This is a genomic window from Rudanella paleaurantiibacter, assembly GCF_009184635.1.
GTDB classification, from domain to species: Bacteria; Bacteroidota; Bacteroidia; order Cytophagales; family Spirosomataceae; genus Rudanella; species Rudanella paleaurantiibacter.
In genome coordinates, this window is record NZ_WELI01000005.1 from 1 (window position 1) to 57,671 (window position 57,671).

The 57,671-nt window shown below is 53.1% G+C and carries 42 protein-coding genes (1 of these 42 running past the window's edge); 32 read left to right on the top strand and 10 right to left on the bottom strand.

Going from position 1 to position 57,671, the window contains the following annotated elements; genetic code table 11:
• The first annotated feature begins 194 nt into the window (after nucleotides 1-194).
• The 6 genes from F5984_RS12150 to F5984_RS12175 all read left to right on the top strand — a co-directional run bounded on the left by F5984_RS12150 (nucleotide 195) and on the right by F5984_RS12175 (nucleotide 8,108).
• Nucleotides 195-989 (top strand): polysaccharide deacetylase family protein, encoded by a 795-nt coding sequence (locus F5984_RS12150; RefSeq protein ID WP_152124550.1) that lies wholly within the window; start codon nucleotides 195-197, stop codon nucleotides 987-989.
• Nucleotides 990-1,033: 44 nt separating this feature from the next.
• Nucleotides 1,034-1,969, top strand: coding sequence for an alpha/beta hydrolase (locus F5984_RS12155; RefSeq protein ID WP_152124551.1), 936 nt, complete (start codon nucleotides 1,034-1,036; stop codon nucleotides 1,967-1,969).
• A gap of 73 nt (nucleotides 1,970-2,042) precedes the next feature.
• Nucleotides 2,043-3,716 carry a GH39 family glycosyl hydrolase gene (locus tag F5984_RS12160; RefSeq protein WP_152124552.1) on the top strand — a complete coding sequence of 558 codons (1,674 nt, stop codon included), beginning with the start codon at nucleotides 2,043-2,045 and terminating at the stop codon, nucleotides 3,714-3,716.
• Between the two features lie 13 nt (nucleotides 3,717-3,729).
• On the top strand, nucleotides 3,730-4,899 hold the full coding sequence (locus tag F5984_RS12165; protein ID WP_152124553.1) for an esterase: 1,170 nt from the start codon (nucleotides 3,730-3,732) through the stop codon (nucleotides 4,897-4,899).
• A 12-nt stretch (nucleotides 4,900-4,911) separates the two neighbouring features.
• Nucleotides 4,912-5,991: an alpha/beta hydrolase gene (locus F5984_RS12170; RefSeq protein WP_152124554.1), complete on the top strand. Its 1,080-nt coding sequence runs from the start codon at nucleotides 4,912-4,914 to the stop codon at nucleotides 5,989-5,991.
• A 227-nt stretch (nucleotides 5,992-6,218) separates the two neighbouring features.
• Complete coding sequence (locus tag F5984_RS12175; RefSeq protein WP_152125074.1) at nucleotides 6,219-8,108, top strand: alpha/beta hydrolase-fold protein; 1,890 nt, start codon at nucleotides 6,219-6,221, stop codon at nucleotides 8,106-8,108.
• Nucleotides 8,109-8,431: 323 nt separating this feature from the next.
• On the opposite strand, the gene F5984_RS26535 is transcribed toward F5984_RS12175, so the two are convergent.
• The 4 genes from F5984_RS26535 to F5984_RS12190 all read right to left on the bottom strand — a co-directional run bounded on the left by F5984_RS26535 (nucleotide 8,432) and on the right by F5984_RS12190 (nucleotide 14,906).
• Nucleotides 8,432-8,584 (bottom strand): hypothetical protein, encoded by a 153-nt coding sequence (locus F5984_RS26535; RefSeq protein ID WP_185155498.1) that lies wholly within the window; start codon nucleotides 8,582-8,584, stop codon nucleotides 8,432-8,434.
• Nucleotides 8,585-8,827: 243 nt separating this feature from the next.
• Nucleotides 8,828-11,488, bottom strand: coding sequence for a DUF4062 domain-containing protein (locus F5984_RS12180; RefSeq protein ID WP_152124555.1), 2,661 nt, complete (start codon nucleotides 11,486-11,488; stop codon nucleotides 8,828-8,830).
• 127 nt (nucleotides 11,489-11,615) lie between these two features.
• The gene (locus F5984_RS12185) at nucleotides 11,616-13,652 is read right to left on the bottom strand and encodes an OmpA family protein (protein ID WP_152124556.1); all 2,037 of its coding nucleotides are present in this window, start codon (nucleotides 13,650-13,652) and stop codon (nucleotides 11,616-11,618) included.
• A gap of 123 nt (nucleotides 13,653-13,775) precedes the next feature.
• A complete protein-coding gene (locus F5984_RS12190) occupies nucleotides 13,776-14,906 on the bottom strand; it encodes a hypothetical protein (RefSeq protein ID WP_152124557.1) in 1,131 nt (376 codons plus the stop codon).
• A gap of 146 nt (nucleotides 14,907-15,052) precedes the next feature.
• Here F5984_RS12190 and F5984_RS12195 point away from each other — a divergent pair, with 146 nt between their 5' ends.
• Nucleotides 15,053-16,264 (top strand): nucleoside permease, encoded by a 1,212-nt coding sequence (locus F5984_RS12195; RefSeq protein ID WP_152124558.1) that lies wholly within the window; start codon nucleotides 15,053-15,055, stop codon nucleotides 16,262-16,264.
• Between the two features lie 86 nt (nucleotides 16,265-16,350).
• On the top strand, nucleotides 16,351-17,112 hold the full coding sequence (locus tag F5984_RS12200) for an exodeoxyribonuclease III (RefSeq protein WP_152124559.1): 762 nt from the start codon (nucleotides 16,351-16,353) through the stop codon (nucleotides 17,110-17,112).
• Between the two features lie 101 nt (nucleotides 17,113-17,213).
• Here F5984_RS12200 and xylA read toward each other — a convergent pair whose 3' ends face one another.
• The 3 genes from xylA to F5984_RS12215 form a co-directional block, all read right to left on the bottom strand.
• Nucleotides 17,214-18,545, bottom strand: coding sequence for a xylose isomerase (gene xylA, locus F5984_RS12205; protein ID WP_152124560.1), 1,332 nt, complete (start codon nucleotides 18,543-18,545; stop codon nucleotides 17,214-17,216).
• A 170-nt stretch (nucleotides 18,546-18,715) separates the two neighbouring features.
• Complete coding sequence (locus F5984_RS12210) at nucleotides 18,716-19,438, bottom strand: NUDIX hydrolase (protein ID WP_152124561.1); 723 nt, start codon at nucleotides 19,436-19,438, stop codon at nucleotides 18,716-18,718.
• 21 nt (nucleotides 19,439-19,459) lie between these two features.
• Entirely contained in the window at nucleotides 19,460-20,485 is a 1,026-nt protein-coding gene (locus tag F5984_RS12215) for a LacI family DNA-binding transcriptional regulator (RefSeq protein WP_152124562.1), read from the bottom strand.
• Nucleotides 20,486-20,865: 380 nt separating this feature from the next.
• On the opposite strand from F5984_RS12215, the gene F5984_RS12220 reads away from it, so the two are divergent.
• From F5984_RS12220 to F5984_RS12310, 19 genes are all read left to right on the top strand, one after another.
• Complete coding sequence (locus tag F5984_RS12220) at nucleotides 20,866-23,991, top strand: SusC/RagA family TonB-linked outer membrane protein (RefSeq protein WP_185155499.1); 3,126 nt, start codon at nucleotides 20,866-20,868, stop codon at nucleotides 23,989-23,991.
• Between the two features lie 27 nt (nucleotides 23,992-24,018).
• Nucleotides 24,019-25,767 carry a RagB/SusD family nutrient uptake outer membrane protein gene (locus F5984_RS12225; protein WP_152124564.1) on the top strand — a complete coding sequence of 583 codons (1,749 nt, stop codon included), beginning with the start codon at nucleotides 24,019-24,021 and terminating at the stop codon, nucleotides 25,765-25,767.
• 77 nt (nucleotides 25,768-25,844) lie between these two features.
• The gene (locus tag F5984_RS12230; protein WP_152124565.1) at nucleotides 25,845-27,455 is read left to right on the top strand and encodes an endo-1,4-beta-xylanase; all 1,611 of its coding nucleotides are present in this window, start codon (nucleotides 25,845-25,847) and stop codon (nucleotides 27,453-27,455) included.
• Between the two features lie 99 nt (nucleotides 27,456-27,554).
• Nucleotides 27,555-29,546: a sialate O-acetylesterase gene (locus tag F5984_RS12235; protein WP_152124566.1), complete on the top strand. Its 1,992-nt coding sequence runs from the start codon at nucleotides 27,555-27,557 to the stop codon at nucleotides 29,544-29,546.
• Between the two features lie 30 nt (nucleotides 29,547-29,576).
• On the top strand, nucleotides 29,577-31,025 hold the full coding sequence (locus F5984_RS12240) for a glucuronyl esterase domain-containing protein (protein ID WP_152124567.1): 1,449 nt from the start codon (nucleotides 29,577-29,579) through the stop codon (nucleotides 31,023-31,025).
• A gap of 52 nt (nucleotides 31,026-31,077) precedes the next feature.
• Nucleotides 31,078-32,298: a mannonate dehydratase gene (uxuA, locus tag F5984_RS12245; RefSeq protein WP_152124568.1), complete on the top strand. Its 1,221-nt coding sequence runs from the start codon at nucleotides 31,078-31,080 to the stop codon at nucleotides 32,296-32,298.
• Nucleotides 32,299-32,566: 268 nt separating this feature from the next.
• A complete protein-coding gene (locus tag F5984_RS12250; RefSeq protein ID WP_152124569.1) occupies nucleotides 32,567-34,678 on the top strand; it encodes an alpha-glucuronidase family glycosyl hydrolase in 2,112 nt (703 codons plus the stop codon).
• Complete coding sequence (locus tag F5984_RS12255) at nucleotides 34,678-35,508, top strand: SDR family NAD(P)-dependent oxidoreductase (RefSeq protein ID WP_152124570.1); 831 nt, start codon at nucleotides 34,678-34,680, stop codon at nucleotides 35,506-35,508. The genes F5984_RS12250 and F5984_RS12255 overlap by 1 nt, the downstream gene beginning before the upstream one ends.
• 282 nt (nucleotides 35,509-35,790) lie before the next feature.
• The gene (locus F5984_RS12260; RefSeq protein ID WP_152124571.1) at nucleotides 35,791-36,195 is read left to right on the top strand and encodes a Dabb family protein; all 405 of its coding nucleotides are present in this window, start codon (nucleotides 35,791-35,793) and stop codon (nucleotides 36,193-36,195) included.
• Between the two features lie 136 nt (nucleotides 36,196-36,331).
• Nucleotides 36,332-37,183 carry a pirin family protein gene (locus F5984_RS12265; RefSeq protein WP_152124572.1) on the top strand — a complete coding sequence of 284 codons (852 nt, stop codon included), beginning with the start codon at nucleotides 36,332-36,334 and terminating at the stop codon, nucleotides 37,181-37,183.
• 12 nt (nucleotides 37,184-37,195) lie between these two features.
• Nucleotides 37,196-38,260 (top strand): endo-1,4-beta-xylanase, encoded by a 1,065-nt coding sequence (locus F5984_RS12270; protein WP_152124573.1) that lies wholly within the window; start codon nucleotides 37,196-37,198, stop codon nucleotides 38,258-38,260.
• 18 nt (nucleotides 38,261-38,278) lie between these two features.
• Complete coding sequence (locus F5984_RS12275; protein WP_152124574.1) at nucleotides 38,279-39,331, top strand: glycoside hydrolase family 43 protein; 1,053 nt, start codon at nucleotides 38,279-38,281, stop codon at nucleotides 39,329-39,331.
• Between the two features lie 226 nt (nucleotides 39,332-39,557).
• Entirely contained in the window at nucleotides 39,558-40,142 is a 585-nt protein-coding gene (locus tag F5984_RS12280; protein WP_152124575.1) for a pseudouridine synthase, read from the top strand.
• Between the two features lie 42 nt (nucleotides 40,143-40,184).
• A complete protein-coding gene (locus F5984_RS12285; RefSeq protein WP_152124576.1) occupies nucleotides 40,185-41,162 on the top strand; it encodes an AAA family ATPase in 978 nt (325 codons plus the stop codon).
• Nucleotides 41,163-41,267: 105 nt separating this feature from the next.
• On the top strand, nucleotides 41,268-42,704 hold the full coding sequence (locus tag F5984_RS12290) for a sensor histidine kinase (protein ID WP_152124577.1): 1,437 nt from the start codon (nucleotides 41,268-41,270) through the stop codon (nucleotides 42,702-42,704).
• 111 nt (nucleotides 42,705-42,815) lie between these two features.
• The gene (locus tag F5984_RS12295) at nucleotides 42,816-43,400 is read left to right on the top strand and encodes an RNA polymerase sigma factor (RefSeq protein WP_152124578.1); all 585 of its coding nucleotides are present in this window, start codon (nucleotides 42,816-42,818) and stop codon (nucleotides 43,398-43,400) included.
• Between the two features lie 24 nt (nucleotides 43,401-43,424).
• Entirely contained in the window at nucleotides 43,425-44,138 is a 714-nt protein-coding gene (locus F5984_RS12300; protein ID WP_152124579.1) for a hypothetical protein, read from the top strand.
• Between the two features lie 222 nt (nucleotides 44,139-44,360).
• Entirely contained in the window at nucleotides 44,361-45,866 is a 1,506-nt protein-coding gene (locus F5984_RS12305; RefSeq protein WP_185155500.1) for a S8 family peptidase, read from the top strand.
• A gap of 6 nt (nucleotides 45,867-45,872) precedes the next feature.
• Nucleotides 45,873-48,644, top strand: coding sequence for a CHAT domain-containing protein (locus F5984_RS12310; RefSeq protein ID WP_152124581.1), 2,772 nt, complete (start codon nucleotides 45,873-45,875; stop codon nucleotides 48,642-48,644).
• Here the strand turns inward: F5984_RS12310 and F5984_RS12315 are convergent.
• Nucleotides 48,610-49,227 (bottom strand): 3'-5' exonuclease, encoded by a 618-nt coding sequence (locus F5984_RS12315; protein WP_152124582.1) that lies wholly within the window; start codon nucleotides 49,225-49,227, stop codon nucleotides 48,610-48,612. The genes F5984_RS12310 and F5984_RS12315 overlap by 35 nt on opposite strands.
• A 321-nt stretch (nucleotides 49,228-49,548) precedes the next feature.
• Here F5984_RS12315 and F5984_RS12320 point away from each other — a divergent pair, with 321 nt between their 5' ends.
• The 3 genes from F5984_RS12320 to trmB are packed head-to-tail and all read left to right on the top strand — an operon-like array spanning nucleotide 49,549 to nucleotide 52,449.
• On the top strand, nucleotides 49,549-50,481 hold the full coding sequence (locus F5984_RS12320; RefSeq protein WP_152124583.1) for a hypothetical protein: 933 nt from the start codon (nucleotides 49,549-49,551) through the stop codon (nucleotides 50,479-50,481).
• 7 nt (nucleotides 50,482-50,488) lie between these two features.
• A complete protein-coding gene (locus tag F5984_RS12325) occupies nucleotides 50,489-51,787 on the top strand; it encodes a bifunctional folylpolyglutamate synthase/dihydrofolate synthase (protein WP_152124584.1) in 1,299 nt (432 codons plus the stop codon).
• Nucleotides 51,787-52,449, top strand: coding sequence for a tRNA (guanosine(46)-N7)-methyltransferase TrmB (trmB, locus tag F5984_RS12330; RefSeq protein ID WP_152124585.1), 663 nt, complete (start codon nucleotides 51,787-51,789; stop codon nucleotides 52,447-52,449). The genes F5984_RS12325 and trmB overlap by 1 nt, the downstream gene beginning before the upstream one ends.
• Before the next feature lie 44 nt (nucleotides 52,450-52,493).
• Here the strand turns inward: trmB and gap are convergent, their stop codons facing one another.
• Complete coding sequence (gene gap / locus F5984_RS12335) at nucleotides 52,494-53,486, bottom strand: type I glyceraldehyde-3-phosphate dehydrogenase (RefSeq protein WP_152124586.1); 993 nt, start codon at nucleotides 53,484-53,486, stop codon at nucleotides 52,494-52,496.
• A 1,013-nt stretch (nucleotides 53,487-54,499) separates the two neighbouring features.
• On the opposite strand from gap, the gene F5984_RS12340 reads away from it, so the two are divergent.
• Entirely contained in the window at nucleotides 54,500-55,321 is an 822-nt protein-coding gene (locus tag F5984_RS12340; RefSeq protein WP_152124587.1) for a 2,3,4,5-tetrahydropyridine-2,6-dicarboxylate N-succinyltransferase, read from the top strand.
• Nucleotides 55,322-55,479: 158 nt separating this feature from the next.
• The gene (locus F5984_RS12345; RefSeq protein WP_152124588.1) at nucleotides 55,480-55,971 is read left to right on the top strand and encodes a helix-turn-helix transcriptional regulator; all 492 of its coding nucleotides are present in this window, start codon (nucleotides 55,480-55,482) and stop codon (nucleotides 55,969-55,971) included.
• Nucleotides 55,972-56,618: 647 nt separating this feature from the next.
• Here F5984_RS12345 and F5984_RS12350 read toward each other — a convergent pair.
• Nucleotides 56,619-57,671, bottom strand: the 3' portion of a protein-coding gene (locus F5984_RS12350; RefSeq protein WP_152124589.1) for a tetratricopeptide repeat protein. Its footprint extends 402 nt past the window's final position; 1,053 of the gene's 1,455 nt are visible here — the last part of the coding sequence; the start codon falls outside the window, past its right edge — the gene reads right to left on this strand; the stop codon is at nucleotides 56,619-56,621.

Genomic DNA, 57,671 nt, shown 5'->3' on the forward strand with positions numbered 1-57,671 from the left:
TGTTTTTGCGACCGGTCTGGGCCGCAAGCTGCGAGGTCAGCAGTAGGGTGTAGAGTAAGGCAAACAAGACTTTTTGGGGCATGGCAGGCCGGGATTTGGGCAAGTATTCGGTTTTTCGAGATAAGCGGAGTTGAACCGTTGTCTACTATCTGCTTGCGTGCTGTACAAAACCCCAAAATCGGGTAAGTTTGTGCATGAACAAATGGCTTTTACTATTCGGTATTTCGCTTACCCTGCATGGGGTGTCGGCGGCACAAAATAATGGCCCGTGGAACGGCAGGAAATCGGCAGTGGTCTTGACCTACGACGACGCCATCAATGAGCATTTTACCAATGCCCTGCCTGCCCTCGACTCGCTGGGTCTGAAGGGTACGTTTTACATCACCGATATTGCGGGCATGCTCGAAAAGCAGATACCGCAATGGCGGAAAGCGGCTGCCAATGGGCACGAGCTGGGCAACCATACCGTGACGCACCCCTGCGAAGGGGGCCGGCCGGGTCGTGAGTTTGTAAAGCCCGAAACCGACCTGACCCGCTATTCAATACAACGGATTCAGACCGACGTTCGTACCATGAACGCGCTGTTGTTTGCGGTCGATGGTAAAACAGAGCGGACATTTGCCTATCCGTGTGGCGATATGAGCGTGGGTGGCATTCACTACCTCAAAGGTATTGAGTCGATGTTTGTAGGGGCAAGGGGCGTGGCTCCATCAATCCGGTCGGCGGCCAACGTCGACCTGCTGAATATCAACAGCCTCATGATCAACGGCCAAACCGCCGACCAGCTGATTGCGCAGGTGAAACAGGCGCAGGAAAAGCAGGGCTTACTAGTGTTTTTGTTTCACGGCGTAGGGGGTGGGCACGGCCTAAACGTGTCGAACGAAGCCCACCGGCAATTGCTCCGGTATCTGAAAGGGGCCGAAACCGACATTTGGGTGGCCCCGATGGTCGATGTGGCCCAGTTCATCAAGACCCAGCAGGTGAAGTAAGGCCGGGTTGACCCCTCCATAAAATCCTCCTAAACCCTATTTGTATGAAACGCATTAGTTCAGGCCAAACAGCCAGAAACGCAAGGTCTGTGGCCGCCTTAGCCGGTTGGCTGTTAGCGGCTCCTCTGGCCGCCAAGGCACAGGAAATCATTCCGTTATACCACGCAGCGGTGCCGAACTCAAAACCCGCCGATGTGCAGGAGACCGGTGCGGAGTCGGGCGTGCTGAAAGGCATCACCAAACCCACGCTGGCGTACTTCAAACCTGCGGCCGACAAAGCATCGGGCGCGGCCGTTATCGTTATAGCCGGTGGCGGTTACGGTGTGGTAGTCTATAAAGGCGAGGGCATTAATACAGCAAAGGCGCTGGCTGAACAGGGCGTAGCAGCGTTCGTGCTCAAGTACCGTCTTCCAGGGGATGCCATCATGACCGACAAGAAAATTGGCCCGTTGCAGGATGCCCAACAGGCCATCAAACTGGTGCGCGAAAATGCGGCCAAATGGGGTGTCGATGCGACTAAAATCGGTATTATGGGCTTTTCGGCGGGGGGACACCTGGCCTCCACGGCGGCTACGCATTTTGAGAAAGCCTATATTGATAACCCCACTAACATCAGCCTGCGCCCCGACTTCCAGATTCTGGTTTATCCGGTCATTAGTATGCAGGATAGCCTGACGCACCAAGGCTCGCGGGATAACCTGTTGGGCAAAAGTCCGTCGCGGCCCGATGTGGAACTGTTCTCCAACGACTTACAGGTACGGGCCAACACGCCCCCTGCGTACCTGACCCATGCCGCCGACGATAAACTGGTCGATGTGGACAATAGCATTGTGTATTTCGAAAAACTCCGACGACTGAAAGTGCCGGTTGAGATGCATATCTACCCCAAAGGCGATCACGGATTTATCTTTCGTCACCCCGGATGGATGGAGCCACTATTTGCCTGGATGAAAGCAAATAACTGGGTAAAAAATAAGTGAAATGTCTTCCTAAGGGTAGTCTCTTTCTCGTTTTCACGCTACTTCGGTGGTCCGATCTCATTTTTGATCCAGTATGAATCGATTCAGCTTACTCTGTATCCTTATCCTGTGTTGCCGGGTAGTTGCCGGGCAGCCAATGCCAGTTTCGATTCAGGTCGATGCGGCAAAACCCGTTGGCGAGATGAAGCCGTTCTGGGCGTTTTTTGGGTATGATGAGCCCAATTATACCACCCGGAAGGATGGTCAGAAATTGCTGACCGAACTCCAACAGCTTAGCCCTGTGCCGGTGTATGTCCGGGCGCATAACCTGTTGACCTCCAAAGGGAATAGCCCCGGCCCTGATCTGAAATGGGGTTTTACGGATGCCTACCGCGAAGATACCAACGGCAAGCCTATCTACAACTGGACGGTTGTCGACAGTATCATCGACACGTACGTGAAACGGGGCATGAAACCGCTGATGGAAATCGGGTTCATGCCCAAAGACTTATCAATGAAACCTGAGCCTTACGAGCACACCTGGAGTAAGGGGGGCAATATCTGGACGGGCTGGACGTATCCGCCCAAAGACTACGACAAATGGCGGGAACTGGTGTATCAATGGGTGAAGCACTCCATTGACCGGTACGGCAAAAAAGAGGTAACAAGCTGGCTTTGGGAAGTCTGGAATGAGCCCGACATTGCCTATTGGTCGGGTACGTTTGAGGAATACTGCAAGCTGTACGACTATGCTGCCGATGGGCTCAAACGGGCCTGTCCTGAATGTACTATCGGCGGGCCGCACACCACCAGCCCCCGGAGCGACAAAGCCTACAGCTACCTGACCCGATTTATCGAACACTGCCTGCGTGGCCAGAACTACGCGACGGGTAAAGTGGGGACGCCACTGCAATACATTGGTTTTCATGCCAAAGGCAACCCCGAGTTTGTGGATGGGCATATCCGCATGAACATGGGGGTGCAGTTGAAAGATATTCAGCGGGCGTTTGAAGCGGTTAATTCCTTCCCTGAACTGAAAAACATCCCGATTATCATCGGTGAGTGCGACCCCGAGGGCTGCGCGGCCTGCGCCGTCACGCGTGACCCCAAATACGGCTACCGGAACGGGACTATGTATTCCAGCTACACGGCATCGTCGTTTGCCCGGATTTACGAACTGATGGATCAGTACAACGTGAATCTGCGCGGGGCGGTGAGCTGGTCATTCGAGTTTGAAGATCAGCCGTGGTTTGCCGGTTTTCGCGACCTGGCCACGCATGGCGTTGATAAACCGGTGCTGAATATCTTCCGCATGTTCGGCAAGATGGGCGGCCAACGGGTGGCGGTTCAAACCGATCGGGGATTCAGTGCGGCCAATATCATTGCGAGTGGCGTGCGAAGCCAGAATGACGTAAACGCTATTGCGAGTAAAAGCGGCAACACGATCAGTGTAATGGTCTGGAATTACCACGACGAGGACGTGCCCGGCCCTGCCACGCCGGTTCAGCTGACCATCAACGGGCTCGGTAAAAACAAGGTGCAGGTACGTCATTACCGCGTAGATGACAGGCACAGTAACTCATTTGAGCAATGGAAAGCGATGGGGAGCCCACAACAAGTGTCGGCTGGTCAATACAAAACGCTGGAAAAAGCCGGGCAGCTTCAGGAACTGGCTTCGCCCACTTCCAAAGCGGTTGCCGACGGAACCACCACGCTCACCTTCGACCTGCCCCGGCAAGGCGTGTCTTTCATTCAATTGACGCTCTAATTCCTAAACAACTATGACTAATCCTAAATCGTTACCCATTTGTTTTTGGGGTGTCTGCCTGATACTCAGCCTGTATTTGGGAGCTCAGGCCCAGCCGCCCCGTGGCCCGCTGGTGGTGTCGCCCAAAATCAACGCCGATAAAACGGTTACATTCAGTTATCTGGCGCCCACGGCCAAATCGGTGGAGCTAAGTGCACAGTTTGAGAAAGGGCCGGTGCCCATGACTAAAGATGCGCAGGGGATTTGGAGCGTAACGGTCGGGCCGGTGAAGCCCGATATTTACCCGTACAGTTTCCGGGTGAATGGCGTTACGGTGATGGACCCCGCCAATGTGGCGTTTTTCCCGAACGAACGGTTCAAAGCCAGTCTGGTCGATGTACCCGGCGATACGCCCCTCATTCACGCCCTGCGCGATGTGCCTCACGGCTCGATCAACTACGAATACTACCCGTCGATGGAAGGGACAACCGGCTCGCTAGTGGTGTACACGCCACCGGGCTACGACCAGAATCCGTCGAAGAAATACCCGGTTTACTACCTCATCAGCGGTACAACGGATACGGAGGAGACCTTTTTCAAGGTCGGCAAAACCAATCTGATTCTGGATAATCTAATTGCCGAAGGCAAGGCCCGGTCGATGATTATCGTGATGCCCTACGGCAACATAGCCGCGCGGGTAGCCGAGCAAAAAGGTGGCTCGAAACCCGCCGACCCAACCGTGCGCGACGGGGCCGATGCCGTGAAACGAGCCAACGATTTTGCCGAAGACCTGGTGAGCAACGTCATTCCATACATCGAGAAAAGTTACCGGGCTATTCCTAACCGCGAGAACCGGGCAATTGGCGGTTTCTCGCGTGGGGGCGGACAAACGCTCCGGGCGGCTTTCCATAACATGGACAAATTCGCGTGGGTGTGCGCTTACAGTTCGTACCTGTCGCCCCAGGAGATGGACGGTACTTTCAGCCCCATTGTGAACAAGCCGAACCAGACCAACAAGCAACTTAAACTCTTGTGGGTGAGCGTAGGAAGCGACGATTTTCTGTACAAGGGTACCGTGGAGTTTATGGATTACCTGAAGGCGAAGAAGGTGAATTTCAAGAGCCTCATTACCGACGGTGGGCATACTTGGATGAACGTAAAAACCTACGTTGCCGCCACCACGCCATTACTCTTTCAACCCTAAACCGCTACGTCCATGAAACGCATTTTATCTATTCTTCTGGCTGTTGTTGTTTCGGGAGTGTCGGCCGTAGCCCAGCAACGCCCGCCCGCCATTAGTTCGCCCGATGTTCACCCCGACCACAGCATCACGTTCCGGTATTTCTCCCGGACGGCGAAACAGGTGACCGTATCGGGGGAGTTTTTGAAAGCACCGGTTGCCATGACCAAAGACACCTCGGGTATCTGGAGCGTTACGGTGCCGCCCGTTAAGCCGGATATTTACCCGTACAGCTTCTCGGTCGACAGCGTGCAAATCGCCGACCCGAGCAACACCTACATTTTCGCGAACGAGCGTTTCAGACGCAGCATCGTCGACGTTCCCGGCGATGGGCCGCTGGTCCATTCGTTGCAGAACGTACCCCACGGCAAAGTGGGCTATCGGTATTACAAATCGGGCACGCTGGGCACGACGCGGCAGTTGCTGGTTTACACCCCGCCGGGTTTCAACCCCAACGGCAAGACCAAATACCCGGTGCTGTACCTGATTCATGGCGGCTCCGACACCGAAGAAACCTGGACCAAAGTGGGTCGCGCCAACCTGATTGCTGATAACCTCATCGCGCAGGGCAAAGCCAAACCAATGCTGATTGTAATGCCCTATGGTAACGTGCGTCCGGCCCCCATGCCCGATTTCACCAAAGACATGGTGAACGACATTGTGCCGTTTGTCGAAGCCAACTACCCCGTTCTCAAGGAAAGCAACGGCCGGGCTGTGGCTGGATTTTCGGTTGGTGGTGGGCAAACGCTGAACATCGGCCTGACCAACCCCGATATGTTTGCGTACGTGTGTTCGTACGCGCCCTACACAGCCACCGACGAGTTCAGGAGGAACTTCACCGACTGGTCGCCGGATGCCGGTAAGCTCAACCGTCAGTTGAAGCTGTTCACCATCAGTGTGGGTACGGAAGACTTCCTGTTCGAGTCGGTGAAACAGAACATTGCCATGTTTCAGGATAAGAAACTGGCAGTGAAACCCTACATCGTGCCGGGTGGCCACACCTGGATGAACTGCAAGCAATACCTGGCGACGACGTTGCAGGAGATTTTCAGGTAGAGACGCAAAATGTTGCGTCTACACGCCCGGATGGCAATGCTGACGCATGAGGAGACGCAACATCTTGCGTCTCTACACACAATCCATTCAATGAACAGGATGATCAGGATTTTATGATAAAGGATAAATCCTGTTTATCCTGTCAATCCTGTCGAAAATTAAATCAACTATTTACCCGGCACATGAGAAACAGCTTATTACTAAAAAGTCTATACGTGGTCCTGGCAATGTGGGTGGCAGGGGCTGCATACTCGCAACCTACCGAAAAAGAAATGCCCAAAGGCTACGATGCGGTGCGTTCGGGTATTGCAACGGGCAAGCTGGACTCAATCAGCTATCCCTCAAAAACCGTGGGTACTACCCGCAAGGCGTTGGTGTACACCCCACCGGGCTTCAACAAAAAAACCAAATACCCGGTGCTGTACCTGTTGCACGGCATTGGGGGAGATGAAAAAGAATGGCTGAAAGGCGGCAATCCGCAGGTGATACTGAACAACCTCTACGCCGAAAACAAGCTCCAGCCTATGATTGTGGTGATGCCCAACGGCCGCGCCATGAAAGACGACCGAGCGGTAGGCAACATCTTCGACCGGGAAAAAGTCGAAGCCTTTGCAACCTTCGAGAAAGACTTGTTGAACGACCTGATTCCGTTCATCGAAAAGAAATACCCAACCCTGACCGACCGCGAACACCGGGCGGTTGCCGGGTTGTCGATGGGGGGTGGGCAGTCGCTGAATTTTGGTCTGGGCAATCTGGACAAATTCGCCTGGGTGGGTGGATTCTCGTCGGCCCCGAACACCAAGCGTCCTGAGGAACTGGTGCCGAATCCGGCCGATGCCAAAAAGAAGCTTAAACTCCTCTGGATTTCGTGCGGGGATGCCGACGGCCTGATTACGTTCAGTAAGCGTACCCACGATTACCTGTACCAGAACGATGTACCGCACATCTATTACGTCGAAGCGGGCGGACACGATTTTAAGGTTTGGAAAAACGGCCTGTACATGTTCTCGCAATTCCTGTTCAAGCCGGTCGATAACGCCAGCCTGAATAAATACAGTGTGCTGGGGACGCCGGCTTCGACCAACATTCGCAACGCCAAATACCCGCAGATTTTGCCCGATAACCGGGTTATTTTCCGCGTAAAGGCCCCCGACGCCAAAAAAGTACAGATCGACTTGGGCAAAAAGTACGACATGGTAAAGGACACCGCCGGTTTCTGGATGGCCACCACCGATTCCATTAGCCGGGGTTTTCACTACTACTCGCTCCTGATCGACGGGGTCGCCGTTGTGGACCCAGCCAGCGAAACGTTCTACGGCATGGGCCGTCAGGCGAGTGGCATTGAGATACCGGACAAAGACGGGGCCTATTTCGCTATGAAGGATGTGCCCCACGGCGACATCCGTATTAAGCGTTACCTGTCCAAAGCGACCAACACCTGGCGCGAAATGTACGTCTACACGCCACCGGGCTACGACAAATCGACCGACAAGTACCCGGTGCTGTACCTCCTCCACGGCGGGGGCGAAGATCAGCGCGGCTGGGCCACGCAGGGCCGCACCGACCTGATTATGGACAATATGATTGCTGAAGGCAAGGCCAAACCCATGATTATTGCCATGCTCGACGGGAACATCAGCGCGGGTGGTCTGTCCGGTTTCAACGAAAACGTATTGAAAGCCTTCGAGAATGAACTGAAACAGGGAGCTATTCCCTTCGTGGAGAGCAATTTCCGGGTGGAAACCGACGCCAAAAACCGGGCGTTGGCGGGACTTTCAATGGGCGGCCTGCAAACGCTGTACGCGGGCGTCAAGAACAATAATATGTTTTCGTCGCTGGGCGTGTTTAGTTCGGGCTGGTTTGCCAACAACCCCAAACTGTCGGACCCGCAGTATGCGTTCATGAAGGACAATGCGTCGGCCATCAACAGCAACATCAAAAACTTCTGGATTTCGATGGGTGGTAAGGAAGATATTGCCTGGCAGAACTGCCAGGTGATGATGAAGAAGTTCGACGAGATGGGCATCAAATACACCTACAGCGAATACGCCGGTGGCCACACCTGGCCCGTCTGGCGGCACGATCTGATGCTGTTCAGTCAGTTGCTGTTTAAGTAGAGGGCTCAAAATTCAATGGTGTGTAGGACAAGTTTCTTCTTCTGACAGGATTACAGGATAAACAGGATTTTTGGGCTCCATCAATCCTGTTTATCCTATAATTCTCCGGGCTGCCGGGGGGGGGCAGAAAAACCTCCTGTTGAACCTATCAAAAAGAACTTGTCCTACCCCTATTCAATGAATAATGAATAGTGAATAAGTTGATAGTCGATATAATAAATCATTCATTGCCCACTATTCATTGTACATTCTCTCAGTATCCTACAATACGCAAAACGCCCCCGGTGCCTTCATACAGGTGTCCGGGGGCGTTGGTGTTTGGTTCAGTTGACCGAGAGGGCCATTGTCATGAGCCAGGGTTTGTAGTCGGGTTTGAGGTGATTTTTCTCGATGTACTTGTGTACCGATACCGAGATGAACCCGTTGAGCGGCAGGGTTGCGTAGCGCCATACCGTTCCGTTTTTCCACCGTTTCATCGTTTTGTTGTTTAGCTGTTTATTCGTTCGCAAGCCCCAGCGGTGTCTTCCGGCCGAGGTCTGCGTTTGTACGAATAACAACCCAAAAGCCCGAAATCGGTTGGCTGAGTTTAGGGAATAGCCCGAATAGGGGGTATTTCCGTCAAGAAAGTAACCCGATTTGTGGTTGTAGAATGTGGATTTACAATAATTGCAAGGCTGATATTGCCCACCCAAATACTCATCAAATTTGTGTTGATTCAATCAATATCTTGAACCTTTTTCAAGCCTATCCAGCCGATTTATTAAACCAACATCAGGGTTGTTGTTTTTGAGAATGTGTTTTGCTCTGCATTTTTTTGCTAACATTTTTAACAATTTAGTATCTTCAATGTCTGTCATACGATAATTTATGTTGTAATCAATTTCTGACAAAGTGTCAGATAGGAAAAAAGAATTTTTATCAAGACTGACGATATAGTTGTCAACTATTTCGCGCCACCTCTTTGGTCTTTCTGTAATTATCAATAGCATCAACTTATGCTTCATAAGACTATTAGTTTCTCTTAAAGCTTTATCAATAATAAGCGGGGCTATCTTTGCTGAATAAATATCATCTTTAAAGAATTTTACGACGTTAGAAGGTAAAGATAGCAAGACAGCCATTCGCTTCATGATGGGATCTGTGATATTGAAATCGTCCTCTGCGAGGTAAAAACTAGCACCTTCAAATGCGACATTGCCTTTTTCTGCAAGTAGTGGTGATAAAACTATTAATAGTTTACTTATCTCATTCCACCCTTGAGTTATTTTGTTGAGTAGATCTTGTTTAAGCTCTACATTATTTACGAAGTCGCTGTTTCTCAGTGCTCTCGAAGCAGCAGAGATATGTTGAATCAAAACTAAGATTGAATAATCTCTCATTACTGAGTTTATCACTTGATGGTACGGCTTTATTTGATTATAGTACTTGTCTTCGTATTTGTCTTTGACCTCCTCAGGCAAACCTGAGGAAATTACGTTTTCTCCAATTTTCGCTTCTTCTTTTTCTAGAGTTGATATATCAGGAATCCATTTTATTGCTTTGTATGGGTTCAGATCGTTAGGTATGTTAACTTTCTGTCTAACTACCTTTAATGTTTCTTCTAAATCAGCGTTGAGTGTGAGCAAAGCATCTTCCTTATTTCTGTTAATTCCTGTGTAAAATTCCATTATATCGGGAAAGTCGATATATTTTTTATTCTGATAAACACACTCACGAAAATCTTTATTCATATCCATTCTGTGAGCTATAAAGTAAAATACCCAATACGAGTTCTTGAAATAATTTAACCCCATTCCATTCTTTACAATAATTGAATTATCCTTTAGGGCATTTAATAAGTAGTGTAGGTCCAAATCAATAAAATTATCAGCACAAAACTTTGTTAGCATTTCTCTAAAATACTCATCTGTAAATTCGAAGTCATCTCGTAGAACCAAAAGTTCGCATAAATACCCTAAAACAAAACTACAGTCTTTGACATCTGGTTTTTTATCGTGGTAAGTAGGTAAATCATAATCTTGAAAAATTCCAAAAAGGATTGTCTCTAGTAATTTGGTCCTATTAATGGGACTGTATTCAGCTCCCATTTTAATGCTAGCTTTTAATATTGATATACAGTTTTTGACAGTTCTATGCAGATTCAAAGTCTCTAAGTCTTTTGTAACTTTTTGCAGGGTAATTTCAAAATCTTCATGAAATGATTTTGCTTTTGAATATGTCGTTACAACTTTTCTTACATCACTTTGAGGCAAAGGGAGTAGATAATATGAATAAAATTCTCTCTTTATTTCAACTTTATCGTCTTCATCAGATTTTAAGAAAAAACCATTATCCAATGTATTGAGAAGCATTAATGGGATATTTTTGAACTCATCACATATGTTCCTGATCATCTGCATTATACCATTCTCTTCAAAACAAACGGAATCTAAGATGATACATTCTATATCAGCTACTGACCCTAAATAGTAATTTTTCACCTCGTTTGAGATGTCTTTGACTACCTTATGCTTTTTTGTTTTTTTTGAGTCAATGTAGACAAAGGTTTTTCCTGCTTTCCAAGCATTTAATTTTAAGTAATGTGCTAATGAAGTAAGGCCAAATTCAGATGGCGCTTTGATGATTACGTTAGCCGGATGCTCAATAAATGACTTTAAATCGATTCTATTGTCACCATTTTTGTTTGGATTCGTTGGAATATGACGTTTTGTGCTTACAATCGGTTCTATCCATACTGGACTCTTTTCGTTATAAGTCTTAAGTGACTCGCTTAAATCCTCCTCCAGTTTTTTTAGAACTAAGTCTACTTCTTTTATTTTTTCGTTGGGATTTGTAAATGGAGATAATTGACTAACAAACAGATTAAGTTTGGACTCAAGGGATGTTTCGAATTCGGATGGGGATTTAAAGTCGATATATAATCCTTGTTCACCGATACTTTTTTTAAAACTTTGTACTTTTTTGAATTGGTTCACTATTTCATCAATATTTGGCTGATTCAAGTCAACTGGTTCAGAGCCAAAAAAAAATAATATTATTGGCATTGAGTTTTTTGATTCCTTTTTCCGATTTAGTGCGTCGTTAAATTCATGTTCGGTTCCACTTCCTGCTTTATGGGTAGGGTGCCCAAAGCGGGTTTTCATTATACCAATAAAAATATCGTAGTCTGAATGGTGTATGTATCTGTCAATTATTTCTTGGCCGCTTGCTCCCATATCTGGAAGAACATCATCTTCCCACATGAAAGTATCGAATTTAATTTTTAGGTGTTTAGCTAAGCCGGAGTTTATGTTTTCGATTACTGTCTTGCATAATTCTCTCTCAGCTTTGCAATCACCAGGTGAAGAAATAAAGCACTTGAAAATTTTGAGTGTTTCCATGTGAAATGAAGATTGTGGTGAATTGTTAAAAAATATTTCTAACCGAGTTAAATGAATCGAAAAAGCAGATTTCGATGATTAAAGATGATAAATATAGTTACATTTTCAAATTGACGACCCCAATCCCCTACATCTTCAAAATCGTAAACTCCACCCGGCGGTTTTGCTTGCGTTTTTCTTCGGTTTCGTTGGAGGCAATGGGTTTGCTGGGGCCCCAGGCCTTGGTTTGTACGCGGGTGTAGGCAATGCCCTTCTCTTCCAGATAGCATTTCACCGTCTCGACCCGGTCTTCCGAGAGCTTCATGTTCGGCTCCCACTCGCCCTGATTGTCGGTATGGCCTTCCACGAGTAGCTCCATACCGGGGTACTGCGTCAGCATACGCACCACCTTGTCCAGTTCGCCGTCGGCACCGGGTTGCAGGTCGGCCTTGCCCTGTTCAAACAAGACCTCGCGCATCACGATTTTCTGGCCCGGCTGAATCGGAATCAGGTACAAATTGCGCCGGATGTCGCGGAAACGCTTGTCGCGGCTCAGGTCTAGCACCTCGGTGGCGGGGAAGTATCCCTCTTTGGAGGCCGTGAGGTTGTAGGTCTTCTGCGTGGGCAGAATCATCTTGTACTCGCCTGTTTCGGGGTCGTACTCCACCCGCGAAATCTCCTTGTCTTTCTCGCCAAACAACCCCGATACCACGTCCGACGGCACCGGTTTTTTGCTCTGCGCATCCAGCACCTGCCCCGACACAATGGCTACCGGGTCGGGTTTGATCGAGGGGAAGAGCTTGAGCCGGAAGATGTCTTCCATACCCAGCGAGTTGGAGCCTGAGCTAAGGTACGCGTACTCACCCGATGCCGGAATGGTAAAATACCCGTCCCATTTGGGGGTATTGATGGCCGGGCCGAGGTTTTCGGGCTCGCTCCAGACCTGCCAGCTATCATCGAGCCGACGGGTCACGAAAATATCGCCGTTGCCGAAGCCCGGATGCCCCTCCGACGAAAAATAGAGCGTCCGTCCGTCGGCGGCAATGAATGGCGAGGCTTCGCTATCGGCCGAGTTGATGACCCGGCCCATGTGTTTCGGGGCCGACCATGTCTGATCTTCGTTCAGAAACGAGACGTACAGGTCGCGGTCGCCCATCGAATCTTTCTTCTGCATGGCCAGCACAATCACTTTCCCGTCGGGCGAAACCGAGAACTCCAGCTTGTCGTCTTTGTGGTAATTGCGGTTGTCGGCCATTTTGCACTCAATCGGGAAGCTCCAGCCGGCTTTGGTCTTCTGCGATTTGGAAAGGCCATAAAACAGGCCTCCATCGGGTCGGTAAACATTGATGAGGTAGAGGATTCGGCCGTCAGACGAGATGCCGCTTATGGCGTTGTCGCCTACATTGTTGATCGGCGAGCCAATGTTGACTGCTTCGCTCCAGGTAGGGGGCTGACCGGGCCCGGCCGATTGAAGCGTCGACACCCAGATGTCCTGTTTCTCCGGTTGGCCGGTATTTCCTTTGTGGCCTGCACGCGTGAAATACAGCGTTTTGCCATCGGGCGCGATCACCGGTGCTACCTCCTGACCTGCTGAGTTGACGGTTTTGCCGAGGTTCTCTTTCTGAATCTCTTTCGGGGTGCCCTTCGACACGGCCACTTCTACGGGCACCGGCTTGGGCGAGTCGCTGAGGCCCACCGCGTCGATCTGATTGGGCCCTTTGATCGCGGCCGTCGCCAGCGTGATTTTTACGGCATTGCCCACCAGCCCGGTGTCTTTGACCATAATCCGCAAGGTACCTTCGGGCCGGGCCTGCGGGCTTGCGGTGTACACCACGTGCTCAGTGCCCCGCTCATCGTACACCACCACACGCACCACCGCGCCGGGGTTCACGTTTTCGCCCACAATCACCTGCCGTACGGGCATGGCTTTCTCGAAGCCCACGTGCAGCCACTCCTCCGCCCCGTCGGGGTAGAGGGGCGACCACGCGCAGGGGCTGTACCCCAGATCGGGCAGCTTATTGGGTTTACCCAGTGCCTGTACCGCCTTGAATTGCTGCCCGTAGCTATCTCCTTTCCCCTCCGACGATGCGCCAATGACCTGACTGGCCCACTGAACGGTTTGGGCGTGGGAGCGCAGGGAGAAAAATCCGCCGAGAAAAATCAGTACGTAAACGAGTGGGCGCATGGGCACAAATACTACAGGTGTCGTGTCGGTAAGTCCGGTTTGTCCGTCAGGCAGGTCCGGGTAATAGAGAGCAAAAATGGTGCGAGAGAAGGTTTCGTGTATAACGTGGCGTCGATTGGTTTCTTACAGGGTCATATGCCGTGAATCCATCCGATGCCGGGTCAGGTCGTTCTTTAGTTTGGTGGCCAGTTCGGCCAGTCGTTCGCCATCTTTGGTGTCGTACCCGTTCTTAATCAGCCCCTCAGCCTCGGTAAGGGCTTCGTCAGGCCGGTCGAGCAGGTAGTACAACGTAGCCAGATTGTAGTAGGCTGAGTACCGCATTTTCTGCTCCCGTTTGTCAGAGCCCGCATACTTGGTTTTCAAATCGCCGAAATACGCCATCACCGGTTTCAGGTTTTCTTCGAGGGTGCCGAGTGGTTCGGTGGCCAACATCCGTTTCATTAACTCTTTAATGGCCTTAATGGCTTCCTGCTGAATCGGAAATTCGGGGTGATTTTTTGAATCGAGAATCCACAGAAAGTCCCGTTCATTGTAGGGAACGTAGCCGTACCAGCGGTTAATCTCATTGTTGACCGAGCGCACCGACGACTGTACGTAGTTGTTAATCAGCTCCATCCGAATCGATTCGCTGTTTTCTTTTACGTAGCGGTTCAGGTCGTTCAGGTTCGAAAACTCGCGGGTGGTGTGGGTGAGTGTACGCGCAAACTGATCGCCCGTAACCGACCGCGCCGACCCGTTGCCGCCCGACAGGTTGGCCGATTGTAAAAAGCGGTTTTGCGCTACGGCTGCCTGCTGTTTTTCTTCCTGCCGTTTTTCGGAGGCTGTGCTTTCGCGGGGGGCGTACAGGCTGAAATCGCCCGAGGCACTGTAGGTCAGCACCATCGTGTAAAACATGTCCTGCCCGATTACCTTACCGTCGCGGTCTTTGCGGTCCTGCGTGCGGGTTTTGGTTTCGCTCCGCTCAAAACGCACCTCGCCAAAGTTTATGGTCACGCCCACGGTGGGCCGGTCTTCTACTTTTCGGAAACCCGAAAGATGAACCTGATCGTACACCTGCGAGGCTGGTATGGTCTGCCGAACGGCCGGGGCCGTATTGACCCGCACGCCAAACGTCCGTTCCGTGGGGTCGATGTATTCGCGGGGGAGGGTCAGGTAGCTGACGTCAAAATAAAACCGATCGAGGTCTACTTTCTGGGCGAAAGAGGCCGCGTAGGAGCCCAGAAAGGCAAAAATGGCAAGGGTAAAAATGCGCATACGTGGAGAATGGTTTCGTCTGTTTGGCCGACTGACAAATATACACCGGCGGGTAACTGAAGGAAAGGTATTTTGGACGAATGGCGTTGCTGTTGCCCTATTTTTGGCTAATTTCAGGCTTCGAACAAACAACTTAACCCCCTCCGATGAGTTCCAAAATTCGCATTCAGTTGTCGATCATGATGTTCCTCCTGTTTTTCATGTGGGGAGCCTGGTACGGTCAGATGAGTAAGTACCTCATGACAGGGCTTGGTGCCTCCGGCGATCAGGTAGGCAACGCCTACGCAGCCTTTTCACTCGCTATGATTATTGCCCCCTTCTTTGTGGGCATGATTGCCGACCGGTATTTTGCCGCCCAGAAAGTGTTGGGCGTGCTGTGTCTGCTGGGGGCGGGGGTTCTGTATCTGATCACGCAGAATACCGATTCGGACTCGTTTTTTATGCTGATTCTGGCGTATTGCCTCACCTTTGCGCCTACGCTGGCCCTGACCACGTCCATTGCCATGCAGCAGATGAAAAGCCCCGAAAAGGAGTTTCCGGGGATTCGGGTGCTGGGTACCATCGCCTGGATTCTGGTGTCTAACATTGTCGGGTTCTACGGCTTTGGCGATAAGGTGACGATTTTTGAATTGTCGATGTACACCTCGGTGTTGCTCGGTATTTTCTCGTTTTTCCTGCCCGACACCCCACCCAACCCGAGCGCCGGGGCTTCGTTTAGTCAGATTCTGGGCCTCGATGCCTTCAAGCTGTTCAAAGACCGATCGTTTGCGATCTTCTTCCTGTCGTCGGTGCTTATTTGTATTCCTCTGTCGTTTTACTACGCCATGGCTAACCCCTCGCTGACTGACGCCGGGGTGCAGAACGTGGAAAACAAAATGTCGCTGGGACAGGCTTCCGAAGTGATTTTTATGCTCCTCATCCCGATTGCGTACACCCGGCTGGGCGTGAAAAAAATGCTCATCGTGGGCTTGCTGGCCTGGATTGCGCGCTTCCTCTTTTTCGGCTACGGCAATGCGGGCTCGGGTGAGTGGATGTTTTACCTGGCTATTCTGCTGCACGGTGTTTGCTACGATTTCTTTTTCGTAACAGGTCAGATTTACACCGACAACAAGGCGGGCGAAAAGATCAAGTCGTCGGCCCAGGGCCTTATCACACTGGCTACGTACGGCATCGGAATGGGTATCGGCTCCAAGCTGTCAGGAATTGTGCTGGATATGTACACCAAAGACGGCGTGAAAGACTGGACCTCGGTTTGGCTCGTGCCCACGGGTATCGCCGTCGTAGTCTTATTCCTGTTTATTCTGTTCTTCACCGATAGCAAAAAGTCCGTTCCCGCCCAGGGCGAATTGGTACATTAAAAAAGCAGAAAGGGGAAGGGAGGAAAGGAGGAAAGGGTTTTGCCTTCTCCCTTCCTCCCTTCTCCTTTCCTCCTTTCTCCCCATTTATGCATATTCTGACGTACAATCTGAACGGGATCCGCTCGGCGATTCAGAAAGGGTTGGTCGACTGGCTGGCGACCCAATCGTTTGATATTCTGTGTTTTCAGGAGGTAAAGGCCACGCACGATGTGGTTGATCTGGCTCCGTTTGAAGCCCTGGGTTACCGGTATCACTGGCACGCGGCCGAGAAAAAAGGGTACTCGGGTGTGGCTACGTTTTCAAAAACGGCCCCCGATCATGTGCAGCTGGGCTGCGGACTGGCGCGCTACGATTGTGAAGGCCGGATTCTGCGGACTGATTTCGGTGAACTGACGGTGCTGAATTGCTACTTTCCGTCGGGGACAACGGGCGAGGTGCGGCAAGGGGTGAAAATGGAGTTTCTGGACCATTTTTACCGCTACGTGCACGAACTGCGGCAAACCCGCCCGCACCTCATTGTGGTGGGCGATTACAACATTGCCCATACTGAGCGCGACATTCACGATCCCGTTCGGAACAAGAATACAACGGGGTTTCTGCCCGAAGAGCGGGCCTGGATGGATCGGTGGTTTGCCTCCGGGTTTACGGATGCTTTCCGGCATTGCTACCCTGATACGGTAGAGTACAGCTGGTGGAGTTACCGGGCCGGGGCACGGGCCAACAACAAAGGCTGGCGGATTGATTACATTTCGGTGGCCGACACCCTCCGCGACCGCATCGGTGGGGCGGGGCATTTCCGCGAGGCCGTCCACTCCGACCACGGGGGCGTTTGGCTGCGGCTGGAGTAGGCAGTTGAAACAAAAGAAGAACAGCCCTCGCTCCCTCTTCTTGCTAAAGAGAGGGGGCGAGGGCTGTTCTCGTTAAGGAGCAATACTCTCGTTTACCGTAATCAGATGTACTGATTGATGAGGCTTTCGAGCCACTCCTGCTTGCCACTGCGCATTTGCGGCTCGCCGTTTTCGAGCGTGTACGACCGCAGGTCTTCGAGTGTCAGCTTACCCTCTTCAAACGCTTTGCCCTGACCAGAGTCGAACGATGCGTAACGCTCCTTGCGGAAGGCGAGGTAGTCTGACTCGCGCAGAATAGCATCGGCCACGATGAACGACCGGGCAAACGCATCCATGCCGCTGATGTGCGCAATAAACAGGTCTTCCATGTCGGTTGAGTTCCGGCGTACCTTCGCGTCGAAGTTGATGCCACCCGGCTGAATACCACCGGCTTGCAGGATTACGAGCGCAGCCTCGGTCAGTTCGTAAATATTGATCGGGAACTGATCGGTGTCCCAACCATTCTGGTAATCGCCCCGGTTGGCGTCGATGCTGCCGAGCATACCCGCGTCGGCGGCTACCTGCAACTCGTGCTCAAAGGTGTGACCCGCCAGGGTCGCGTGGTTCACCTCAATGTTCAGTTGGAAATCCTTATCCAGGCCGTATTGGCGCAGGAATCCGATTACCGTAGCGGCATCATAATCATATTGATGCTTGGTCGGCTCCATCGGCTTGGGCTCAATAAAGAACGTGCCTTTAAAGCCTTGTTTGCGGGCATAGTCGCGGGCAACAGTCAGGAACTGTGCCAGATGCTCCACTTCGCGCTTCATGTTCGTATTCAGCAGCGACATATAGCCTTCACGACCACCCCAGAACACGTAGTTTTCACCACCGAGGGCAATGGTTGCATCGAGGGCGTTTTTCACCTGCGTGCCAGCGTAGGCCAATACCGCAAAGTCGGGGTTGGTAGAGGCCCCGTTCATATACCGGGGGTTCGAGAATACGTTGGCCGTTCCCCACAGCAGTTTTACCCCGCTGGCCTGTTGTTTTTGCTTGGCGTAATCGACGATGGCCTGCATCCGGCTTTCGTATTCAGCAGCCGTGGGGCCTTCGTCTACGAGGTCAACATCGTGGAAGCAATAATATGGAGCCCCGATTTTGGTGATAAACTCAAAAGCGGCATCCATCTTGAGCCGGGCGCGCACGTTGGCGTCATTGTCGGCATCCCAGGGGAACACGCGGGTTCCGGGACCGAAGGGGTCACCACCTGTGCCACAGAACGTATGCCAGTAGCTAATGGCAAAACGTAGCTGATCGCGCAGGGTTTTACCACCCACCACCTGATCGGGATTGTACCACTTGAACGCCAGTGGGTTCTTTGATTTGGGGCCTTCGTAACCGATTGCACCAACGCCTTTGAAAAACTCGTTATCGCCGAGAGTGATCGTTGACATAGTTGTTAATACGTTAGAATTAAGTGGTTTATGTTGCTTGCTTGATGTCCCGCCGGGGAGAGGCCCGTTGGCGGTGTAAAGTTGACATTTATTCGTTAATCGTCAAAGTGACACTTAATAATTTTAACACCCTGTTTTTCCCTTTGCCCTCACATTCGCTCAATCACCTTTTATCCCTGCCCGGTGTCTGATTTGGTTCGTTCGTTTGAGTTTGGAATGAAGTTGAGAAACGAATGGGTCAGCTCTTCGTATTTGGCCGTATCAACCTGATAGTAGTAAGCCCCTTTTTTCGAAAAGCCTTTCTGTTTTTCGTCCAGCTTGATTAACAGGTTCGTAGACAAAATCTTACGACTGAAGTTGCGCTTATCGAACTCTGTGTTGTAGATGGCGTCGTAAAGCTTTTTGAGTTGTGGAATGGTGAATTTTTCGGGTAATAGCTCAAATCCAATGGGGTGTTGCGAAGCTTTGTAGCGCAGTCGCGCGATGGCCAGTTCAACCATTTGCGCGTGGTCGAAGAGGAGCGGAGGCAGGTCGTACAGGGAGAACCAACGGGCCTGATGGGTTTCGGAAATGGCGCATGCATAGTCGGCAACGTTGACGAGGGCGAAATACGCCACCGAAATGGTGCGGGCGATGGGGTCGCGGTTAGGGTCGCCGAAGACGTGTAACTGCTCCAGATACACGTTGGTCAGACCGGTCAGTTCCAGCAGAATCCGGTGGGCGGCTTCGCCCAATCCCTCGTGGGGTTGCAGCCAACCGCCCATCAGTGACCAGGTTTCGTCGTCGACGCCCCGTTTGACCAGCAGCACATTGAGCGATTCGCCGTCGAACCCAAAAATAATCGAGTCTAAAGCGACAAGGTACGGATGCTGGTTTTTGTACTGGTCTAACATAGGCGGTTGGCAGGTGGGGGCTTAGTGCGCTTTTTTAAGCGAAGACGCCCGAATAATCAGTTCAGACCGCAAAATAATGGTATTGGTGGTTTGCATGTCCATCAATCCGTTCAGATGATTGATCAGACTCTTTACGGCGATCTCGCCCATTTCGCGGCCGGGGTAGTGAATCGTAGTCAGGTTGGGCTCAACCACCTGAGAAACAGGGTCGTTATTGAAACCCACTACGGCGACATCGGCCGGAATGGACAGCCCCGCCTTTTTTAACTGCCCCATACAGGTAACGGCACAAAGGTCATTGGTAACAAACAGTCCGTCCGGGCGGTGGGGGAAAGCCATTAGTTGTCGGGCGGCTTCAACCCCGGCCTCCTGGCTGAGGTCGGTTTCGAGCACCAACTGCTTTTCGTAGTGAATATCACGGTCCTGTAAAGCCATACGATATCCTTTCAGCCGGTCGGCATATACGTTACGCTTGAGATTACCCGTTACGTGCATCAGCCGGGTGCATCCCTGTTCGAGCAGGTGCGTTGTGGCTTCGTAGCCCGCCTTCACATTGTCGATCACAATACTGGGGCACTGATTGTGCTCAATTACCCGGTCGAAAAACAGGAGGGGTACCCCCTTATTGATGAAATCGTCGAAGTGCTCAATGTCTTCGGTATCGTACGAAACAGACACCAGCAACCCATCAACCCGGCTATCGAACATGGTCTTGGCGTTCGCTTTTTCCTTGCGTGCCGATTCTAGTGACTGGCTGATAATGAGGTTATAACCGGCTTCGTTGGCCACTTTTTCCATACCCGCCAGGGCACACGACATGAAGTTACTGTTCAGCCGGGGGACAATTACGCCGATCGTATTCGTGCGTTGCCGACGCAGGTTACTGGCAAACGTATTGGACCGATAGCCCATTTGTCGGGCCATTGAGGTGATTACGTCTTTGGTATCGCTTCGAATGGCCGGATGGTCGTTGAGTGCCCGACTGACGGTGGCGGGTGAGTAATTGAGCCGCTTGGCTATATCGTATATCGTAACTTCTTTCTCCATGATTGACTTCCGTACAAGTTGGGCCTCTCTATTTGTACCACAAATTAAGTACCAACCCGCTTATTTTTACCGTTTGCAACCCATTGCATAAGTAGTTTCCGTGGGTAAGTAAAAGGACTGTTGCCTTAGGCGATATTTTATGTCTGATTTATCCCGATTCTTTGCATTTTTTGTGCGCATGTGAATGGGTAATGCTGAGGTATATCGGTTGTTCTGGGGAAACCCCTAGGCTATTGCACTAAATCGGGTTTGGATGACACAAAAAAATTATTTTTTTCTGCAACCGATTGCAAATTTAAATTTAACACTAATACTTTGCAAAAAAATGGGTGTACAGTTGCCACTGTGCATCGATAAACGACACACACATCTGGTAGATGATGAAAACTTTCCTATTACAACTCAGATCCATTGGCCGTAAACGACCCGCCTGCAACTGGAGGGGCTTGTTGGCGGTAGTAGTGGGGCTTGGCACCTGGCTCAATGTGCAGGCACAAACCCCTACCGTACAGGTTAAGGGCTTAGTGGTGGATGAAAACAATCAGCCACTGCCCGGCACATCGGTGGTTATTAAAAACACCCAGCGCGGTACCGCGGCCGATGCGAATGGTCGGTTTACGATTGCTGCCACGCCAAACAGCACACTTGTGCTATCGCTGGTGGGCTATGGCTCTAAAGAAGTATCGACCGGCAACGGGAGCGAAGAGCTGCGGGTGCAGCTGACCCCGTCGAACAACCAGTTGAGCGAGGTGGTCGTGGTGGGATACGGTACCCAGCGCCGGTCTGACCTGACCGGTTCGGTGGTTTCGGTCGACTCACGGGCGTTGAAGGAAGTACCGGCAGCCAACCTGCTACAGGCATTACAGGGCCGGGCCGCCGGGGTCGATCTGGCCCGTACGGGAACAGCGCCCGGTGCGGGTGCGCAGCTGCGGATTCGGGGTAACCGCTCGCTTAGCGGCTCCAACGACGCCCTGATTGTGGTTGACGGGGTGCCCTATGGCGGTAGCCTCAATGACCTGAACACCGACGATATCGCAACGATCGACATTCTCAAAGATGCATCAGCAACCGCTATTTATGGCTCGCGGGGCTCAAACGGGGTGTTGCTCATCACCACCAAGCGGGGTCGGGTAGGGAAGCCTACCATTACCTACAGCGGGCAGGCGGGGCAAAACACCATTCTGGGGCAGTACCCCATGCTCAACGGCGCTGAATTTAAAGCGATGCGCGATCTGGCGCAGTACAGCGCGGGCTACTCACCCGACGAACTGGCGGGAATTACGGCGGGTACGTCGACCAACTGGCAGGATTTGCTGTACAAAAAAGGGTTCGTGACCAACAACGAACTGAGCCTGTCGGGCGGTAGCGAAAGCACAACCTACGGTTTTTCAGGCGGTTATTACAAGGAAACGGGCGTCATTACCGGTCAGAAATTCGAGCGATTCTCGCTCCGCACCTCAATCGACACAAAAATCGGGAGTCGGGTGAGTGTCGGTTTTACCAACCTGAGCAACCTCAACTACACCCGTGGAGAGGGTATTAACCCGGTGTACAACACGCTGCGTATCAGCCCGCTGACCTCGCCGACCTTGCCTGACGGAACGCCCAACCTGCGCCCGCTGCGTGGCACGGTCGATGAACTGTCGACGATGAACCCCGTTACACTCGATGATGCCAACGCCATTGTGCAGCGCCGTCGGCGCATCACCACGTTTAACAGCCTGTACGGTGAAGTGCGGATTCTGGATGGACTCAAGTACCGGCTCAACGTAGGTCTCGATTTCCGGCAGGAGAACTTCGGACAATACCTCGGCCCCAACACGATCATCAACGCGGGCTCAACCTTGCCGACCCAGAACAGCGCGGCTGTACAGAACGGCGAGGCTTACCGCTACACCATCGATAATATCCTGACGTACGAAAAAGTATTCGCCGAGAAGCACCGGCTGACCTTCACGGGCCTATACGGGGTGCAGCAGGATCGCAGCTTTACCAACCGGGTCGAAGCAACCGGCTTACCGGCCGACTATATCCAATACTATAACCTGAACCTCGCCAGCGGTACGCCGGTGGTACCCGCTGGTGGGGCCAACAGCTTCAGCCGCAGCGGTCTGGTGTCGATGATGGCGCGGGTCAACTATGTGTTCTCGGATCGGTATCTGCTGACGGCTACCTTCCGGCGCGATGGTTCGTCGGTGTTCCCCGAGGGTACGTGGCTCAATTACCCCGCGTTTGCGGTGGGCTGGAACATCAGCAACGAGTCGTTCCTGAAAAACAACGCCTACATCTCGAACCTCAAGCTGCGGGCGGGTTATGGCGTAACGGGTAACCAGGGGATTCCGGCCGGGGCTACCCGGGGGAGTCTGGCTACCAACCGCTATAACTTCGGTACCACCAACGTACTGGGTTATTTTGTGAGTACCCTTGGCAACCAGGGGCTGAAGTGGGAGTCGACAAGCAACGTGAACGTAGGTCTGGATTTTGGTCTGTTCAACAACCGCCTGACGGGTTCGGTTGATCTGTATCAGCAAACCACCGAAGGGCTGCTGGTGCAGAAAAACCTGCCGCTCAGCAACGGGGCCAACAGCTACTGGACCAACGCGGCCAAAACCCAGGGCCGTGGGGTGGAGGTTGTACTGAACTCCGTAAACGTTGACAACCGCACGAGTGGCTTTAAGTGGACAACGGACCTGAACTTCTCGCTCAACCGGGAGAAAATTCTGGCCCTGGAAGACCCCGCCAAGATCCAGGACATTGGCAACGGCTGGTTTGTGGGTCAACCGATCAACGTGATTTACGATTACACAAAACTGGGTATCTGGCAAACGAACGAGGCCGATCAGGCAGCCCGGTACAATGCCGCTCCGGGTCAGATTAAACTCGCCGACCTGAACAACGACGGCCGGATTACCGATGCCGACCGCAGTGTAGTGGGGACGTTCCAGCCGAAGTGGATTGGGGGTATGACCAACCGGTTTACGTACAAAAACTGGGAACTGACGGCTACCATGAATGCCCGGATCGGCAACCGGCTGGTAGCGACCTATTTCCAGTCGGACGGTACAGGTACGGGCTACGCCTTCCTGAACAACGGCCGGGTAAACCAGCCCAAGTTCGATTACTGGACCCCCACCAACCCGACCAACGCGTTTCCGATGCCCGCCCCCGGCGACCGGATCAACTTCTCATCGACCCTGGGGTACTACGATGGGTCGTTTGTGCGGATGCAGAGCCTCAACCTGGCGTACAATCTCGCGCCAACGCTGCTCAAGCGCATGGGCTTCAGCCGGGCACAGGTGTACGTAACCTCGCGTAACCCGTTCCTTATTTACTCGCCGTTTGTGCGGGCCGGCCTGGGTATTGACCCCGAAGGGACCGGTACGGGTGGAGCGGTGCCAACGCAGGGCGCGGGCGCGGGTACGGGTGTTACAGGCCGGGCTATCACGGTGGGCCTGACAACCCCGCCCACCCGGCAACTGCTCGTTGGCGTCAACCTTTCGTTCTAATTCTCCACAATCTCGGTTAAGACAATCATGAAAATTCATACGTTTTTCAAAAAGGGTACGTGGGGCCTTATGCTGACGGCGGTGTTGGCAACGGGCTGCCAGGATGTACTCGAACAGGAGTTTCGTTCGGATCTGGGCCCTGAATTCTTTGCAACGGCCGGTGGTCTGGAAGGGGGCGTAACCGCTTCGTATTCGATTGCCCGCTTTTTCTGGGGCTCAGAGGGCTACACGTACACCGAAAACGCGGGTACCGACGAGTCAATTCTGGGGGCCAGCGACGGCAACCGGACCTTCTTTGAATATAACAACATTCTGCCGTCGGTAGGGGAGGTGGCCTCGATCTGGAACAACAGCTACCAGGCCATCAACAACCTCAACGGGGTGCTCAAATTCGGTCCTTCAGCCGCTATCGACCCGGCTCGTCGGACGGCATTATTGGCTGAGGCTAAGTTTCTACGGGCGTTTTATTACTTCCAGCTCGTGCGCAATTTTGGCGATGTCCCCCTGAGCCTGAGCTTTATCGATGTCCCTACCACGTCGGCTACCCGCGCTCCGCAGGCCGAGGTGTACGCGGCCATGATTAAGGACCTGACGGAAGCCGTGCAGGAGTTACCCGCCACTTCGAACCAATCGAAAGGCCGGGCTACCAAACCAGCCGCGCTCCATTTATTGGCAAAAGTGTACCTAACCCGCGGCTGGTCGGCAGCGGCTCAACCGTCTGACTTTGCGACGGCAGCCGCTACGGCCCGTCAGCTGATCGATAATCAGGCAACCTACGGGCTGGGTCTGGAGCAGGATTTCGCGAACGTGTTCCGCGAAGGCAACGAATACGGCCGGGAGTCCATTTTTGTGATCGACCGGAATACCGACCCGAGCTATGCCGAAAGCCAGTTTAACAACTCGCCCCAGATTGCCAACGGCAACAAAGAAAATCGGCTTAACTTCTATTGGGTATCGCTGTACACCAACGCGTTGAACGTTAACTTCGGTATTTCGGGGGCACCGGCCAATTCGATCGCTGTGATGGACCGCGACACCCGCAACGGTCGGCCATTCCGCCGATTCCGCCCCACGAACTATACGCTCAACACGGCGTTTGGCGAGCGCAACAATGATTCGCGGTATTTCAAAACGTTCCAGTCGGCCTGGATCTTCAACCGCACCACGCCCGTAACAACCTCGCGTGGGTCGCTCGTGGCCGGTCGCGATACGGCCATCTGGATGCCGGGCGTAGAGGTGACTGAGGCTCAGCGTCGGGCGTTCAAGGGGGTTATTCTGGCACCGTCGCAGTACACCGCCGACCTGCACCCGACCATGACGAAGCACGCGGCTGTGAATCGCCTGACGGTCAACGAGTCGTCGTACCGGCCTATCATTCTGTTCCGTCTGGCGGATACCTACCTGCTGGCGGCTGAGGCTTATATTAAGGATAACAAACCGCAGGAAGCCGCGGCCATGATCAATGCCGTTCGGCAGCGGGCCGCGTTCAAGGCCACTAACACGGCCGCCCAGAATGCGGCAGCCGCTACGGCCATGACCATCAGCCCATCGCAGGCTACGATTGATTTTCTGCTCGATGAGCGCACCCGCGAGTTGTACGGCGAGAATACCCGCTGGCATGATCTGGTGCGGACCCAGAGCCTCAAGCGCCGGTTGGAACAGTACAACCCAACGCCGGGCTTCCGGGATTTCCACCTGCTGCGGCCCATTCCGCAGTCACAGATTGACCTGACAACGACAGGACCAAAGTTTCCACAAAATCCTGGCTATAATTAGTGGTTGGGCTTGCGGCCGGGACGCTGGAACTACCTTGATTCCGGCCGCAACCTTTGTACTCCAGATAACTTGTCTCCATGTACGTTTCCAACAAACTTGTCGGCTGTCTGGCTACCCTGTCGGTAGTTGCCCTGACGGCCTGTGAACCGATCGACATGGCGGCCGATCGGCAGTTGAGCTACAACCCGACCGACGTGACGGGTACGCTGAAGGAGGCCGCCGATTTTCCCGTGGGGGTGGCCATTGCGTACGATCTGATGAAGAACGACCCGCGATACGCGGCCCTCGTGAAGTCGGAATTCGACAATGTGACCTTTGAATACCAGATGAAGCACGGGGCCATGGTACGCAACAACGGCACCATCGACTTTACCCGGACCGACGAGCTGGTGAACCTCGTGGGTATGCCCGTGTACGGACACGTACTGGCCTGGCACCAGAACAACAATGGGGATTACCTGCGCTCACTGGCCAGCACGGCTGTATCGAGTAACCCGGTCAACCTGATCGAAAACGGTGATTTTGAAGCGGGCAGTGGTAACACGTTTACCAACTGGAACAACCTGGTGGGCGGCAATGCCGTGGGGACGTACTCGGCCGAAACCGCTGATGTAGAGCCTAATACCGGCAGTCGGCGGGCGCTGCGAGTGACGGTAACCACACCCGGTGCCAATGCCTACGACATGCAGTCGCTCGGGCCCAGCTTTACGGCCGTGGCCGGTCGGCAGTACCGGGTAAGTGTATCTGTCAAAGCCCTGTCGGGCAGCGGACAGTTTAAGCTGGTGTTGCAAAATACGGCCTACACCGAAAACCAGCTGACGTTTTCGACCAACGCCTGGGCGACCTATGTCTGGAACGTGACGGTGGGCGAAACCAACCCACAACTCAAACTTCACTTCAATGGTGCGGGTACGTACCTGATTGATAACGTGAAGGTTGAAGATGCCAGCGCCGGAGCACCCCCGACGTCGGGACAGGTAGCTACCCGGGTAGACAACGCCCTGAAAACCTGGATTCAGGCTATGGTGGGCCGCTACAAAGACAAAGTTCGCGCCTGGGATGTCGTGAACGAGCCGTACACCGATGGCGCTGTATTTCGGACGGGCGCATCAACCGGCGATACCTACTATTGGGCGCAGTTTATGGGCCGCAGCTACGTAGCCAAAGCGTTTACCTACGCCAATCAGGCCGACCCAACCGCCGACCTGTTCATCAACGACTACAACCTGGAGTCGAATGCGGCCAAGCTTGACTCGATTATCGGGCTGGTAAAAGAGCTACAGGCCCAGAAAGTGCCGATCACCGGCATTGGTACGCAGATGCACGTGAACTGGAACACCTCCTACGCGGGCATTGAGTCGATGTTTAAGAAATTGGCGGCTACGGGCCTGAAAATAAAGATTACAGAACTCGACGTGCGGGTGAATCCGAATAATGTGACTGATTTTCAGAATTCACCCCAATGGCTGGACTACCAGGCGGCTATGTACAACTACATCATTAATTCGTACATCCGCAACGTGCCGGCCAATCAGCGCTATGGGGTCACGGTCTGGAACGTCACGGATAAAGACAGCTGGATTGTGCTCTCGCAGGGCCGTACTGATTTTCCTACTCTTTGGGATAAGGATTACAACAAAAAGCCGGCTTATGCCGGTATGCTCAAAGGGTTGCAGGGTAAAGAATAAGGGGAATATGCTTCCTTACACAGACTTATCATAGGTAATTAATCGCACACTTCCCGCTGGTTCGGTGGGAAGTGTGTTCTCGTTTTTATGAGCGACTGTATGCAACTGTTCACGATACGCCTGTTGGCCCTTTGGTTGTCCGGAATTAGCCTGGTGGGGATGCCCGCCTGGGCCGATGTTCGGCTGCCCAAACTGATTACAGATGGCATGGTTCTGCAACGCGACGTGCCGCTGAACATCTGGGGCTGGGCCGATCCGGGCGAAGTCGTGACCGTTTCGTGGGCGGGGCAATCGTACCGGGCCACCACCGGCCCCGACCGGACCTGGCGGGTTCAACTCCCGGCGCAACGGGCGGGCGGACCTTATTCGATGACCATTGGGGGGCGAAACACGCTCAAGCTGAATGATTTACTGGTGGGGGATGTGTGGCTTTGCTCGGGCCAGTCGAATATGGAGTTACCCATGAACCGGGTTGTGGATCTGTACGCTGAACTGATGGCGACGGCCAATTACCCGCATATCCGACTGTTCAACGTACCCACCCGCTACTCGTTTAACGCTGCGCTGGACGACGTGCCACCCGGCCGTTGGGAGGCCGTAACGCCCAAAACGATTGGGGCATTCACGGCGGTGGGGTTCTTTTTTGCCAAATCGCTACACGAAAAATATGGCGTGCCCATTGGCCTCATCAAAGCGAGTGTGGGCGGGTCGCCCGCTGAGGCCTGGCTGAGTGACGAGGCCCTGAACGCGTTTCCGACGCATATGGCTGTTGCCCAAAAAATGGCCGATAGTACCCATGTGGCCGGGATTCGGCAGGCCGACGATGCCCGGAGCCGGACCTGGTACACCCAAATCTGGCAAACCGACAAAGGGCGGCATGGCGCGCAACCCTGGTTCGACCCGACCTACGATGCGAGCCGTTGGCCCCGGATGAATCTGCCCGGCTACTGGGCCGATGAATCTGATCCGGCCCTGAAAAACCTGAATGGGGTGGTCTGGTTCCGCAAAGAGTTTGATGTACCGGCTTCCCTCGCCGGGCAACCCGCCCGGCTGCGGCTGGGGACTATTGTCGACCGTGATTCGGTGTACCTCAATGGTTCGTTTGTCGGCACGATTGGCTACCAGTACCCCCCGCGCAAATACGATGTGCCGGCGGGTGGGCTGCGCCCCGGCAAAAACACCCTTGTGGTGCGGGTGATCAACAACATCGGGCGGGGTGGTTTTACGCCCGACAAACCGTATAGGCTCGAAGTAGGGGGGCAGGTGATTGATCTGAAAGGCTCGTGGCAGTATCAGGTCGGGGCGGAGGCTCAGCCGTTGCTGCCTCAAACGTTTTTTCAGTACATGCCCGGCGGCCTGTACAAAGGCATGATTGCCCCGCTGCTGCCGTATGCGTTTAAAGGGGTGATCTGGTATCAGGGCGAGTCGAACGTAAGCCGGGCGGGTGAGTACCGGGATCTGTTTTCGGCCGTTATCAACGACTGGCGCGGGCATTGGCAGGGCGCTACTCCGCAGACTCCGTTCCCATTTCTGTTTGTACAATTAGCCAATTACCTGCCTGTGCAGAACGATCCCGTCGACAGTGAGTGGGCGCAACTGCGGGAGGGACAGCGGCAAACCCTCGCCCTTCCCAATACCGGCATGGCCGTGGCCATCGACCTGGGCGAGTGGAATGATATTCACCCGTTGAACAAAGCAGACGTGGGCAAACGGCTCGCGCTGGCTGCCGAACGGGTTGCGTACGGCAATAAAACAGGCGTAACGAGTGGCCCTGTATTCGAGTCGATGCGGCTTAAAGGGGGCCGGTTGGTGCTCCGGTTCCGGGAAACGGGCAGCGGATTAGTGAGCCGTAACACCCCTGATCTAAAGCAGTTTGCCGTAGCAGCGATGGGCCCTGATGGTAAACTGGGGCCTTACCTGTGGGCCAACGCCCGGATACGGGGAAATACCGTGGAGGTCTGGCACGACGCCGTTCGTCGGCCGGTAGCCGTTCGGTATGCGTGGGCCGACAACCCCGAGGGCGCTAACCTGTACAACCGCGAGGGCCTGCCCGCGTCGCCGTTTAGCGCACAGTTGCCCGCAAGCCGGTAAGTATTTGTTTCAAGACGTTTAGAATAGCCTATGCATACCTTTTCCAAAACCATAGCGGGTATCCTGTCGGCTGGGGTGCTCCTGATTCCCACAGGCAGTTGGGGGCAGTTTGGCCCGCGTACACCCGAGCAGGATAGTCTGCTGGCGCGGCAAGGGCGACTGACGCAGGCCGATCACCGGGCGATGCTGGCCTTACTGGGGATTACCCAGCTACGACCGGGCCCCTCGGGAAACCCGCAGGCACCCAATGCCGCGAACGTCGACGAAAGCAAAGCCACCACCTACACCGCCCTGCCTGATCCGCTCCGGCTCAAAAACGGGCAAAAGGTCACATCGGCCCGTCAGTGGTGGCAGCAGCGCCGACCCGAACTGGTGGAAGACTTCGACCGGGAGGTGTACGGCCGGGTGCCCGCCGATACGCCGGCTGTGCGTTGGGAGGTTGTCAGTACCAAAGACACCGTGAATGGGTCGTTCCCGATTCGGTTGAAGCAGCTGATAGGGCATGTCGATAATACGCGGTACCCGGCCATTCAGGTTCGAATTGAGTTGATGCTGGCAACTCCCGCCGAAGCAACCGGCCCTGTGCCCGTGATGATGAGTTACGGTTTTCGATTTCCGCCGGGGTTTCGGCCCCCGCAACCGCCAGCCTCTACTACGGCCCCGGCTGTTCCGAGCTGGCAGCAGCAATTGCTGGCTAAAGGATGGGGGTACGCTGTTATCTACCCCACCAGCTATCAGGCCGACAATGGCGCGGGGCTTACCGAGGGCATCATTGGCCTTATGAACAAAGGGGGGCGCCGGAAACCCGACGATTGGGGGGCGTTGCGAGCCTGGGCCTGGGGGGCCAGCCGGGCGCTCGATTATTTCGAAACGGATAAGGCGGTTGATGCCCGGCAGGTAGGCATCGAAGGGCTTTCGCGCTACGGCAAAGCGGCCATTGTGACTATGGCCTACGATTCCCGTTTTGCCATCGGGTTTATCGGGTCGTCGGGCGAGGGGGGCGTTAAGATTCACCGGCGCACGTTTGGCGAGCAGGTCGAGAACGTGGCTTCTGCGGCCGAATACCACTGGATGGCGGGAAATTTTATCAAGTATGCTGGCCCGCTGACCCCCAACGATTTACCCGTGGATGCCCACGAACTGGTCGCCCTTTGTGCACCCCGCCCCGTATTTATTAGCTCGGGTTCACCCACGGTAGAGGGGCAGTGGGTCGATGCGAAGGGGATGTTTCTGGGGGGCGCGTACGCCGGACCGGTGTACGAGTTGCTGGGTAAAAAAGGGCTTGGTACACAGGCCTTTCCGCCCCTCGAAACCGCCCTGGTCGACGGAGATATTGCCTTTCGGCAGCATAGTGGTGGCCATACAACCGGACCTAACTGGCCCACGTTTCTGGCGTTTGCCGACCGGTACATGGGCGTTGGCAAAGGTGAAACAATGGGGAGTAGCTCGGGAAAACCCCGTCGCCGGGACCGGAAGTGAACCGGTTGGCAACCCGAAACAGGTGAATTAACGGAGTTATTGATCGTAAAGAATGGGAATGGTACAAACAATGCGCTGGTTCGGGCCGAACGACCCGGTGTCACTCATGGATATTCGGCAGGCAGGGTGCACGGGCGTCGTAACGGCCCTGCATCAGATTCCGGTCGGGGAGGTGTGGTCGGTGGCGGCTATTCGCGAGCGTATTGCTCTGGTCGAGGCCGACAATGCCCGGTACACACCCCTGCACTGGGCGGTGGTAGAGAGCCTGCCCGTCCACGAAGACATCAAGAAACAGGGACCCGGCCGTGACCGGTTTATCGAAAACTACAAAACGTCGATTCGGAATCTGGCCGCGTGCGGCATCCGAACCGTCTGCTATAATTTCATGCCTGTGCTCGACTGGTCGCGCACAAATCTGCACTACGAAATGCCCGACGGTTCACGCGGGCTTCGGTTTGTCTGGGAAGACTTTGCCCTGTTCGACCTGTGTATTCTCCGGCGGCCCGGTGCCGAAGCGGCCTACGAGCCCGAGGTTATCGAGTCGGCCCGCGCCCGGTACGCCCAATTATCGGCCGAGGCCATCGCCGAGCTCACATCGGTCGTACTACTGGGGCTACCCGGTTCCGAAGAAGCGTTTTCGCTCGAAACGTTTCAGGGCCTGCTCGATGGGTACGCGGCCATTGGTGATGCCGAACTGCGGCAGAATCTGTACGCATTCATTGCCGAAGTGGCCCCGGTAGCGGCCGAGGTGGGCGTCAATCTCTGTATTCACCCCGACGACCCACCGTTTCCGTTGCTTGGTCTGCCCCGCGTGGTCAGCACCGAGTCCGATCTGGCTCAGTTGATGGAGGCCTGCCCGCTGCGGGCCAACGGCATTACGTTCTGCACCGGCTCGCTCGGTGTGCGACCCGACAACGATCTGCCCGGTATGGTGCAACGCTGGGGCGACCGCATCCATTTTATCCATCTCCGTACAACTAAGCGCGAAAATGAGGGGCCACCAACCCGCCCCCGCGACTTTCACGAAGCCGACCACCTGGCGGGCGACGTAGACATGTACGCGGTGGTGAAGGCGCTGGTACTCGAAGAGCAACGGCGCGCTGAGGCTGGCCTTGGCGAAACGAGCATCCCGATGCGGCCCGACCACGGACATCAGATGCTCGACGATTTAAACAAGAAAACCTATCCCGGCTATTCGGCCATCGGACGCCTGCGTGGCCTCGCCGAGTTGCGTGGTCTGGAACTGGGTATCCGTCGGGGGTTGGGGGTGTAGTTTTTGGCTTATAAGTGAATGAACAAGGTGAAATGCATAATGAATAATTGTATTGCCTGCTGATAATCAGCCATTTCGTTATACATTTTACATTGTTCATTATACATTTAATTCAGTCTGGTTACTTAGTTTTTGGTTGATTGCGCTATAAGTGATTTAAGCAGAGCCTGTTGGTTGGTTTGGATTAAGGTCGCCGGGCTTCGCATCACGCATTGCCAAACCGGTGCGCCGGAGCGACGGCCCGCACTCTTTCACTCTTTCACGCTTTATGATAAAGAAACTTCTTCTGGGCTTGCTGCTGGCGAGCCATGTGGTTTGTGCCGATGATGGGTATCGGCTCTGGCTTAAGTACGATCCGTTGCCCGATGCTACTCAACGGGCCAACTATGCCCGGTCGGCCGGGTTTATTGCCGTTTCGGGAAATGACCCGGTGCTACGAACGGCGGCCTCCGAATTACAGGCCGGGTTGCAGGGGTTACTGGGCAAACCGGTGCCGGTCATTGGCTCGGCCGCTGGCCGAACGGGCGGTATTGTGTTGCAGGTGGGTAGCGACCCCGCCCTTAACCGCGAAGGCTACCGACTGGCATCGCGTGGAAATAACCTGGTGGTAAGTGCCAACAGCGCGTCGGGTGTGTTGTACGGAGCATTTGCCTTGTTACGGCAGGTACAGACCGGTGCATCGGTGGCCAATCTGTCCGTAACCAGCAACCCGAAAGTGAAGCTCCGAATGCTCAACCACTGGGATAATGTCAACGGCACCATCGAACGAGGGTACGCCGGTTCGTCGCTCTGGAAATGGTACGAGTTGCCCGAACGTATCGACCCGCGTTACCGCGACTACGCCCGCGCCAATGCATCGCTGGGGATTAACGGCACGGTGGTAAACAACGTCAACGCCAGTCCCCGGTTCATGACCGACGAGTATATTAAAAAGGTAGCGGCTTTGGCCGATGTGTTCCGCCCCTACGGTATTCGGGTGTACCTGTCGGTCTACTTCCCGGCTTCCAAGGTAGTGAACGGGCCGGGCAAACCCGCCCTGAAGTCGGCCGACCCGCTTGATCCGGCCGTTCGGCAGTGGTGGGCCGAGAAGGTAAACGAGATTTACGCCCAAATTCCTGACTTCGGTGGGTTTCTGGTGAAGGCCAATTCGGAAGGGGAGCCCGGTCCGCAGGATTACGGCCGCACCCATGCCGACGGGGCCAATATGCTCGCCGAAGCGCTCGGTACCCACGACGGAGTGGTCATCTGGCGGTCGTTTGTGTACAAACCCGCCGAAAATGCCGACCGTTTCCGGGCGGCCTACGAAGAGTTTACCCCACTCGACGGTAAATTCCACCCGAAGGTGATTGTACAGGTGAAAAACGGCCCGATTGATTTTCAGGTTCGTGAGCCCTTTTCCCCTTTATTCGGGGCCATGCCCAAAACGCCCCTCGCTATGGAGTTTCAGCTGACGCAGGAATACCTGGGCTTTGCTACGCACATGGTGTACGAAGCCCCGATGTTCAAGGAGTGCTTAGACACCGACACCCACGTGAAAGGCCCTGGCTCGACGGTGGCGAAGGTAATCGACGGGAGTCTGCACGGGTATGAACAAACCGCTATGGCCGGGGTCGCCAACACGGGCTCCGACCGCAACTGGACGGGCCACACCATGGGACAGGCCAACTGGTACGCGTTCGGACGGCTCGCCTGGGATCATACCCTTCCGTCGGACGGCATTGCCCGCGAGTGGGTGCAAATGACCCTCACCCGGCAACCGAAAGCGGTACAGACTATTACCGATCTGATGATGCGGTCGCGGGAGATTTACGTGAACTATACCAATCCGTTGGGATTACACCATATTATGGGCTACGGAATCCACTACGGCCCCGAACCCTGGCTCGACAAAGCCCCCCGGCCTGACTGGCGGCATACCTACTACCACCGGGCCGACTCGGTTGGGGTTGGGTTTAACCGCACCGCTACGGGGAGCAACGCCCTAAGCCTGTACACCCCCCAGGTGCAACAGCAGTGGGAAAACCCCCAAACCACGCCTTTGCCGTATTTGCTCTGGTTTCATCATGTGCCCTGGAACCAGACACTGTCAACGGGTCGTTCGCTTTGGGATGAGCTGTGCGTCCGGTACTATACCGGTGCCGACTCGGTGCGCTGGATGCAGCAGCAGTGGGCACAGATGAAGCCCGCCCTCGACCCCGAACAGTTCGACGATGTGGCTGGCCGACTAGCGGTACAACAGAAAGAGGCTATCTGGTGGCGTGATGCCTGTGTGCTGTATTTTGGGCGGTTTGCCCGGCGGCCTATTCCGGCTCCGTTCAAAGCCCCCGACCGCTCGCTTGAAGAGGTCAAACGAATCGTTGACATTTACCAATTACGATAATGCAGGAAGTATCCGAATTACAGGCTGATGTGCCCGCTGCGGCTTCGGCCAAAACTGGCCCCGGCGCTTTTTCACTCGAAGGCAAAGTGGCCCTGATTACCGGTGGTGGCAGCGGCATTGGGTTCGATATGGCCCGGTGCATGGTGGCGGCTGGTGCTACGGTACTAATTACCGGCCGACGGGAAGCCCCTCTGCGCGAGGCCATTGCGGCCATCGGGGAGGGCCCCGCCCAGAACGCGGCCCATTATTACGTGAACGACGTTACCCAGCTCGACACCCTCGATGCGCTCGTCGAAACGGTGGAAGCCGCCTATGGCCCTATCGATGTGTTGGTGAACAATGCCGGCATCAATCTGAAAAAACCGGCCCTCGAAGTGACGGACGAAGACTTCAACCGGATCATCCAGACGAACCTAAACGCCGTGTTTGCCTTGACCCGGGCGTGTGGTCGGCGGATGGTAGCCCGGCAGCAGGGGTCAATTATCATGATCTCATCGATGGCTGCTTATTACGGCATCGACCGGGTGGTGGCCTACGCAGCGTCAAAATCGGCGGTGGAGGGCATGGTGAAAGTGCTGGCGTCCGAGTTTTCGGGTCATAACGTACGGGTCAACGCCATAGCGCCCGGCTTTATCGAAACCGAAATGAGCAAGGTGGCCATGAACGGTGACCCCGACCGGCGCGACCGGGCCATGCGCCGTACCCCCATGGGGAAATTTGGCAAACCCGAAGATATTGGCTGGGCGGCAGTCTTTCTGGCGTCCGATGCGGCCCGGTACATCACGGGCGCATCGCTGCCTGTTGATGGTGGAAATTCGATTGGGTTTTAAAAAAGGGGAGGAAAGGGAAAAAGGAGAAAGTGAAAGGGAAAAAGAAAATATGATTCCCGTTACAAATACGTACTGGAATGTTTAACTCCGGGTGTGTCGGCTCTTTTCAGTACTGGACATTCGGACTTCAGACACTGGACATTAGACTTACTACCTTTATATAGGAAGGTCTAACGTCTAATGTCCAGCATCTAATGTCCAGTACTGAGCCGACTCTTACTCCCTTCTCCCTTTTTCCTTTTTCTTTCTCCCGCAAACAAGTACAAACTATAACTCTATTTCATGAATCGTCGCGATTTTATCCAGCAGGCACCCCAAACGGTGGCCGCAGCTACCCTGATTAGTCCCGCTGCCCCTGAGTCGGCACCGGCCCGGCCGTTTGTGCACCACGTCTATTTTTGGCTGGCTAACCCCGATAGCGAGGCCGACCGGAAACAACTGCTGGCCGCCCTCGAAACGCTGAAAACGGTACCGGTTATCCGGCAGGCCTATATCGGTACGCCCGCGAGTACCAACCGCGACGTCATCGACCGCTCGTATCAGGTTTCGTGGCTCTTGTTTTTTGACTCCCTGGCCGATGAGGAAGTGTATCAGAAACATCCCATTCACCTCGAATTTGTCAAAAAGCACAGCCATCTCTGGAAAAAAGTAGTCGTGTACGATTCGGTCAGTTTGTCAACCAAATAGTTTTTAGTTTTTCGTTCTTAGTTTTTGGTTGGCGAAGAGCAGTGTAACAGGAGTGGGTATGACGTTTGCTCGAACCAGCCCCTGACACTGCGAACTATACACAAAAACGTAGAACCATACACTGTAAACCATACCTATGAGAACCATAAAGCGAGTGCATCGGGCCGAGTATCGCCCGATTGCCGATCTGATTACCTATTCACCCCTGCCGACGCGCCAACTGGCGCAGATCGACCCGTTTTTATTTCTGAATCATCACGGTTACCAGACCTACCCGCCCCACAACCACGGGCTGCCCTTCGGACCGCACCCACACCGGGGCATGGAAACGGTCACGTTTATTGTCGAGGGCGACATCATGCACAAAGACTCGCAGGGGTATCAGAGCGTGATTACGGCCGGTGGGGTGCAGTGGATGACTGCCGGGCGTGGACTGATTCACGCCGAAGTGTCGTCAGATACGTTCCGGCGTGAGGGTGGCCCGCTCGAAATCCTTCAGCTTTGGGTGAACCTGCCCGCCCGGTTCAAAATGACCGAACCTGCCTACACGGGTTTGCAGCGCGACGACATTCCAGGCGTCAGTCCCGCCGAAGGCGTGCAGATTCGGTTGGTGTCGGGCAACTGGGTCGGGCAGTCGGGCGCGTTTTCGACCCTGACCGATGTGTTTCTGGCAACGGTGGAGCTGAAAGCGGGTACGGCTGTAACCCTGCCCGTAGATGCGAGCCGGAATATCCTGTTTTACCTCATTCGGGGTATGCTCACCGTAAACGGGCAGGCGGTGACGCAGCGCGAACTGGTAGAGTTTAACCGGGATGGCGAGTCGCTCGACATCACCGCAACGACCGACGCTCTGCTGTTGTTTGGTCATGCCCAGCCGTTCGATGAGCCGGTGGTAGCCAACGGGCCGTTTGTGATGAATACCGAAGAAGAAATCCGGCAGGCGTACACCGATTACCGCATGGGAAAGTTTGGTATCTGGAACGAGTAACCCCTTACTTCTATGAAACCCTTATCGCTTCTGGGCCTCGGAGCCCTGTTTCTGTCCGTTTCTTTTGTGCCGCCCGAAAAAGGGCTGAAGGATTATTACAAAGACTATTTCCCGATTGGAGCGGCCGTTGCCCCACGCAACCTGACGGGTCCCGAAGCGGACCTGATTCGGCAGCAGTTCAACAGCATCACGGCCGAGAACGCCATGAAGATGGGGCCGATTCATCCCGAAGAAGGACGCTATAACTGGACCGATGCCGACGCCATTGTGCAGTTTGCCACTCAGAACGGGATTCGGATGCGGGGGCATACGTTGTGCTGGCATAACCAGACCCCCCGCTGGTTTTTTACAGATGCGGCTGGTAATCCCGTCACCAAAGAGGTGTTGCTGGCCCGGCTGAAAAGCCATATCGAAACCGTAGTAGGTCGGTACAAGGGTAAAGTGTACGCCTGGGACGTAGTCAACGAAGCTATTCCCGACGGGGGAACTGACTTTTACCGCAAATCGAAATTCTACGAAATCATCGGCGAAGAGTACATTGAGCGGGCGTTTGAATATGCGCACGCGGCCGACCCCAACGCCCAGTTGTTCTATAACGACTACAACACCGAGAGTCCGGGCAAGCGGGAGCGAATTTATGGGCTTGTGAAGCGGCTCAAGGAGAAAGGCGTACCTATTCATGGCGTTGGGTTGCAGGGACACTGGTCGCTGCAAGAGCCTACGGCGGCCGGGCTCGAAGAGTCGATTACCCGGTTTGCGAGCCTGGGGCTAAAGGTGCAAATCACGGAGCTCGACGTGTCGGTGTACCCGAAAGAACACGAACGGCGCGCCCGGCGCGAGACGGATAAGAGTGAGTTTACCCCCGAAATGAACGAAAAACAGGCCGCACACTACAAGATGCTGTTCTCGGTGCTGCGGAAGCATAAAAAGGACATCACGGGCGTGACGTTCTGGAATGTCTCGGATAAATCCTCGTGGCTCGACAATTTCCCGGTACAAAACCGCAAAGATTACCCTTTGCTGTTCGACGTTAATCTGGCACCCAAAAAAGCGTTCCACGAAGTGGTCAATTTTTAACTACGTACGATAACCATCATGACACGATACTCACAGGCTGCGCTGACAGCCATTTTGCTGGCGGGTCCCGGGCTACTCAGCGGCTTTGGACAAGCCCCGCGTAAATACCTCGAAAAACCGCTGGTGAGCCATATTTACACCGCCGACCCGTCGGCGCATGTGTTCAACGGCCGAATCTATATTTACCCCTCGCACGATATTGACGCGGGGGTGAAAGAAGACGATAAGGGCAGCCACTTTGCCATGCGCGACTACCACGTGCTGTCGATGGATAAAATTGGCGGCAAAGTGACGGATCACGGGGTTGCTCTCGACCTGAAGGATATTCCGTGGGCCGGTCGGCAGCTTTGGGCACCCGATGCGGCCTATAAAAACGGTACGTATTATCTGTATTTCCCCGTCAAGGACAAACAGGATGTGTTTCGGATGGGTGTGGCCACGAGCAAATCACCGACAGGGCCGTTTAAAGCCGAACCCCAACCCATTGCCGGTAGTTATAGCATCGACCCGGCGGTGTTTACTGATACCGATGGTACATCGTACATGTACTTCGGGGGCATCTGGGGTGGACAGCTCCAGAAATGGGCGTCGGGCCAGTACGATGCGAATGGCTCTGATACGGATCTGGGTAAGCCCGATCAACCGGCCCTGAGCGCTAAAGTGGCTCGTCTGAGCGCCGACATGCTCCGGTTCGATGAGACCGCCCGCGACGTGCAGATTCTGGACGAAGCCGGTAAGCCTATTCTGGCCGGTGACCACAACCGGCGGTTTTTTGAAGGGGGCTGGCTCCACAAGTTCGGGGGCAAGTACTATTTCTCGTACTCTACCGGCGATACGCACCTTCTGGCTTATGCTGTTGGCGACTCTCCCTACGGCCCATTTACGTACAAGGGCGTAATTATGAATCCCGTTACGGGCTGGACGACCCATCATTCTATTGTCGAGGTGAAGGGGAAGTGGTATATTTTTTACCACGACGTGGAGCTGTCGGGTAAAACCCACCTGCGCAACGTGAAAGTCACCGAACTGAAACGGAAACCAGACGGTACCATCGAGACGATTAATCCGTGAAGAATGAATAATGTAAAATGAAGAATGTGTAATGGATAATGAACGGCTTGATAGTTAGCTTAATTACACATTACACATTCTTCATTTTATATTACAGATTACATTTTTCATTATCCATTAAAAAAATGCCCCGGTCGTGTGTCGGCTGGGGCATTTTTTTGCCTGGCCGTTTGGGTTTACTCTGCCGGATTTGAGGTTAGGGGGTACTATGAACTACTTTTGTGGTATGTACTTCCTTATATACAAGCCCTACCTGATGCTGTCGCAGTTTTCGAAAGAAGGCGATAAACCCACGCTGGCCGATTTGCCCGTTACCCTGGCGCGGGATGTGTACCCGGTTGGGCGGCTCGATGCCGATTCGGAAGGGCTGCTGCTGCTCACGAGTGATACCACTTTGAATCATCGATTGCTTAATCCCCGGTTTCGGCATGAGCGAACCTATTGGGTGCAGGTGGAGGGGGCTATTACCGACGAAGCCCTGACGAAGCTGGCCTCCGGGGTGCGCATCAGCGTGGACGGTAAACCGTACGATACGCTGCCCGCACGCGTCGAGAAGCTGGAAGGGGCTGAGGATCGACTGCCCCCGCGTAACCCGCCTATTCGGTACCGGGCCAGTATTCCCACCAGTTGGATTGCCCTGACCCTACACGAGGGTAAAAACCGGCAGGTACGCCGAATGACGGCCGCTGTGGGCTTCCCGACGTTGCGGCTGGTGCGTTGGGCTATCAAAGGACTGACCGCCGAGGGCATGCAGCCGGGCGAGGTTCGGCCTCTGAGTCGGGCCGATCTCAAAGCCGCTCAGGTTATTTAGCCCACGTTCTCCTTTTTTCCTTTCCTCCCTTTTCCCATTCCCATGTTTTCCCACGGTTTGGTTTTCGGTAAGTTCATGCCGGTACATGCGGGGCACCTCGCCCTGATCGACTTTGCCCTGAAACAGTGCGAGCGGCTTACGGTTTCTATGAGCGTCACGCCCGATGACCCCATTTCACCGGCTCTGCGCGAACGGTGGCTGCGGGCACTACTTGCCGACAGGCCGGGGGTAGAGGTTGTGGTGGTAGACGACGATTTTCACGACCCGGCCCTGCCGCTGTACGAAGCTACCAAAAGCTGGGCGCGGTTTATCCGGCAACGTTTCCCGGACGTGGATGCCTTTTTTTGTTCGGAAGCGTACGGAGCCCCCTTGTCTGAGCATCTCCAACGGCCCTGTATCCTGTTTGATCCCCAACGGGTAGGGGTGCCGGTGTCGGCTACGCAGATTCGTACCCATCCGTATCGGTACTGGGAATTTATTCCGGTTGTAGTGCGGCCTTATTTCACCAAACGGGTTTGTTTGTACGGCCCCGAAAGTGTGGGCAAAACCACCACCGGTCGCCAATTGGCCGACCACTACCAAACAGCCTTTGTGCACGAGGTAGCCCGCGACCTGATTACCGACAACGCATTCAGCCTCGACGACATTGTGAAAATTGGCCACGCCCAAAGCCAGGCGGTGTTACAGGCTATGGAGCGGGCGAATAAAGTGCTCATTTGCGATACCGACGTTATCACGACGGGTTTGTATTCCGAGATATACCTGAACGAGGTTCCGCCTGTTTTAGCAGAGCTGGAAGCGCAAGTGCCCTACGACCTGTATTTTCTGCTCGATATTGATGTGCCCTGGGTGGCCGACGGCCTGCGGGATCTGGGACACCGGCGGCAGGAGATGTTCGACCGGTTCAAAGCGGCTCTTGATAGGCGCAACATCGCATACGTGCGGGTTTCGGGCGACTGGGCCACGCGCTGGCAGACCCTGACGGACGCGATTGACGCCTTGCTGGAAGCGGGTTTCTGATGACGTTCGATAAAAGAGGGGCGGTAGAGAATCCAATTTGACGTTCTTTAAAGGGCAGTCGACACGTGTCTTACCTCCAGCAGTCCAACCTCTAACAGTCAATTCATGAACGGGATACCGGCTTATGGTACGCTTCGGGTTTTTCTCGACGGTATGTTGGGAATGATGGTGTTGTATGCCTTGCTCTCGTTTGTGCAGCAGCGGAAAGCCATTTACTGGCAGTATGCCCTGTACATTTTGTGCATGGTCATCACGTTTCGGCTCGATGACTCCGACTATGCGTCGGCTGATTACGCTCCCGGTGCCAACTATGCGGTAGCCCTGCTGGAATCCATTGCGTTTATCCTATATATACGCTTCGCCATTCTGCTCATCAATATTCCGCAGAAAGACCCGTTTAGCTACCGGTTGATGCGGATGATGACCGCGCTACTGGTAGTTGGGTCGGTGCTCGATACGGTGCTTTGGCTGGCTGGTGTTTCCGACGCAGCCCGGAGTTTGCTTTACACGGTTAACCGATTCATTCTCGCGGCTTTAGCCCTGGTGGTTGTGCCCCGGATTGTGCGGTTGCGGCAGCCGGTTATTTCGTATTTTATCCTTGGTTCGTTCTTTTTTGTCAGCGGGTGTGTGTTTGCGCTCTGCATTAATTTTATTCCCGCCGTATTTACCCGGCAACTGAGCAATCCGTTTTCGTTTCCGGTTACCTATATTCAGATGGGGGTCGTGTTGGAGGTGCTCTGCTTTACTCTCGGACTCGCCCGGCTCAATAACCAGAACGAACTCGAAAAACAGCAGATTCAGGCTCAACTGATCGAGCAGCTTCAGGAAAACGAACGCAAGCAGCAGAAGCTCCAGCGCATCCGCGACGATATTGCCCGCGACCTGCACGATGAACTCGGGGCCGATCTGGGTGGTATCGGTATGCTCGCCATGGCGGCCAGTCGGCAGCTGCGCCATGAGACCACCGGGGGCGTCCGTTCTGCCCGCCTTACTACAGAGGAGGCTGTGATACCGGAGACCGACACCGCCGTTTCAGATAAGTTAACGCTTATCAGTCAGGCTTCCCGGCGGGTGGTTGTTACCATGCGTGAGATCATCTGGAATCTCAATTCAATACACGATACCTTGCAGAATCTGGCGTTTCGGCTCGAAGAAACCGCCCGGAACCTGTTGGTTGGGCGGGCTATTACCCTTGATATTCAGCTGCCGTCGCCGGATACGGACTTGCCACTGCCGGCCGAGTACCGGCGGGATCTGTTTTTGCTGTTCAAAGAAGCGCTGCACAACCTCGTTCGTCATGCAGAGGCTACAGAAGTACAAATTCGGCTCTCGCTCGACCGCTCGGTACCGCATGAACCCCGAATCGAGCTACTCATTCGGGATAATGGCAATGGGTTTTCGTCTGGTCAGATAGGGTGTGGGGGTAATGGCCTGCGCAGCATGGAGCAGCGAGCCCGGTCGTTGTCGGGCACACTGGACATAGATTCAGTGCCGGGCGAGGGCACGACCCTGCGGTTTGTTGGGCCACTCCGGGAAAAATAGCGTGGCGTGTGTGGTAAGCCCTGCCTTTAATCGTCGGTCCGCGTTAACGGCTTGACATCGAGTATCCTTTTTCCGTACTTACCGGCTCATCCGTCTCTTTTCTCTTTGCCGATGTGGTTTTCTGCCCAGGTGCCTTCTGATGCCCAATGGATTGAGGAGCTACGTGCCGGTGGCACCCGTCGCCGACAGGCCGAAAACCGATTGTATGATCAGTACGCGTACCTGATTCGCGAAGGCGCGCGCAAACACCGGCTCGACCAGGAGCAAACCGCTACGGCTTACGCCGATGCCCTCCTGGCGCTGATTGAGCAGGTGGTTTCGGGTCGGTTCGAAGGGCGGTCGTCGCTCAAGACCTATCTCTACGGTCTTTTTTCAAACAAATGTGTTGACCAGATTCGTCGGAAAACGACTAATCGGGAAAGTGTGCATCAAGGTGTCGAAATCGACGGGGCTTTGCTGCAACTTCCCGACGAGTCCCGCTCGGTGGTGCAGCAGCTGATTGCGCAGTACGACGCTGGTCAATTGCGCCAACGGCTGCGGTTGCTGGGCGAAAAATGCCAGTCGATGCTGTTGGCGTGGGGGGATGGCTTTTCGGACGACGACATTGCCCAACAACAGGGGTATAACTCGTCGGCGGTGGCCAAAACCAGTCGGCTGCGTTGTCTGGATAAACTGCGGGAACTCTACCGAACCTAACCGACCTTCGGGTCGCCTGTGCGTATGACGGACTGGAACCTTATTGACGACTACTTTGCCAATCGGCTCTCCGGCGATGCCCGTACCCGATTCGAACAGGCTCTGCAAACTGACCCGGACGTAGCGGATGCCGTAGCGTTTTATCTGGCGGCCCGGAGCGAGGCCCGGCAGGAAGCCCAGGACAAACGGCGTGCCGAGTGGCTCGGTCGGCCTATACCTACCCCTCAACGGTCGGTTTGGCCGTACGTTCTGGCTGCGGCCGCGAGTGTGGTTTTGCTGTTGGGTTTAGCCTGGGTTTTCTGGAGCCAAAATCCGTCTCCTGCCGAACTGGCTGATTCTTACATTGCCCGGCATACGGGACCGGGGGCCGTGACCATGGGGGCGGGTACCGACAGCCTGCAACAGGGGCTTGACCTGGCCAACCGGGGGGAATTGGCGCAAGCCGATACCCTCCTGACGGACCTTTACGGGCGGGAGCCCACGCAGAGTGACGTGTTAACCCAGTTGGGTTTGGTGGCGCTCCGGCGGGGGCAGTACGACCGGGCCATTGGTTTATTCCAGACGTTAAGTGCCCGAACTGACCTCTACGCGAATCCCGGTTTGTATTACGAAGCCCTCACTCGGTTGAAACGAAATGAACCGAATGATAAAAAGTTGGCTAAAGCGTTGCTACAGACCGTAATCCGTCGGAATTTGGAAGGAGCTGCTGAGGCCAGAGAACTGCTGGAGCAGCTGTAAGGAGTGAAGAGTTTAACGTTTAATGTACAATGAACAGTGCATAATGAATAATTGTGTTGCCTGTTGACAATCAGCTCTTTCGTTGTACATTTTACATTATTCATTTTAAGTGAATGAACCCTGTAAAATGCATAATGAATAATTGTATCGCCTGCTGACAATCAGCCATTTCATCCTACATTTTACATTATTCAGTATACATTAAACCCTAAATTAACCCCTGTGACCAACCCGTCTAAGCCTCTCAAACCGATTCCGCCATTCCGTGACGTCCGGTTTCTGGACCCTGCGTATCTGTTCGCGTCCGCACCCGATACGTTTCGGTCTATTTACGGTAAAACAGCCATTTTATACCGGGGTACCCCTGTTTTACCCGAGGAGTATATCCTGGTTGACGACGAGAGCGAGCTCAGTTTCCTGCGCCAGGGGGAACAGTATCGGCTTATTACAGGCCCTGACGCCGATGCCCAGCCGATTGTCAAGGTGCAAACCTATCGGTATTGTGGAGGCAAAGCACTCGTGTTACTGGTATCGAATGAGTCGCTCACACTGTTGAACGCACTGCCGCCCGGTGAGCGCATCGCAACGGTTCCCCTCAATCCGCAGTTGCCAACCGGATCTATTCGCCCGGGAGGGGGGAGTAGGGGCCGGGGGACGGGGCAAGATGGGAATACGAATCAAATCGGTCGGGGGCAGGACGGGAATACCAACCAGATTGGGCGTGGTCAGGATGGCAATACGAATCAGGTAGGCCGGGGGCAGGGGTATCCCAACGCGGTCGGGTTCCTGTATCCGGGTCAACAGTTCAACGGAACCGGACTCGTCACTGCCGATACCCTACACGGGTCGGGCCCAACGGTGGCTATTCTGGACTCTGGTCTGCAGCTGGCTGGGGGGGCGTATCCGAAACCTACGCGTGCTGTATCCTGCCAGACCACGCCCTGGGGGTGGGATTTCGTGGAGGAGGATGCCGACCCGACGGATGAGCAGTTTAATCGACATGGAACCCGGGTGGCCGGTATTATCCGGTCGGTTTGCCCGGAGGCTAACCTGCTGCCTGTTCGAATTGCCGACGCCCGGAATGTCTGTACCCTGTTCGATGTGCTTTCGGGACTGGAATATGCCGCTGCGCAAGGTGCCCGGATTATTAATGCCAGTTGGGTATTTGCCTGCGGAACAGACGAAACCATTCCGTTACTGCAGGCATCGTTGCAGCGGTTAGCGTACCGGGGGATTCTGGTGGTTTGTGCCGCCGGGAACGTGGGCGATGTCCCACCCGCTGGGTTACCTGCCATCCCTGCTATTGGGCATCAAATGGGCGATCTGCGGGTGCCTATGCTGGCACCGGCCTGTTCGAGCGCAGGTCTGTCGCACGTTATTACCGTTACATCGGTGGTCTCTCTGCCCACGGGTGAGCACGACGAAGCCGGGCGTCCCCGCTTCCGACGTACCGTTTGTGAGCTCAAGTCTGATACCTATGTATCGGTAGGTGTGCTGGTAAACGGTTCCGATGGACAGGGGCGGTTTGGTTCGTTCAAAACGCCCGATATTACCCCTGATTTTCGGGGGACCTCGTTTGCCGCTCCTTACGTGACGGGCCTCATTGCCCGTGCTATGCTGGCTGGCAAAGACCTGTCGTCGCGGGAAGCGGTGTTACGGTCGATAGGAGCCCGCCGGGATCTGTATCTACTCGACCAGATTGTGGGCGGTTTGTGGGTGAAACCCTGAGCAACCATGAAAGGAGTTTGGAAACCGGCGATTATTCTGGTGTTCCTGAGTGGAAACACGGCTGGGGCACAACCGGCACCAAAGGCGCTGGATTCGCTGGGTGCGCTCGAGTATTCGGTTCAAAAACCCCTGCTGCACCGGCTGGCTACCACCTGGCCTGAACGTGTTCCCAAAGACTCGGTATATGTTCGGCTCCTGACCGACCTGGCCCGCGCCTATGCCCAAACAGGCGAAGCCTCAACCGCCATCTCCTGGTTACAGACCCTACTCAGGCAGGCACAGGCGAATACACTCCGCCTGCCTGCCCACTCGGATGCGCTCGTAAAAGCGTATTATCGATTAGCGTATGTGCAGCAACAACAAAACCGACTCGCCGATGCCCGGGAAACCGGTCGGCAGGGATTACGGTTGGCGCAGCAGCACCCTCGAAGCAAATGGTCGTCCAATCTGTTTAGCCTGCTGGCGTACTTATGGAGTACCAATGGCGATTATGAACAAGCGGCCACCTTCGCCCGCCGGGGAGCGGCTATTGGCCGGGTAGTGGGCGATCCGTACGCGCAGGCGAATGGATACTACGAATGGGCAAAAGCCTGCCGCTCTCTGGATCAAACCGTGTTGGCCCGTCAGGCCATCGACAGTGCCATTGCCGTGGGGCGCCGGTATCCTGCCGAGGTTGATCTGTCCTTATATTATACGGTGAAAGCGTCGCTGTGTCAGCGGCAGCGTCAATATGCCCAAACCGAGTATTGGTTTGGGCAGGCCATTACCCTCAATCGGCAATTGGCCGATACGCTTGGGTTGGCCAGTAACTATACGGATCTGGGTTATTTTCTGGGCGAAACAGGCCGCTATGCCGAGGCTCTGCGCACCCTTACGCTGGCCGTTCAGTTGCATCCTAGCTCGAGCGGTCGGGCCGTTGCGCTCGATAACCTGGGGGTTCTGTCCGGAAAAATGAACCGGTGGGCCGAAGCGATTGGGTATTTTCAACGGGCGATCCAGATGTTAGTGCCCGCGTACCATGCCCGCCGACCCGATGGATGCCCCACCCAAACCCAGATTCGGTCGGCTCCCCACAAAGAATTCCTCCTGCCGATCCTCGAAAATATGGGGTTTGCCCTGTCGCAGCAGTCGGGCGAGGCCGGGTTGGCCAACGCACTGCGTACGTATCAACTGGCCGACGGGTTGGTTCACTATATGCGTTGGGAGCATACCGGCGATGGCTCCAAACTGTACTGGCGGAAGAAAACGCACCGGCTTTACGAACGAAGCATCGACGTAGCGTATCGACGTAATGATCCGGCTATGGTCTATTACTTCATGGAACGGAGCCGGGCGGTTTTGCTCACCGATCAGCTGAATGAATTAGGGGCGCGTCAGTTTTTGCCGACGCAATTGGCCCAAGAGGGAGAGCGGCTCAATCAGACCGTTGAACGTCTTCAGCAGGATCTTGCCCAAATGCCCGACCGAAACCCGCAGTACGATCGGATTCAGGCGCAGTTGTTAACCCAGATTGACCGGCGGGATTCGTTTCTGCAACGGTTGGCCCAAACGCATCCCCTGTATTTTAGCTATCGGTACAATAATACGATCCGCCCCCTGTCGGAGGTGGTGACCTGGCTCGGCAGTCGGCAGCAGTCGCTGGTGAGTTATTTTGTGGGCGATGCCGGCGTGTATATTCTTGGGGTTAGCTCGGTGGGCACTCGGTTGGTGCGTCAGCCACTTCAACCCTACACGGCTGTTTTGGACCAATGGCTTTCGTTGCTGCATCATCCGGCCCAATTGAATAGCCGGATGGATGCGTTTGTGCAGGCCGGTACAACCTTAAACCAGCTATTGCTCGCTCCGCTGCACTTGCCGCCCGGTCGGGTGGTGGTAGCCCCGGATGGGCCGTTTGTACCGTTCGAAGCCCTGTGTCGTTCGGCGCGGGTTCCGGTCGATTATCTGGTCAATACGTATGCGTTTAGTTACGGGTATTCGGTTGATCGGCTCCTGACCGAATCCCGGAATCAAATCCATCCGTCGAGCGATGGTAGTTTTGTGGGAATGGCCCCTGTATCCTTCGAGGCCGTGCCTGCTTCCCAACAACAGGCAACCCTTCTGGGGTCTGCCGAGTCGCTTGCCCGGATTGGGTCGTCTTTTTTTATGCCTACCGTACTGACGGGTAATGCCGCCACCCGAGCCCGCTTTCGGCAATTGGCCCCCTCTGCTTCGGTGGTGCAGTTGTTTACCCACGCTGATGCGGATACGCTGGCGCGTGAACCGGTCCTGTACTTTGCTGATTCTGTGCTTCGGTTGTCAGACCTTCAGGGGGGAGCGGGTTTCCGAACGCAGCTGCTGGTTTTGTCGGCCTGCAATACCGGTGTAGGTACCTACCGAAAAGGAGAGGGCGTGTTTAGTTTGGCGCGGGGATTTGCGGCCCTGGGCGTACCCAGCATGGTGACTTCGTTGCTGGGGGGGCCGAGTGGCTCCACTTACGCGATTACCGAATTATTCTATACCTATCTGGCGGAGGGGATGCCCCGTGATCTGGCGCTCCAGCGAGCCAAGCAGACGTGGCTCCGTCAGGCGTCCCGTAGCGAAAGCTTACCCAATGGGTGGGCGGGATTAATTCTTCTGGGCGAAACGGGACCTCTTCAGTTACCGAATCCGCTGGGGGTTTCGATGCAGAACGTAGGTAGGGTAGTGGCCGGAACCGGATTGCTGGCGGTGGGGTGGTGGTTTGGTGTCCGGTTCCGGCGTCGGTTCAAACGCCCGGCACAAATCCATCCCCCAGTTTAAACAGGCGTTTAAGGCAGTCGGCGGTTAGTTTGGCATCTTCGAGGGCATTATGGTAGGTGTCTTCTCGTTCAAAACCAAAATAGCCCGCAACGGCACCTAAGCTTAGTCCTTTTGGGGTAGGCTGTCCATTTTTCTTCAGAATCCGGAATACAAAATAGCTGAGGGTATGCAGGTCGAGCAGAACCCGCGAAAACGGCCATTTTAGTTTTTCGTACCGGTACGCTTCTTTCAGAAAGTGAATATCGTTGATCACACTTTGTCCGCAGATGACTACATCGCGGAGGTACGGTGTATTGTCCGTTGTTGGGTTCAGCTTACGAATCCCTAATTGATTGATGATCCACTCCTCCAGCTCGGGGAGTACATCGTACATCATGGGGGCGTCCTCGAGGTCGGCGAGGGTAAGGTTATGCACTTTCTGAGCCGATTGGGTAAAGGCTTCTTCGTTTTCGGGGTATACGTTGGTAAGGTACTGCCCTTTTTCAACCCAGTTATCGTCGAACAGCAGGGCACCAATCTGAATGATCTCGTTGTACTCCGGGTCTGGGCCCGACATCTCCAAGTCAAGTACTAAATAGGGCATGGGCGAGTTAAGTTAAAAAGGTATGTGTTGATATTGGTTACACGTTGGTTGAACCGGTTCGCGAAAGTACCGAGAAACCGGGATGAAAAGTTTGAAAAATTGGCCTTCTATTTTTCAACATGGAAACTTTTAGGCTAAGGTATCTGTTTAACTGTCATACAACCGCCAGAAGGCTTGCTCGATACCGGGCAAGCCTTTTTTGTTTCTGGGCCGTTTGGACGGTTTAGCAAAGAAATGGATAGACGACCGTTGGGTTGGTGTGTGGGGGATAAACCATTTCGGCCTACTTTAGCGTTTTAGTACCAACTAACGCTAATCGGCATGATGCGCACAGCTTACGAGAACGAAACCGAAGCCCGAACCTTCGCCTTTGCAGGGGCCTTTGCGGTAACCCTGTTGGTTTTGATCATTCTCTTCGTGGTCACCCTTTCCCAAACCATACCCCAACCTCCGCCCATTCAGTTCGTAGAGGTGAATTTTGGCACGGATGCCGTGGGTAGCGGTTCGATCCAGACCTATAACAAACCGAGCGATTCGAAAAACGCGGTCGATGTAAAGAAAGCTGAAGACCGCCCGAATCCGAAAGTAACAACCACGAATCGGGTGGAGCGCACACCGGTAGCCCCTGTTCCTAAAGTGGCCGAAACAAAGGTGAGTAAAACGGTTTCCGAGAAGCCTGTCATCGCCAGTAAGGTTGAAAGTCCGGTGAGTGTGCCTGAGAAAGCGGAGCCCAAGCGCACGGAAGCGCCCAAGCCAACTCCTGCGCCCCCTCGCGCAGAACCGGCCAAGAAAGTTGAAACCGTTGATCCGAATGCCTTATATAAACGCTCGTCGGGCGGAGGAGGCTCGAATGGTACTGTTGGTCGGGCGTCGGGTACGGGTGGAAACAATAACGGCGACGACCGGAGTGGGGTAGGCGATAAGGGCAACCCGGATGGCAAGATTGATGCTAAAGAGTATTACGGGAAACCGGGCGGTAGCAGTACCGGTGTAGCCTTTAATGTAGCCGGTTGGTCCATTGGAAATAAAGGCATTGATAAGGATGCCTCCGACGAAAGCGGAAAGATTGTGTTTCGGATTCGGGTCGATCAGCGCGGAGATATTGTTGCCGTGAATGTGGTGGAGACACAGGTGAGTCCGTCCATTACTGATTTTTATCGTCGCCAGATTCAGCGGTTGCGTCCGCAGCCCAAATCGTCGGTAGTTCCCGAGATTTCAACGGGCACCGTGGTTATTAATGTTCGTTCCCGTTAAGTTTAGTATGACCTACCACGAGACGATTGACTATTTGTATAGTCGACTTCCCGTATTTCATCGTGAAGGCCCGAAAGCGCTGAAGCCTGGACTGGGCAACACCATACGACTTTGTGCCTATCTGGGCGATCCTCACACCCGTTTTCGTTCGATTCATGTGGGTGGCACAAACGGGAAGGGCAGTACCTCGCATATGCTGGCAAGCATCTATGCCGAAGCCGGATACCGGGTGGCGCTGTACACCTCGCCCCATTTAAAGTCGTTTACCGAACGAATCCGTATCAACGGACAGCCTATCCCTGAATCGGAGGTCGTGCAGTTTGTGGCCGAGCACCGCGAATTGATCGAAGAGGTCAGTCCTTCGTTTTTTGAATTAACGGTGGCCATGGCGTTCGATTATTTCGCTCGTGAGCAGGTCGACCTGGCGATAATCGAAGTGGGGCTGGGCGGCCGGTTAGACTCAACGAATGTGATCACCCCGATGCTTTCACTGATCACCAATATTGGTTTCGATCACATGGATGTGTTGGGGGATACACTGCCAAAAATTGCTGCGGAGAAAGCCGGGATTATTAAACCGGGTGTGCCCGTTGTTATTGGTGAATACCTCCCCGAGACCCGACCTGTTTTTGACCAAAAGGCAAACTCCGAGGGCGCACCTATTTATTGGGCGTCGGAGCGGTTCAGGGTCATTGATAAAGGAGTTGTAAACGAGTTGCGCCAGCTTGCGGTGACCGATCTGAGTGGGGCAGGGGAGACGGTTGATACCTATTCGCTTGATCTTTTAGGTGGGTATCAGCAGCTGAATATCCCGGCTATTTTGCAGGCGGTGGAGGTCTTGCAGGAAGTGGTGCCCGTTACTGTTGAAGCGTTGCAGAATGGCTTATCCAGAACCGTTTCGAACACTGGATTGCAGGGGCGTTTTCAAACGATTTTACGGGAGCCACGGGTCATTTTAGACACGGCCCACAACGTTCCTGGGATGGTTAATTTGCTCGAATCCATTCGTTCTGTTCCCCACACACAATTGCGAATTGTAATCGGCGTAGTGGCAGACAAAAACCCGCAACCCCTTATCGATTTACTACCTATTGATGCGCAATATTACCTTTGTGCAGCCAATTCACCACGTTCACTTCCCGTTGATCAGTTGGCCCATTATTTTGTGGGCAATGAGTTGAATTACAAGGTGTTTAATAATGTAAATTGCGCCCTGGAGCAGTGTATTTACGATTCTAAACACGGTGAATTGATACTTGTAACAGGCAGTAACTACATAATTTCAGAAGTAAATAGTTTAACATAGTGACACGACGTAAACTTCAGCGATTCTTACAAAATTCAATCGCTACAAATGTAATTGAGAACGGTAAACCATCGTATTCGACCATCAAAGGCAACTGGAAACGCGAGCAGTTTAAGAACGAAAATCCCCTTGTGTTAGAGCTGGCCTGTGGCAAAGGCGAATACACGGTTGGTCTGGCTGAGCACACACCGAATCGTAATTTTATTGGGGTTGATATTAAGGGAGATCGGATTGCCCGTGGGTCGCAATTAGCCCTACAGAAAGGCCTTGACAACGTCGCTTTTTTGCGGACGGATATTCAGTACTTACGCGAGTTTTTTGAACCGGGTGAGGTAAGTGAAATCTGGATAACGTTCCCGGATCCACAGCCACGCGACAAGCAGGAGAAACACCGGTTGACGCATCGGCGCTTTCTGGATATCTATAAGGAGTTGCTGGAGCCTGGCGGGATTTTACATCTGAAAACGGATAATGCTCCGTTCTTTGAATATAGTCTGGAAACCCTGCCCACCAATGGATTTGTCGACTTAGTGAGTACACGCGATTTGTACAACTCACCGATGAATAATTGGCATCATGGAATCAAAACCAAGTACGAAGCCATGTTCTTTGAGAAAGGTTTTTCCATCAACTATTTACAATGCAGAAGGGGCAATCGGTAATTACCGATTGCCCCTTCTGCATTGTAAATAGTATGTGAATCTGATTACATCAATTTCGCAATCAGATCTGCCACGCGGCTTGAGTAGCCATACTCGTTATCGTACCAACCAACAACTTTGGCGAGTGTGCCGTTGGCAGTTGTCAATTTTGAATCAAAAATACACGAGTGCGGGTTGCCAATGATGTCGATTGACACGATCTCGTCCGTGCAGTATTCCAAAATTCCCTTCAAAGGTCCTTCTGCTGCTTCTTTCAGCGCGTTGTTAATTTCTTCAGCTGTTGCTTCGCGTTTCAGAACAACGGTAAGATCGGTAATTGACCCGTCTGGCGTAGGAACGCGCATCGCGTTGCCGTCCAGTTTACCTTTCAATTGGGGCAGAACCAAGCCAACAGCTTTTGCCGCACCGGTTGAGGTGGGTACAATTGACAAAGCTGCGGCCCGTGCCCGGCGCAGATCGGAGTGGGGGGCATCCTGCAGATTTTGATCGGCTGTGTATGCGTGGATCGTTGTCATGTAGCCCTTTTCGATGCCAAAAACATCGTCCAGAACTTTTGCCATTGGCGCCAGGCAGTTCGTGGTGCAGGAAGCGTTTGAAACGATAGTTTCAGTACCTGTCAGGGTATCTTCATTAACGCCCAGAACGACAGTTGGAATATTTCCCTTAGCAGGAGCTGAGATTACTACCTTCTTGCAACCTGCCTGAATGTGCTGGCCGGCACCAGCTTCATCTACAAAGCGGCCAGTTGATTCCAGTACTACATCGATTGCTAAATCTTTCCAGGGTAATTGTTTGGGATCACGCTCTGCATAAGCGTGAATTTTCTTGCCATTCACGGTAATACTTTCGTTATCGGAGGTGATTTCATCTCCAAAACGGCCATGTACCGAATCGTATTTAAGTAAATGGGCCAAGGTCGCATTATCTGTCAAATCGTTGATGGCAACGATTTCGATATTTTCTTTTTCCAACATGCGCCGGAAAGACAATCGGCCAATACGACCGAAACCATTAATGGCAACGCGAATTTTTTCCATCAGTACAACTAAAAAATTGATTATGGCTCAAATATAGGGGAATTCGTTAGATACCTAAGCACACAAGAGAGTAAGCATCTATAAAAAAGGATTTAGCAAAATAAGGAAAAGGTAAGTTAGTATTTTAAGAAAACAGTGAATTTTTAGCAGCAAATATTAGTTTAACTAAGATAAATTTAGCTGAATATACTAAAATTACTAATAAATAGTAGCAAATTAGGACTGTTTTACTAATCGATATGCTAATTCATTAGATTTTACTAAATAAAGTACTTATACGAGTTTTGCTTGCTAATGCTGTCTTTATCCCTTATTATCATGCTTGCAGAGACAACTCATCTTTAGAATTCCTATATCTTAGTATATAGCACAATCATAGTTCTATTATGCTTTACTCAAACGATTACGTTATTCATTTTTTGTTGATTCAATGAATAGAATAGGGAGTGCGCATAAACTTTCGAATTGTTAGACTGCCTGTATTGTACACTAGTTTAAGCAGTTAGAGAGCCAGAAAATACACCAGGATTTATACTCACCCTCCAAACGGCTTAGACAGATCAAATAGGATTGGTATAAATTTAATAGCTTCATCTTTCTATTTGAAAGAGGCTGTGGTTTGGATTCATTTTCCAATGTATGTAGCAAGCAAATTGCTACTCTACAGTCAAAGTCAGACAATGACACAAATCCTTTCCAATCCAACTATGACACCTCTTATAAGAGGAACGTTTCTTATCCACAGATACGAACTTAGAATACCTATAGCGGAATGATCGTCGTCATGTAGAGCTTTTTAATACGGTAGAGCAGGAGAGAGGCCGCTGGTGCTTTTTGACACCTTTACGCGATAGTCAAAGCCTATGGCAGTTATATTTTTAATATATTTGTACGGTACGGATTCAACTCAAAATAAGCAGTCTTAAGAACGCAAAATATAATTTTGTGCAAAAACATAAAGCTCTGACTTTGAGTTAATTAGACGTCTATTATTAAATATTTACTTGAATACAATGACTGACCAAATTCTAATTGAAAATGCTTGGGCGGACCGCTCTTTACTACAAAACGAAGAAACAATAGCTGCTGTTCGAGCGACCATAGCAGCTCTCGATTCAGGGAGTATCCGGGTGGCTGAACCCAGCACCGAAGTCGAGGGAGAGTGGAAAGTAAATGACTGGGTAAAGAAAGCAATTCTACTTTTCTTCGTTAGCCAGCAGATGAACGAACAGGAAGTTGGAATCTTTACCTACCACGATAAAATTCCGCTGAAAACAAACTTTGCTCAGAAAGGCGTACGCGTAGTACCTCCAGCCGTTGCCCGGTACGGATCATATCAGGCCAGTGGGGTTATCCTGATGCCATCGTACGTGAACATAGGAGCGTACGTTGACGAACGTACAATGGTAGATACCTGGGCTACGGTTGGAAGTTGCGCCCAGATTGGAAAAGACGTACACCTCAGTGGGGGAGTTGGTATTGGTGGCGTTCTAGAGCCACCCCAAGCAGCACCTGTTATTATTGAAGATGGCGCGTTTATTGGATCGCGTTGTATTGTCGTAGAAGGGGCTCGCATTGGAAAACGGGCTGTTTTAGGAGCTGGTGTAACAATCACGGGCTCATCAAAGATCATTGACGTAACCACACCAGATGCTAAAGAGTATCGTGGCTACGTACCTGATGACTCGGTTGTGATTCCTGGTTCATATACTAAAGAGTTTGCAGCCGGGTCGTTCCAGGTTCCGTGTGCGTTGATCATTGGTAAGCGTAAGGCATCTACTGATTTGAAAACTTCGTTGAATGAAGCATTGCGTGAAAACAATGTAAGTGTGTAAAGTTCAACTTGCTCACAAACACATACACTTCAATTGTAAATTTACATTTAACTACAGTACATTTTTAAATAGTTAGCAGATTTACAATTGAAGTGCATTACTTTATAATTTACAAGTAGCTATATTTGCAACAAGAGCATCTTGTTAATCATTTAGACATGTCAATCAACGATAAGATTAAACAGATTTTATTGACAAAAGGCTACTCTCCGTCTCATTTTGCAGATGAAATTGGCGTTCAGCGATCCAGTATTTCACATATTTTATCAGGCCGAAATAGACCGAGTTTCGATATTATCCAGAAGATAATTAAACGATTTCCTGATCTTGGGTTTGAATGGATTTTAGAAGATGATGCGCCTTCACCATCCCCATTCAATCGTTCGACTGCTGCGCCGTCAAGTCCGTCTTTACGCGGCTCCTTTCTGAATGATCAGGCGGCTCCCGAGCCAATAGGGCGCGCACAGAATACACTGACTAACCGTACCAATCGAACTGAAATTAGTGGTATACGTGACGATGAGTACTCTATGCCTTACACGGATGCCATTGCTCAGCCTGCAAACAACCTAAATCAGACCAAAAAGAAGGTAGAGCGTATTCTTATTTTCTACACGGACGGCTCTTTTCAGGAGTATAATCCTTCTTAATAGTCCAGGTACTATATTCCTGGAAAAACCCATTTCCCATTCACCAGAGCCCTTTTTTGCCAATGTACTGTTTCACAATACATTAGTGTTCCACGTGGATAACTTGTTAATAACCTGTGGGTATTGAATTCTGTAAGTGTATAAAATGGCTTGGGGAACTAGGCCATTTTTATTTGGTTAGTGAACCAAACCGGTATCACGAGCTAAGGTCAATTGAGCCGACAATATGCAAATCTGTGATCTTTCCCTACACGCTGGCGAATGGCTATACAGCTGGACCAACCAAACCAAAATAGAATACTCAACAAAGGTTTTAGAATCCGTGAGTGGAGTGATTTTAGAACACATCGTAGTTCGTAAGTTTGATGACTTACAAAGTGCAACAAACTTAAAACTGGCGCGAGATCTGGATAGCTGAACATTCTAGAACTTTTACTCCTGGATCTTTTATCTTTATTCTTCTACTTTTAAAACTCTGAGCAAGTTTTAAAACCCATTTCTCTTGTTCCTTAATTCTCTTTCTTATCTAGTTAGTACCTGTTCAAATGAATGGATAACACACCCATTTATTTGTTTTATAATTTATATTATGTTAAGTAGTGTTTTTCAAAATAAGGGGATGACCATTTTGGTCATCCCCTATGTACTTACTTTGTCTCTACGCAAACTACTTTACGCTCTTCATACTGCTTCAACAGATTCTCTGCCTGCTGAATGCTATTGTTGAGGTCCTCTTCGTTTGCCTTCACAGCTTTGGCTTTCATGAAATACGGCAAAGCTTGCTTAAAACGACCGCAAACCTGACCTTCGATTTCTTTGCCACGCTTATTGTATTCAGCCATATCCATAGAACCCAGCGCTTTGTTCAACTCGGCTCCTTCATTATAAAAGAAAACGCCCATGTTGAAGTTGGCATCGTAGTTATTAGGATCAATGGCTAAGGCCTTCGTGTAGTATTGCTTGGCCAGATCACGCTGCTCTGTTTGCTTCGCTTTCAGATCAGCTACTTTCTTCTCCGTAGCCGCAACATCCACACCCTTGCTTTGCTCTTCTTTCACCTGGGCTTCTAGCTCCGCTACGCGTGCTTTCGCTTCCTTCTGACGGTTTTGTACTTCAGCCAGCTGACGCTTTGCTTCAGCTGCTTTCGGGTTCTTCTTAATCACACCACCCAAACGCAGGATCTCTGAATTGAACGCTTCCAGAGCGTCCTTTTCAGCCGCCAGCTTCTTAGTCAGGGTACCGCCTTTCTTCGCTTCGTCGCTCAGCTTCCGAATATCATCCCCCATTTTAGCGGCTGCGTTATCGTAAAGGATCGCGAGGTTTACTACATTCTGTACGTTGTTGGGCTCTTTTTCAACCAACTGCTTCATACCTGCAACCGCTTCGTCCATCCGGTTCGAGGCCAGAAGGATATTAACACGCTCCGCAGCGAGGTCTTTGTTGTTTGGCAAGGCTGTCAAACCTTTGTCAATAGCTCCGAGTGCCTTGTCAATTTCCTTATCATTCCGGTACAGCGAAGCAAGCGAGTAAAATACGCTGGGGTCTTTACCCCCATTAGCCGCATACCGTTCCAGTTGCTCTTTCGCTTCACCACTCATTTGTGCCTGCTGAGCAGCAATACCTGCATACAAAGCGGCCATGGTATCCTTAGGCATGATAGCACCTGCCATAGTCATCAGTTTCAATGCACCCGCGTAGTT

Excerpts from the sequence above, each read along its gene's own strand:
- F5984_RS12280 (WP_152124575.1), top strand. The coding sequence starts at position 39,558 with ATGTACTTCCTTATATACAAGCCCTACCTGATGCTGTCGCAGTTTTCG.
- xylA (WP_152124560.1), bottom strand. The coding sequence starts at position 18,545 with ATGTCAACGATCACTCTCGGCGATAACGAGTTTTTCAAAGGCGTTGGT.
- F5984_RS12345 (WP_152124588.1), top strand. The coding sequence starts at position 55,480 with ATGTCAATCAACGATAAGATTAAACAGATTTTATTGACAAAAGGCTAC.
- F5984_RS12150 (WP_152124550.1), top strand. The coding sequence starts at position 195 with ATGAACAAATGGCTTTTACTATTCGGTATTTCGCTTACCCTGCATGGG.
- F5984_RS12260 (WP_152124571.1), top strand. The coding sequence starts at position 35,791 with ATGAATCGTCGCGATTTTATCCAGCAGGCACCCCAAACGGTGGCCGCA.
- F5984_RS12320 (WP_152124583.1), top strand. The coding sequence starts at position 49,549 with ATGATGCGCACAGCTTACGAGAACGAAACCGAAGCCCGAACCTTCGCC.
- F5984_RS12240 (WP_152124567.1), top strand. The coding sequence starts at position 29,577 with ATGCATACCTTTTCCAAAACCATAGCGGGTATCCTGTCGGCTGGGGTG.
- F5984_RS12175 (WP_152125074.1), top strand. The coding sequence starts at position 6,219 with ATGTGGGTGGCAGGGGCTGCATACTCGCAACCTACCGAAAAAGAAATG.
- F5984_RS12220 (WP_185155499.1), top strand. The coding sequence starts at position 20,866 with ATGAAAACTTTCCTATTACAACTCAGATCCATTGGCCGTAAACGACCC.
- F5984_RS12300 (WP_152124579.1), top strand. The coding sequence starts at position 43,425 with ATGACGGACTGGAACCTTATTGACGACTACTTTGCCAATCGGCTCTCC.
- F5984_RS12160 (WP_152124552.1), top strand. The coding sequence starts at position 2,043 with ATGAATCGATTCAGCTTACTCTGTATCCTTATCCTGTGTTGCCGGGTA.
- F5984_RS12185 (WP_152124556.1), bottom strand. The coding sequence starts at position 13,652 with ATGCGCCCACTCGTTTACGTACTGATTTTTCTCGGCGGATTTTTCTCC.
- gap (WP_152124586.1), bottom strand. The coding sequence starts at position 53,486 with ATGGAAAAAATTCGCGTTGCCATTAATGGTTTCGGTCGTATTGGCCGA.
- F5984_RS12310 (WP_152124581.1), top strand. The coding sequence starts at position 45,873 with ATGAAAGGAGTTTGGAAACCGGCGATTATTCTGGTGTTCCTGAGTGGA.
- F5984_RS12195 (WP_152124558.1), top strand. The coding sequence starts at position 15,053 with ATGAGTTCCAAAATTCGCATTCAGTTGTCGATCATGATGTTCCTCCTG.
- F5984_RS12295 (WP_152124578.1), top strand. The coding sequence starts at position 42,816 with ATGTGGTTTTCTGCCCAGGTGCCTTCTGATGCCCAATGGATTGAGGAG.
- F5984_RS12250 (WP_152124569.1), top strand. The coding sequence starts at position 32,567 with ATGATAAAGAAACTTCTTCTGGGCTTGCTGCTGGCGAGCCATGTGGTT.
- F5984_RS12265 (WP_152124572.1), top strand. The coding sequence starts at position 36,332 with ATGAGAACCATAAAGCGAGTGCATCGGGCCGAGTATCGCCCGATTGCC.
- F5984_RS12275 (WP_152124574.1), top strand. The coding sequence starts at position 38,279 with ATGACACGATACTCACAGGCTGCGCTGACAGCCATTTTGCTGGCGGGT.
- F5984_RS12155 (WP_152124551.1), top strand. The coding sequence starts at position 1,034 with ATGAAACGCATTAGTTCAGGCCAAACAGCCAGAAACGCAAGGTCTGTG.
- F5984_RS12315 (WP_152124582.1), bottom strand. The coding sequence starts at position 49,227 with ATGCCCTATTTAGTACTTGACTTGGAGATGTCGGGCCCAGACCCGGAG.
- F5984_RS12270 (WP_152124573.1), top strand. The coding sequence starts at position 37,196 with ATGAAACCCTTATCGCTTCTGGGCCTCGGAGCCCTGTTTCTGTCCGTT.
- F5984_RS12165 (WP_152124553.1), top strand. The coding sequence starts at position 3,730 with ATGACTAATCCTAAATCGTTACCCATTTGTTTTTGGGGTGTCTGCCTG.
- F5984_RS26535 (WP_185155498.1), bottom strand. The coding sequence starts at position 8,584 with ATGAAACGGTGGAAAAACGGAACGGTATGGCGCTACGCAACCCTGCCG.
- F5984_RS12180 (WP_152124555.1), bottom strand. The coding sequence starts at position 11,488 with ATGGAAACACTCAAAATTTTCAAGTGCTTTATTTCTTCACCTGGTGAT.
- F5984_RS12235 (WP_152124566.1), top strand. The coding sequence starts at position 27,555 with ATGCAACTGTTCACGATACGCCTGTTGGCCCTTTGGTTGTCCGGAATT.
- F5984_RS12210 (WP_152124561.1), bottom strand. The coding sequence starts at position 19,438 with ATGTTAGACCAGTACAAAAACCAGCATCCGTACCTTGTCGCTTTAGAC.
- F5984_RS12230 (WP_152124565.1), top strand. The coding sequence starts at position 25,845 with ATGTACGTTTCCAACAAACTTGTCGGCTGTCTGGCTACCCTGTCGGTA.
- F5984_RS12170 (WP_152124554.1), top strand. The coding sequence starts at position 4,912 with ATGAAACGCATTTTATCTATTCTTCTGGCTGTTGTTGTTTCGGGAGTG.
- F5984_RS12215 (WP_152124562.1), bottom strand. The coding sequence starts at position 20,485 with ATGGAGAAAGAAGTTACGATATACGATATAGCCAAGCGGCTCAATTAC.
- F5984_RS12225 (WP_152124564.1), top strand. The coding sequence starts at position 24,019 with ATGAAAATTCATACGTTTTTCAAAAAGGGTACGTGGGGCCTTATGCTG.
- F5984_RS12190 (WP_152124557.1), bottom strand. The coding sequence starts at position 14,906 with ATGCGCATTTTTACCCTTGCCATTTTTGCCTTTCTGGGCTCCTACGCG.
- F5984_RS12290 (WP_152124577.1), top strand. The coding sequence starts at position 41,268 with ATGAACGGGATACCGGCTTATGGTACGCTTCGGGTTTTTCTCGACGGT.
- F5984_RS12285 (WP_152124576.1), top strand. The coding sequence starts at position 40,185 with ATGTTTTCCCACGGTTTGGTTTTCGGTAAGTTCATGCCGGTACATGCG.
- F5984_RS12200 (WP_152124559.1), top strand. The coding sequence starts at position 16,351 with ATGCATATTCTGACGTACAATCTGAACGGGATCCGCTCGGCGATTCAG.
- F5984_RS12325 (WP_152124584.1), top strand. The coding sequence starts at position 50,489 with ATGACCTACCACGAGACGATTGACTATTTGTATAGTCGACTTCCCGTA.
- F5984_RS12255 (WP_152124570.1), top strand. The coding sequence starts at position 34,678 with ATGCAGGAAGTATCCGAATTACAGGCTGATGTGCCCGCTGCGGCTTCG.
- F5984_RS12340 (WP_152124587.1), top strand. The coding sequence starts at position 54,500 with ATGACTGACCAAATTCTAATTGAAAATGCTTGGGCGGACCGCTCTTTA.
- uxuA (WP_152124568.1), top strand. The coding sequence starts at position 31,078 with ATGGGAATGGTACAAACAATGCGCTGGTTCGGGCCGAACGACCCGGTG.